Raw genomic sequence first — 57,671 nt, forward strand, 5'->3', positions numbered from 1 at the left:
TTCCAGGGACTCCACAGCCCTGGGCTGCTCCACCCGATCGGGCGAGGCAGGCGCCAGCACAACGGCAACCCGGGCTGTCACCTCACGGATCAGCGAGGTGCGTGCCCACGTCGCGAACGACTTCAGCGGTGCGGTTTCCATCAGAGCGAGATTCGCTTTCCGTCATTCAGCGTCTTCACGAGCGCCGAGCGCAACGCGTCGAGATAGCCCTCGACGTCCTCCTCCGTCTCCAGCACACCGGACACGCCAACGGCGGAGATGGTCTTCACCGACACGGTCTGCTTCGGCGGTGGTGGTGGTGTGCCACCGTCGCCGTCTCCTTCGCCCTGCTGGGATGCGGCCAGCTGGTCGAGCAGGCTCGGGTACACGCCCTCCTCGAAACTCGAGCCGGTCTCACGGATGAGCGCTACCTGGTTCTGGGCACGAACACCGAAGATCGTCTGGTCGACCCGGCGAAGCACACTCTCGCGGGCGTCGGGGGTCGCCTTGGCGTAGAAGGCGCTCTGCTCGATCTCGGCTTTTCGTCCTTCGATGGCCTCGATGACCTCGTTGCGATTGGCTGCGACAACGTGGTCAATCTGAGCGCGCAACTGGTCGGTGGCTTGCTTGAGCTGGGCCATCTTGTTGCCACGGAAGGCGTTCGGATCGTCCAGGGCAGCCCGCACCGTGGTGTCACTGCCTGACGGCAGGTAGCCGAGGTTGCTGCTATGTGTGGCTAGCAGGGCGACGGCGTCGTCGTAGATGGCCTTCTGTCCACCGCTGAGGAAGGCCTGGATCGGGTCGATCGTGGACTCCTTGGCCTCGAGCAGGTCGTCGCCAAGCTTGAAATCGGTCAGGTACCAGTCGTCGGGCTTGCCGACCACCTGGTCGAGCAGGTCGATCGGGGCCGAGAGCTGGACCACGAACGGGAACTTGGAGCCGGTAATCGTGGCGTTGAGCTCGTCGCGCTTGGCCTTCAGCTTGTCCGCTCCGTGCCGGGCCAGCTCCAGCGAGTCCTTGGGCGTGTTGCCCTCATCGAAGAAGTCGGTGCAGAACTTGCGGAAGGCAGCGATCTTGCGCTCGTCGAAGGACTTCTGCGGCGAGACCACGGCGTGGGCATGCTTCACGGTGTTGCGCAGCGCCGGGGCGACCTCCGAGCGCTTCAAGACGTTGCTATCGACGGTGAGCGTGACCTTGGATGTGCCGACTAGGTGGGCGATCAGGACCTCGATCGAGGCCAGATCCCAGCCGTACGGCTTGGCTGTGAAGCTGTCGACGATGGTCTTGACCGTGACCTGCTCGCCGAGCGCCTCCTTGCGCAGGACGAACGAGAGCACCTCCTCCGCCGGAGCGAAAAGTCTGCTGGCCTCGGCGGGGTCGAACAGCCCGCTGTCCGGGTTGGCGGCACCGGCGACCTGCTGCTCGGTGTACGTTCGGCCGTCGAGGAGCTTGAGCTGGGTGTAGGTGCGGCTGATCAGGTCCTGGAAGCCGTCGGTCACCCGAACCAGGGCGTCTTGCGAGCCCGAGGTGATCTCGGCGGCGTTGATGACCAGGGATGACTTGCCCACGGAGGCCTTGACCCGCTGGATGAGGTCTTTCTCGCGGTCGCTGTTCAGCGCGCCCTTGGTCTGCAGGATCTGGCCCTCGGGCGCCGTGATCGAGGTGCCTTGCTTGCGCTTGATGTACTTCTCGGTCTTGATCAGCAACCGCAGGTCCGACAGCACCCGGGCGTCCGGCTCGAGGATGACTCGCAGCTCATCCTTGCCCGCGCTGTGCATGCGGATCTCCTCGGGCGTGTATGGGTACTCCGGGGAGATGAAGTGGACCGCCAGCTCCTTCTGGGGACCGTGGGTCTGGTCGTCGAGCTTGAAGCCGAACGGGAAGTCCTGGCCGTTCTTGGCGTAGCGGATCTTGCTGGTCCTGATCACGTCGCCGGAGAGGATCCTGGACAGTCGGCCGCTGACCTCGGAGGCGTCGATGTCGACGTTCTTGATCTCCTCTTCGATGACCTGCTCTTCGTTGGTCAGGTACTCGTACGTGGTGCCGTTGCGCTGGATGTAGGTCTGAGTCTCTAGGACGGTCAGGGCTTCCTTGACCTGGTCCGACAGCGCCGGCAGGTCGAGGCCGAAGCGGTCGTAGACCAGCACAGTCAGGTTTCGGGGGGTGGCCTGGAAGCTCTCGACGTACTTGACGAGGAACAGCGCCTTGAGCAGCCGGACCGCCAGCGGGTTGTCGAGGTTGCGTTCGGCAACGTCGATCGAGCGCTGGGCGGCGGACTTCAGCGACGCGCGGATGCCGGTGAACATCGCATCGAACGTGGCGAGCTGTCCCACCTGGACGTTGCCGATGTCCTTGGCGACCTGCTGGACGACGCCGAGCATCGATCGCTCACCGACCGAGCTGTTGCGGCCCTCGAAGACGTTGTGGTCTGAGATGCCCTCGATCGCGGCCTGGAACAGCGGGAACTGGTAGGAGACGAACGGGTAGGTCCCGACGAAGTGGGCCTCGTCTGTGTAGTTGCGGTACGACTTGGCCCCGTCGACGAAGTCGAACAGCGTCTTGAAGTTGGCGTGCTGCTCGTCGTAGATGACGCTCAGGGCACCGACTCCGGCGTCGTTCTTCTCCAGCAAGCGCTTGCGGATGACCTCCTCGACGTCAGCGCTGGTCAGCTTGAGGCGGGTCTTGAAGCGGGCCTGGATCTTGGAGAAATCGTTGCCCTGCTGGCGGGTGCGGTCGCCGATGACCTTGTCCATGTCCTCCTGTGAGGTCACGAACACCCACGCCCGGCCACCGCACTTAGTGTTGAGCGACTCGGCGATGGTCTGCAGGTTGAGCATCAGCTTGGTGTCCGAGCCGATGAACTGGCCGACCTCGTCGACGAAGAGGTTGAGGCGGAAACCAGCGTCACCTTGCTGGTCGAGCCAGGCCTTGACCTCGTCGGCGAAGTCCTCGATCGAGACTGCGTACGAGGCGCTGTATTGCTTGATGATGCCGTCCGCACTCCCGCCGTTGACCTCGGCGAAGGCGCGGTCAATGTGTGGGCCCTCCAGCGCGCTCTGCTCGCGTCCCTGAATCCAGGGGATTCCGGCGATGCGCACGAACGCGTCCTTGAAGGCCTCGTACTGGCCGCGACTATCGAGGTCGCGCTCGAACCTGGCGACGTGCCCCTGGTTGCCGTAGTACCCGCGGCTCTCGTCGAATACCTTGACAAACACCTTGAGCAAGGCGTCGGTCTGGTCCTTGCTGATCAGGGTGGCCTTCTGGTCGATGTTGAACAGCAGGCTCTTAGCTGGGATGCGGTCGGCCTTGTCGAGCAGCCCTGGCAGGAACGCGTCGAGGGTCTTGGCGCGGAAGCTGCCCGAGACGTCCGCGCGCGGGTAGTCCTGGCCTTCGACGTCGCCGAGCAGGTGGGCGAGCATCTTGAGCATGTGCGATTTGCCGGAGCCGAAGAATCCGGAGATCCACACGCCGTTGGCGTTGGTGTAGGAGGTGTACTCCTCCAACAGGATCTCCAGGCCCTTGGCGGCCTCGTTGGTCAGGACGTACTCGTCGACCTCGGTGCCCACGTGGGCGGCGTCGTCGGCCTTGATGACGCCCTCGATCGGACGCTGGATGTCCTTGGCGAAGATCTGGTCGAGCTGCATCGGGCTCACGCTTCCTGTTCCAGGATGTTCTTGGCTCGGTAGTACTGGTCGTCCTTGAGTCGGCCGAACAATACGAGCGAGGAGCCCAACGTGTCGGACTGCTCGTAGCGGCCGGGGAAGAACATGAGCATCGGTTTACCGGTGACCACCGACTGCAGGTTGTTCAGCACGTTATGCGAGCGGATGAAGGGAAAGACCTCGCCGATGCCGGTGAGGAAGACGATGTCGAAGCTCTCGCCGGCCAGCCGGTCTCGGATCGCTGGGGCGAGGTGCAGCTGCGGATCGAGCATCCCCTGGAGCATCTCGCGGAAGTCGTCCTTGTCCTGATCCGGCTCGATAGCCAGCACGCGCTCCCACACACCACGGGCTTGGAGCAGCTCGACCGCCAGGTCGTACAGGTTGATCTCGAGAACCGTCACGCCTGCGCCGGCCAACCGGTTCTTGACCCGCTTCTTGGAGGCCGCCACCGCAAGGCCGTCCTCGGGCGGGTAGGGGTAGATGAAGAACGGGACCTCATTGCTCAGGCCCTCCATCTGCAGGAATCGTCGCCCACCGAGCACAGCAAAAAGGTGCTGCTCCTGCTCGGGCAGGGTCATGGGGATCATGTCGCCACCCTTCGGAGTGTCGCCTGGCTGCTGGGGAAGAACCGAACGTCGCTCGGTGTGCTCGCATCGAGCACGTCCAGGACTCGCATAGAAAGCACCGCAGGTGTGATGTGCCCGGCCGCGGAAAGGAGCCCGGCCTCCTGAAGCATTCGGAACACGTTCGACCTCAGCTTGTGCAGGGTGGACTCCTTGAGTTGCGCGAGCTCGTCGTGCCAGAGCGCCTTGGAGCGCACGAAGCTGTCGAAGTCGTCGTGCCCGAGCGTCGGTGCGAGCACCAGGAACCGCTCTCGAAGTACCTCCTCGGCGAACTCGCCGATGAGCGCGTACCGGCGGCAGGCCGCGACCCACATGACGTGAGCGCGCTCGGAAGCCGTGGCGTCGACGACGAGCATGACTTCGTCATCGGTCAGGACGGACAGCCGCTTGACCGTCTCGCGCGCACGTCGCAAGGCGGTAGCCCGGGTCCGGGCCTGGAGCAGGTTGCCGTCAACGGCCTGGTGGCGGACCTGCTCCCAGTCGCGGTACTGGTCGTGCAGGGGTGCGAGCACGGCAGCCTCGCGCGCGAGCAACGCACCGGTGGTGAACGACAGTGCGTAGCGCGAGACCTCACCCACGTCGTTCACCTCCTTCCCTCCCGGTTTCAGGCAAGTCGAGCAACGTATCGTCGAGGACTGACATCAGCGCTCACGCCCCGCGCCCGGCGAGGTCGTGGTGTCATCGACGCTTGGTGACGCCGCGCTCCCGCCGCGAACCCACTCGTCGACCTCGCTCGCCTGGAACTTCCACAGCCGACCGACCTTGTGAGCTGGCATGCCCTTTTCGGCGATCAGCGCGTAGACCGTGTCCTTGGTAACGCCGAGGTGAGCGGCGATGGCATCAGCGGACAGCCACGGGTCAGGCACGATGTGAACGTCCTCCCGGGCGGTGCGTGGAGTCGAGTGGCACGCTGCCCACCGTACCGAGCGAAGCCCCGCTTTACCGGGTCTTGCCCGGTCTCACCGGGTGCAACCGGGGATCCAACCGCCCAAGCGAGGCAAAGCCCTCGTCATCGAGCCCAAACCCAGACGGTGGAGCGCGATGCCTGTGCACGACTGGACGCCCCGCGGTCCTCCCCTGGCGATCGCCGACGGCGACACGCACCGCAACATGAGTCTCGTGGCGTGCGGTCGAGCTAGCGCCAGACGAACGATGAAGTCGCGTCGGTATCTCGCGGGCTCCGCATCGAGTCGCCCCAGCTGCACTGATTCAGTCAACCCGTAGAGGCTGACCCTTCAGGCTCTGACGGGGTTCCGTTGCGGTCATGATCCGCCGTCGCCTTGCGGGGTGCGGCGGCCGAAGAGGGGGACGTGCGGGTGCCACGGTTCCGGCGTCGGGTCGCCGTGGATCGCCGCGCGGACGACCACGTCAGGCGTGAGCCCGTGGCTGTCTTGCAAAGCCATCCGCTGTGCCTCCTCGAACCCGTTGCGCCAGCCCCTCCTGTACTCGAGGCGTGCGGACAGGCGGAGCACAACGAACGCGACGAGACAGAGAACCGGAGTTGCGATGTCGTCGATGTCGGCGTGCTTCGCCAAGAGCAGACCGACCTGGAGAAGGCATACGGCTCCGACGAGGATCGTCCCGCTCCACCAGGCCAGCATCCGCCGCCTCGCCGCCCATGCCGAGGAGAGACGCGGCAGGCCGAAGATCGAGCGGCGCCGGGCGCTGTCCCGTGGACGGGGTTCGCTGGTCATCTAGGCCTCCGTTCCGCAGCAGCCGTCGCAGTCGTGCCGCTCGATTTGCAGGTGGTGGGTTGATGGGTGGGTTCGTTCCAGGTACGCGAGGCTGTCCACGTCGGGGTGGTGCACACCGTGCGCGCAGATCCGCTCGAGTAGCTCCCCGTCGTCGCGCCACGCCAGCGGCGCTGTGCGTAGCGGGTGGTCCAACGGGCGGTGGATCGGGCACGCGCGGTCGCCTGCGCATTGCCCCGGGCCGTGGGTGCGCTGGGTTCCGCTGGAGTCCGGGGTGACGTTCTGCGCCCCTCCCTCGAGTTCGTCGGCGAAGGTGACGGTTCGCCGCAGGTGCCGCCATCCGGTGGTCCGCCACAGCCCGGACATGAACCCGACCTGGTCGATCAGATCGAGAACCTCCGTCTCCGTGCCACCGCACGCGTGCAGGTCGAGCGCGGCGCGGGCGAGCTCGTCGACTGTGGTGTCCAGGGGGTTCACGCCGTGCGTCGCGCACCACACGAGCCAGGTCTCCCCAGCGGCGAGCATCCGGGACTGCAACGGTTCGGGTAGGGCGTTCATGGCAGCACGCGGATGGAAACGGCCGATCCGAACGCCAGACAGGATCGGGCGACCAGTCGGATTGGGCCCGCGTGGGTGCGATGACGCCGGTAGGTGCGGACCGCCTCGGCCACGGCAGGCAGGCGACGCGGCTGTTCCCGAACCGATTCGTCGTCGTCAAGCATGTTGGGCCGGCATCTCATCACCTATGAGCTCGACGGCGACGACGGGGGTGGTGCGCCGCAACGTGAAGGCCGCGTCCTCGCCCAGTGGTTCGAGTACGAGGTACATGTCCAGGCCGACGACGACACCGCCAGCCAGCTCTCCGTTGCTCAGGTGCTGCACCGCGGCGAGCCGGATCGGTGTGCCGTCACGGCGCAGGTCGGCAAGCATGAAGCCTTTGCTGGGGTCGCGGGCGTCGACAGTCACCCGGGTAACGGTGACCGCACGGTCAGGGTCGGACGCGTCAACGAGATGCCGTGAGCCGCTGGCCGTGGTCACCAAAGTCAGACCGGCCCGGAACAAATCAACGATCATCTTCGCCACCCCCACGCGTCGGATCCGGGGTGCTGGGGATCGCGGTTGTGGTCTCCACCCTGAGGTCCTGCAGCGCGCCGGCGTAGACCTCGGGGTCGAAACGCCCGTCCGCGGCGGCCGCCCATTGCGCAGCGTCGAGCCGGGCCAGGAGTTCACGCAGTCGGCTGTACCGGCGCCATGAGACGAGCGCGGCGGCCGGCCGGCCCCGTGCAGCGATGGTCACGTCTTCCCCAGCCACGACGCGCGCGAACACATCGTCGAAGGAGCCCGCGAGCTCGGTCACCGACATCGGCCCCGGTTCAGGCGCCGCGCCCCGCGCGACCTCAGGCGCCGGTTCCGGCGACTCCTGGGGAGGCACCGTGTCGTGGACATCGAGCTCGGATTTGACGGCATCCAGAGCGAACGCCAGACCACGCATAATCACCCGCATGCCGCGCTTCCGGCCCAGGTCGAGGGTGCCAACCAGAAACCGGGCATCGCCATCGAGCACCAGCCGAGCCGACCCAGACGGCTTGACGGACCGCTCCCGGGGCGGGGCATGCAGACCCGCCATGAACAGCCCGGTCAGCGTGTCCGGTTCCAGGACCGCGGGCTCCTCACGGTCGGACTCGAACGTCACCGTCGCGTCGGGTCCGAGCTCGACCCGCGCCTGCACCGTCCCCGCCCCAGAACCGACGGGCGTCGCACCCGCCGACCGGCCTGCGTCGTACGACGGCTGCGGTTCCCCGGGGCTAGGTGATGGCATCGGAGTCCTCCCGGTCACCGCCGGACCGGCAGGTGCGGGTGTCTCAGGTCCAGCAGCGGTCGTCTCGCCGGCACGGTGGCCAGGTTCGTCGGGCATCGTCATGAGCTCGTCGACCATCTCCACATAGCGGTCCGACTCGAACCGCCCCCGCACCCAAGACGTCCAGAACGCCAAGGAAGTCCAGGCGCGTGCCTCTTGCTCGGCGCGGAAGATCTCCCAGGGGACTGCCTCAACCACCGGCTGCCCGTTCCTGAGAAGCACCAGCCGAGTGCCGTGCTCGACCAGGGCGAAGTGCCGGTCGAACTCCGCCTCGAAGTCGGCGATCTCTACGCTCACCTCCGGCGTGCGCAGGTTCCGCAGGTGAGCCAGCGCCGCCCGCCGACGCGCGTCCACGTCCAGGCGGGGAAGACCCGCGCCGTCCGCGTCCGGTTCGTCCTCGTCCGAAGGGAGGGCAGCCACCACGGCTGTGCCGCTCAGGGCGGCGAGTGTCGCGGCGAGGGCGTGCTCGAGCCCGATCCGCACTGCACGCATGCCTGTTTCGACACCGAGATCGAAGTCCCCGACCAGAAACTTCGTCGGGCCATCCACAACCTGCGGTTCAGGCTGCGGCGCGTCCAGGTGTGACCGGGACCCGACGCGCAGCCCGTGGGCGAACAGCGCCTCCATCAGATTCCCGCTCAGACCGATCGGCGCGCACCCTGGCACCAGGATCCGAACGGGGTAAGTGTCCGTTCCCAGAACGACGCGCCGGGGCAACACGACATCACCAGAGATCGGAGGCGTCGCGTTCGCAGCGCCCACCTCGGGGCCGCTCATGTCCAATCCGCCGATCGGGCGCGTGGGCTGTCTTGGCTGCACCTGGATCGCGGTGCCCAGGAGGTCGAGGGTCGCTGCATGGGCGGCAGCGTGACACTCTGGCGAGGCTTCCTGGAAGAGCCTAGGATGGCGCGAGAGCGGGCAAACCTGCAGGTAGCACGCTAGCGTGCTAACAGGCGAGACAACTGATCTCGAATCACGGACAGGCTTGAGGGCGCTGTGCGACCTTGGGAGCGCGCGCCACAGAGGGCCGGCCGTTCAGCACGATGTTGACTTCCAGGGCTCCAAGGCAACGCCCCACACGCCGACGCTCATGCCTCCAGCGCGAGATACCCGAGCTGATCGAGCATTGCTTGGGCTTCGAGCTGGATCGCGCCGATTTCGCGAGACAGGTCCGAGCGAAGGGTGCTCGCGTCGCGCACCGAACGGTTCATCTCGTCGACCGCACGGAGCTCCTCGCCGAAGTCGTCGTCGAGGACACCCCGCACGTGGGCAAGCATGGTCCTCGAGGTGTCATCGCACTGCGCAAGGATGCGGCCGAGCAGGGCGTTCCGTCGGCGCATCTTCTCGTTTGCGACGCGTACCTCTTTACGCTCCTCGCTGACGACCGCATACAGTTCAAGGGCAACGGGCAGGACAAAGCTGCCGTACTTGGCAACCTTCCCGATGTTGTTTGCCCAGCGCACAGCCTGGTACGGCTTGAAGTTGACCTTCAGGTATTTTCCTGCGTCGTAGACAATCTTGTGCCCCGCACTGCCGGCCGATTTCTTGATGCCGTCACCGGCGCCCCATACCTTCTGGAAGTCCTTCAGATGTTGGGCCGCTTTCGGACCCCAAGTCGGGATGCTTTTTTGCGTGCGACCCGGCTGGTGTCCCAGGCCTGGGTCTACCGACGTGTTCTGCTTCTCGATGTCCACTTGGACGTCCAGGGCGAGCAGCTGGCGAGCGTACGGTGACGCCTCGATCTCCCGGACCTCGGAGGTGAAGTCGGCCAGCTGGGAGTCCAGAACAGCGCGCACCCCGTCCACAAACCTCTGCTCCGCGGCGCCCAGTTCGTCGTTCAGAGTCTCGGAGGCGGCTTCGAGCCGATACCAGTCGTGGGTCGCTGACTCCTCGATCAGCTCCACCGTGTCGGCGAGGCGCTCGGCCGACCGGATGCACGCCGTGCGGAACTCCGTCGCCTGCCGTTCGAGGGCTGAGTCCACGAGCCCGCGGCGCGTGGTTAGTGCGTTGCGCTGGCGAGCGAGGACAGTCAGGACCGCTTCCTCATTGGGGTCACCCACGAGCGCGGCGAGCGCCTCGGCCGCGACGAGGGCGACTTGCTGGAACGGCACGCGGTAGCGGGCCAGGTCACCGCGCGCCCGTGCAACCCCGTTGATCGTGTCCCGGACGTCCTCCATCCTCGACGCCGCGATGCGGCGCGCGGCGCCGGCCGGGTCCGCCTTTTGTCGTCCTTCCAGGTAGGTCTTGGCGTCGCACTGGACCCACGGCACGAGGTCGGCGAAGCTGCCGAGAGCGTCACGGATCGCGGCCTCCCGCACTCCTTCGGCCTCCGGGAGACTCCGGCACTTGGTGACGACCACGAGCAGCTGCGGCGCCTTTCGCAGATCCTCCGTGACGTGCCGCAAGTGTTCGACCAAACGGTCGTCGAACAGCTCAGCGGTGACGGTGAACAGCACAAGATCGGCGGAGCGCAGGGCGTCCTCGGCGCGTTCGTCGTGCTCCGGCTGTCCAGCCTGGACGCCTGGGGTGTCGACCAAGTCGACCAATCCGTCCCACTCAAAGACCGTGACGTCCTCCGTCGTGACCCCTGGGCCGGACGGGACCTGGTACGCGCCATCCGTGAGTGCCTCGATCAAGGTCGACTTGCCGCTGCTGTACTGCCCGGTCACGACCATCCGGGGACGTTCGTGTTCGTCGACAGCCAGCTCTCGTCGGAGCCTCGGCGCCTCCTCGGGTAGATGCTCGCCGATCACCTTGACGAGTCGCTCCGAGAGGTCGCGCGCTACGGCTGGGGCGGAGTGGTACAGGAGGTCGTTCATGCGTACATGCTCCTCGGTGCGTTTGGTCGTGCGATCTCCACCGTGGTTGCCAGGTGGTCAGACAGGGTTGCGGACCATGCCTGCAGTACTTGGTCCGGCGCTGGTGCGTTCGTTGTGACGGTGGTGCCGTGGGGACGGCAGTGGGTGGAGACCGGAACCTCTTCGGTCAGACCCAAGACGTAGGACGTCGCGTGGGCTCCCGGAAGGCCGGGCGGTGGTGTGCGACCAAAGGTCAGGAGCTCGGGCGAGGACGGCGGGAACAGCCATGCCTCTGCGAGCGCGTCATCGGCCACCTCAACTGCGATGCAGACCCCGGGGAGGCGGGTCGCCTTGCCGACGGCCGTAGCCAGGCGAGGCCGGCCGTCTGTGCGCAGCAGGCAGCGGACCGTCTCGTGGTCCAGGGTGGCGATTGCGTCGTCGACCACCCGCTGCTGACAAGCCAGAAGGTCGGCCACGGCCAGTGCGGCGGCCTCGGCGTTCGATCCGGCAATGCGGGCAGTTGCAAGTGCTTCCCGAACACCGGCGATGGTCGCCGACACCTCGGCCCGCGCCTGGTCCTCGAGCTGGTCGAGGATCTTGGCGATCTCGGTCCGCAGCAGCTCACGGTTCGCCTCCAGAATCTTCGCCTTGCTCGTGAAGATTGACTGGACTCTCCTGCGCACCGGTGTGACGAGCAGCGAGCCAATGCCCATGACGAGGGCGCCGACGACCGTGCCCGCGGGGCCAGCGAACGAGCCCACCCACGCGCCAAGCGCCATGGCGCCGAGCGTCCCGCCTGCCCCGACGACGGCTCCGGCGGCCTTCCCCTTCCACAGCCCACGGAAGTTACGCACGCCGGTGACCTTCAGGTGCGGGCGGATGGCGGTCGTCCATTCGCGCTCGGCGGCAATCGCTGATGCCTCGATCGCTCGCCACAGGTACTTGAGCCGCGCCTCCAGGGCGTCGTCGAGCTCGGTGACCAGAGCTGCTTGTTCCTTGTCCCATTGCTCGGCGACCTTCGGGCCGAAGTCCGTGATGTCCTGGTGCCATCCCTGCCGCCCGCCGACGAGGCGTGTGACGTCGTCCTCCATCGTCTGCAGGCTGGCGTCGACCTGGCGTGCAGTCCGACGCTCCTGGTCTTCGCGCATCCCGCGCCCGACACTGACGACCTCTCGGGTCCCCTGCTCCACAACACCGAGAGCTTCGCTGAGTGCCTGTGCCGGGGACCGGACCGCGTCGGCCTCGCGAAGTACCCGCCGGGATGCGCGACGGCACTGGTTCTCCTGTTCCAGCACGTTGAGCAGGGCGCCAATGCGGCTCGCTTCCATCAGATCCGCACCTCCGTCGCCGTCCGCGCACACCTGCCGGGCGGCCTCGGCGTGCAGCATCACCTCGGCGACGGGGCGAACGGCGGCAGCGGACAGATGAGAACGGATCACGTCGAAGTAACCCTCGTGCTCGGCGTACACGGAATCCTTGTCGTCAAGGAAGTCCTCGCGGTCCAGATCGTCGAAGAGTGGTGCGCGACAGTTCAGTGCCACAACGATCGGCTTGCCGTGCAGAGCCACCGCACGTAGCGCCTGTGCGGTCTCCTCCTGGAACGAGTCGTTGCTCGCGACCCACAGCACGAGATCGGCGCCGGGAACCTCAGCCATGGCCATGGCGACGTCATCCGCGCCGTCCTTGGCACCGACCCCCGGGGTGTCAACGATCTCAATGCCGTGCATGCCCACCGCGGGGGCGGCGAACACGTCACGCGAGAATCGCTGCCGACCGTCCCCGATCCGCTCCGCAGAGCTGCCTGTGAGCGCCGCAAGCAGGGTGCTCTTGCCGGCCATCGTCCGCCCCATCAACACGATTCTCATCGGCGCACCCGTCCGCGGTGCGTCGGCGACTTCCATCGGCGTCAGGACGTCGAGAAACTGCCTGGTCGTCTCGTCGGCGGAGACGGCGTCGTGCGAAAGGTCGCACGCCGCGGTGAAAGTCGCTCGGCAGGCCGCGACTGCCCGCCGATGGGCGGGCGACGGATCCTCCACGGGTGACTCGGAACCGAAGAACTGGTCCCGAGCCGCTGTGCTCCAGTCGTGTCTGTCCGTGGTTGCCAATCGTCCTCCTTGATCTAGGGGGTATTTCGGCACCAGGACAGCCTCAGACAAGACCTGGCCGCGGGGTGCGGTCCCTCTTGTCGAGACCATCACACGCTTCCCGTGGTTCGTTCACGAATCCCCGCATGGCGGACGCGGTGGATCGACATGGCCGCGAAGTCGACCCTCCGAAGGTCGACGTCCATCCGTCTTCGTCGTGAAGGGTCTCGTCTGGCATCTCGGCCTTCAGCCCGAAACCTCGCATGGCGCGACGAGCAGCTCGGATGTGGCGGATCCGAACGGACGATGCAGGCGCTGGTCGAGCGCGTGGCACGCTAAAGCGCCGGATACCGCACGCGCACGACGATCCGCTCGTCCTCGCGACGTGAGCCGGCGGCCCAGGCGCGAGATGCTTCACTGCGACGCTGACGTGACGCGGCGTGTACCTGGAGGTGCCGTGCAACCAGACTTCCGCGTTGACAATGTCCAGGTCGGCGACCGTGATGTGGCCGACCTCGCCGCTGTGCGCGCCCGAGAACAGCAACGCTGCAGTCCCGCGTGGCGGGTGAACCGACCGCCGGCAGCCCCTGCGTGCAGCCACACCAGATCGGCCTCCGCCTCAGTCAGCGGACTCGGTGCGCGAGCTTCACAATGCGGAAGCTCGACGTCACGGTCGGGTCGTCCCACGTCAACCGCGCCCGCAGCACTGCCCGCCGGATCTGCATCGTCCCGACCGCCGCCTCGGCGATCTCGCCCGAGCGCTGCCTTCATCCACGCGCGGATGAACTGTGCGACAAGTTATGTGGCGACCCCGGGCCTACTCCAGATCCTCCTCGGGGTCAGCCTCCTCGTCCTCAATGATGCGGTCGTCATCGACGTCCACTTCGGGAGTCGCGGGCCGATGCGCCGGCCACCGCGTCAAAGCCCATGCTGCGATGTCGGCGGCTCGACGCTCGATCGCGGCGGGGGTCCATTCGCTGAACTGGACGGCCAGTTCCCGCTCTCGCGCCAAGTTCGACTCGCTGTAGTAGCACCAGGGTTCGGACTGCCCCTCGCGACCTCGCTTTCCGCGGCGCCCGTCCTCGCCATCGAGGTAGTCGCGATTCCCATACCTCGAGTTGTCTCGCGTCAAGACCAGGTTTCCGATGCCGTGTACAAGTTTCGCGTGCTGCTCGCGCGTGAAGCTCTTCCACCAGTCGGAGTCAGCAGCGGGAGTCTGCGGAAGGATGTGTTCCGTCGTCTTGTTGCCCTTCGCGGTGATGTCGCCGAACTGGGGCAGGTCGCTCGCGTCGCGTTGCTTGGAGAGCTCGTACTCATAGAGGAGGAACTTGTGGGCCGTGGAGCGCGGGTACCACTGAACGGTGATCCCGAAGCTCGACCTGGTGTCCTCGTCGGGGGCGAGTTGCCAGAGCCGCTGCTCCAAACCGGCCAGGACCTCGTCGGGCGTGGTTCCTGTGAACAGATCGCGGGCCGCCCAGCGGATCGATGACTCGCCAGCGTTAGATCGCAGACCGCGAATCGCCCACACGCGGGCAGAAAATCTCTCGCAGAAGTTGACGACGCGTAGATACAGCCCGGCGTCCGCACCGTGGGCCAGACGCACCGCAAGCAGGAGGGGGTGGAATGAGGCTACGGAGCCACTTCGCCGGAGCGCCGCCGTGGTCTGTGCAATCTGTGAACCTGCAGAGGGATAGCCCGGATACGTCGCAGATGGATCGTGCACGTCGGCGAGGATCCCAGCGCTCCTGCGCAGCGAGTTGATATACGCGTCGAGGGTCAGATAGAGGCTGTCGTCGTCCGGCGGGCTCGCGACTGGTTCGGTTGCCCCGATCAGGCGACTGCTCCCCGGGACATAGGCCGACCGCGGAAACTTCGCCTTGACGGAGTCCGCGCCATGCCAGTTCCGGGTGTTGGCGTCCTGGGTCACGAGCCAGTGGGCGCGCAACAGCGCATCGTCGCGCAGGCCGACCCGACCGAGATTGCTGAAGATGGTCGACCAAGAGCGGTTGATATTGGTCGCCACGTCGTCCCGCTGGACGTCGTTCAGCTGCCTGGAGAGATACAGAAGGTAGTTCTTGACTCTCTCCAGTTCGGTCAGGGGCTTGCCCCGGCCGTTCACTGTTTCGAATAAGACTCCGACCTCGTCTGACCTTTCGACGCTGTACACCAGGAACCGCAGTTGGTGGCTAGCTCTCGCGCGGAGGGCCAGCAGACGGGTGAGGCCGATCTCGGGAGCGACATCGGCCGTCAGGCGAGTGATCTGTTCGTCGAAGTACTGGCCGGCGGCCAGGAGCCTTCTGGCACCGAGTTGGAGATGAGCGCCTTCCGGGGCGTCGTCGCCGAGGATCGAGTCGGCGAAGAACTCGCGCAAGTCGCCACCGAGTTCCAGGCGTGGTCGTCGTACGCCGTCGACATTGACGTACACCAGGCGGTCGAGATCGTGGGCAGCTTCCTGTGCGTCGGGGTCGTTTTGGTCGCGAAGGACGCGCCGAAGTCGATCCAGCAGGACGACGCAGGTGGTCAGGCGTTGCTGGCCGTCGACGACATCGAACAGCGTGAGTACCTGGCCCGAGCGCGTCGTCTTGGTCGACCCCATGTCCTGGAGCACGAGAGTTCCGGTGTAGTGCGGATGGGATCCCAGCAGATCGATGTCCGCCCACAGGTCGGAAAGCTGCTTCGCTTCCCACGCATAAGGGCGCTGGTAGTCACCGACGTTCAGCAACTTGTCCTGCAGAACCTGCTGAAGCGGGGCTCCAAGATCGGGCATGGCTCTCATCTTGCCCGCGTCGTCCGAAACCAGCGCGATGACTCCCCCCACGGCCGGTCGAGAAGCCCTGGAACGCGCCGGGGGTGACACACCTCATCCCCGGCGGGCTCACGCCGACAGGTACTTGATAGCCGCGCCCGTCCCGATCAATCACGTGGGCACCATCCCAAACCGAGGTGGTTGAGTCCGTGATGGTGGTTGAGATCGCGCTGAAGGCCAACCGCATGATCGGGAGTGCTGTCCCTTCGCGCGCGGGAGCGAAGGACGCCCACTTTCTCGTGGAAGTGGCCCCTGCTGGGTGCCGAAATGTTCCTGCGTGTGGGGACGTAGCGGCGAGCACTGACAGTGGATCTACCAACCCATCGATCCCGTAGATCGTCCAAACCCGGGCGTGACCGGCTGTGTCAGAACCTCACGGCTGAATCGCTCCGCATGGGAGAGGCCTGGCACCTCCGACGTCTGAGGTGGCCGGATTCCGCTGCCTACTGGATCCGTGGCGAGGACCAGTTCGTGCGCCCACCGGGCAAACGCCAGCGCCGCATCTCGCTGCTCGCTCGGCTGCAGCCCGTCTGCCGCATCGCGTAGCTCGGCGACGAACGTCGCGAGCGAGCGGTGGTACTTCCAGAGCTCGTGCTGCGACTGCAGCAGCGATAGCCACCGGTCGTACTCAGAGCGAAGTCGCTGCTGTTCCCGTGCCCGTTCTGCGGCGGCGACAGCCTGAACCTGCCGAGCCAGAGCCGCTTCTTCCGCCGCCACCGCACGCTGCGAAGTCAACGGGATCCGCGCCAAGATGAGGTGCAAGCGATCTTCGATCGGGTACGACCCGTCCTCGATCCGATGGTCGCGACGGCCCGCCACGAACAGATCTATCCGCAGGACGTCGGTCGGTTCGTAGTCGTATCGCGGCGCGTAGGACCAGCCGAGCCGGGCCTTGCGTGCGCTCTCCTCAGCGGTGGGAACGTGCTCCACTTGCCGATGCTTGATGCTGAAGCCGATACCGACGGGCGAGTGTCCGGCATCTAGTTGGAACAGAACTCCCGTGCCGGGCGGCCGCCGCCCGGGATCGGCGCGCGGCCGCATGGAGTCGCCCCCGGCGATCGTGAAACCTCGCTCGTCGGCCTCCCTCAGCAGGGTTTGAGCGATGAGCAGACAACGCTCGTTCTGCTTGTCGGACAATCCCAGCCGACCTGCTGGGTTGCGGACCGCAGCCCGGAGAACCCTGTGGGGATCGTCGAGGCTCGACACGACGGCAACCTCCGGTACGCGCCGCCGCTTCAACGGCTTCGCGTCGCAGGAGACCCTTCGTGACTCCGCCGCCGAGATACCCGCGGATCTCCGCGGGTACGCGCCGTGCAGCAGGAAGTATGAGCCGCGATCGGTAATAGTGGCGGTCCACCGCGGGCTGCGACGCAACGCGATCAATCCGCGGCCCTGCAGTGCCACCGCTGAGGTCTTGTAAGTATCCGACGGCTCCTCGCCAGCGTGTGCGCCGGCGGCGATCCACCTCAGCACTGCGAGCTGGGCTGGGCTGACTAGACGATCTTGCATATGCACCATCCGTTCGACGCGCTGCGTGTTAGTCATCGAGATCAACGTCGCCAAGCACGGCGTCGAGCTAGGGCCCGGTTACTGACTCCCACATGCGCTCCTGCTGGATCGCCGACCCGAAGCGCAGCCGTGCTGCGTCAGCCCCTGAATCCGCCTTCGCAGAACCAAGTCGAATCCGCACACGCCGCGTAGATCGCGGCTTGCCAGGAGTTGGGGTCGTTTGCGGCCCACGACGCGGCCGCCTCCTGGAGGTGCCATTGCACGGCAGCGGCGCCACCGGCCGCCAGGAGCCCGGCAAGCTGGACGCGGATGCCCACGAGGTGTCGGACGGCCTCGAACGAGTACATGGACCGCAAGTCCAAGATCTCGAAGTGTGCTTGCGCTCTGTCGGCGAGTGCGGTCGACCACGTTGGCTGCACGACGAGTTCGAAGTCAGGAACGAAGATGCCGCCAGTGGGCTGAATGACGGCCCTGAGCCATGCACCCGGACCGAGGTCATCGAAGTACATATTGAGGGTTGGCCTGAGGCTCGCGCGCTTTGCCGCGTTGCAGTCCCTGCACGCAGGCAAGAGATTTTCGGGGGTAACCGCGAAGATCGGGTGCTCAGTCTTCGGAAGGTGATGATCGAGCGTCGACGCCTGTTTCGCGTTGCAGAGCGCGCATCTCTCATCCCGATTACCCGTCCGGATCGCCTCGTAGTACCCGCGACCGGCGCCACCCTTGACCAAGCGCTGCTCGTACAGCCACACGAAGTCGTCGACCGTCGCGGCCCCGTATGGCTCGTAGGAAGCCGCAACGATGGCGTGAAGGGAGCCGTGGTCTGCCGCAGTCGTGTAGTCGGCGGCAGCCGTTTCGACCTTCGGCGCGTTGGGGGCTAGCCGAGCTTTGCGGTGTGCATCCCTAACGCCCGCACAGCATGCCTCGAATACCTCCCGTGCCGTACACGACGGCCTACTTGCTAGGAGCACGCTAGCGCCTCGAGAAGTAGACCATCGACTGCAGGAGAGCACGCGCCTCTGCGCCCAACTGCCCGTCCATCACGCCAAGCAAATCGGCGTAAGTTGCCGTCGGATGTTCCATCACCAAGTCGGCCAGTGCTCTATGAAACCCGGCCTCCGTGATTTCGAGGCCGAAAACTTCCTGGGTCAGGGTCCCGACGTTCTCCCCGTACGTTTCCATGGCCGGACGACGCACAGCCAGTTCGCCCGCCGAGCCCATGAGCTTCCACACGCATGAGCGTGGGACCTCCTGCAACACAACGGGCGAATGCGTCGCGACAATCGCTACGCCGTTGCGCTCCTCCAGCAAGTCAGACAAAGCGCTCATGAATGCTGAAAGTAGGGGCGGATGCAAATGGGACTCGGGCTCGTCGATCAAAACAAGACTCGCTTCCTCGACCGTCTCCACCAGTCGGGTCAGCGTGAGCAGCACCAGTTTGTGTCCGGAACTCAGCTCGGCAAACACTTTCCGCGCCTGTTCGCGAAGCGCTTCCCCTGACTTCTCACTCAGCCGCTGAAGAAGCTCAGCAAAGAGTGGATCACTGAGAAGTGGGCTCAGGATGCGAGTCCATCGCTCGATTCTTCCACCCTTCTCCAGTTTTCCGAGGCTGACGGAAAAATCGCGTGCGATCGTTACATGGTCTTTCAGCCCTTGCGGCTTATCGCCGGCCGAGGTGGGAATGTTCTTTAATCCAATGTAGTGGTGCCTCAGGGCGCTCGCCGCGGTCGACTGGCGTCGTCGTTCAAAGGCATCGAAGGCGCTGAACGCTACCGACACGACGTTAGCGAACCGATTGGCAAACTTGTCGTCGTTGGGCTGGGTAAAGCGCACCAGCCCGGCCGACTCTCTCCCCGTCAGTGCGGTTGCGATGTCATTGAGGATGTATGACTTGCCAACGCCATTGCGCCCGATGAGGACATGAATGTTCGTCCGGGGCCTTGAGGCAGGGTCGACCTCGAAGTCCAGTTGGCTGGGGTTCACGACCTGCCCGTAGCGATCACGCTCGGGCGACTCGTACCAAAACGAGTAGGGCGACAGCTTGGCGCCGCCAATAGCCATTCGGTGCAACTGAGTCTGCACCGCCACTTCGGTCACCCACCGGAGGAGCGATACCCGAGTGACGTCCAGTTGCTCGACCCGACGAAAACGCTTTAGGTCAAGCGCAACGTCGTTCAGGCCTCCAAGAATGTCGGCGCGTTCAGCGGAGCCCAATGTGTTCAGGCGCTCGTAATAGTCCTCGTCTTGGCCGAGCGAGAAGTAGACATCGGACAACTCTGAGAACTCCGAAGGCAGGTCCGGCCGGCGACTGTCGAACTGATCGCCGATCTTGACCCCGCCGACCTCTTCTACTCGGCCATCTTTGACCACGAGTAACGTCCAGAGGGTCTTGTACCCATAGTCATCCCACGCGTCGGCCTCTAGATAGACACCGTCAGGCGACTTGGAAGTTGGTCGATCGGACTTGGTGCATGTTTGAAATCGCATGGCCCACCCGAGTCTGCTGCCGTGAGGGTCACGGACTATCGGTTCCTCGCCTGATGCTAGACGGGCTGCCCCCCGAAATCAGGCGGATCCCACTGGCCATCGACGCTCAGATCACCGTGGTGCCGCTTTGCTCGTCCCCGCCGTCGCCGTCACGCCGCACCAAGATGTGGGTGATCGACCCCCACACCCTTTCGGCAGGTCCGACACTGCGGATCGAGCCATCGGGCTGCAGCATGTGATGCGTCGCGCCCGGCAGCGCATCCGGGGCTAGGGGACGAACGGCTCGCGGGTTGTGGTAGACATCCATGCCGTCGACCCAGGTCTCCGTGTACTCGGCATCGACTACTCGCGAGAATGGCAGCGGCTTACCCGCTCCAGGTGTCGGATCAAGCGCCAACCCGCTGACGATCAAGGTGACGTCGTCCGACCCGAATCCGGCGAGCACGCCCATCCGGTTGAACTTGGAGATCGTGGCGCTGGCGTTGAAGATGACAGCGCTGACGTTCTCGGCGTCGGGCATGGAGAAGAAGCCCGACGGGATCGGGGTGCTGCCCTTCATGTGCTCGGTGATCTGCTCCGGCACTGCCACGGTCCTTCCATCCGGGAGGGTCTGTGCGGTGTACGAGTACCCGTACAGATACGTCGGCAATGCCGAGCCGGAGAAGGTCATCGACATAACGTCGTGGAAGTCCTGGATCGCGAAGACTAGTGGGACACCGGTGGCCGGCGGGGACGTCCAGTACCGCATGTTGAGCTTGGCAGTCAGCGGTCCGGAGTACTTCAACGGCAGGTAGTCACGCCGGTAGCTGCTCTCGTCGTAGCCGGGCTGGTGCCGAGGGCTCGCGACGGGCGTGCCGTCCGATCCGACGGTGGGGTTGGCAGTGACTGCCTCGACCGCGTACTTCACGCCCGGACCGGTCACGAGGAAATCCGGAGAAGGGTCAGGCCGATCGACGTTGAAGCCCGCATCCTTGAAGGCCGCGAACAAGTACAGCTCCCACGTGCGCTGGTCGAATCCGGTCGTCTGAAACTGCTCGACGAAGTTTCCGTCGACGTCGTCGTACCAGCGCATCAGCTCGGTGATCATCCGTCGGGCCGCGACAAACCCTTCGCCGTCGGAGAGCCGTTGGAAGCTGGGGTGCAGACGCTTCCGCTTGACGGTTGGTGCGAAAAAATCGACGGCCACGCCCGTCTCGTCGCCTTGCACCCGTATCTGCTCGTAGGCCGCGTCAGCAGACGCGATCTGCGCTCGCAGATCCGCCATGAAGTCGTTGATCTGTGTGTGATAGCCGGTCGCCGCAACCCAGCGATACCGCTCGTTCAGATCGCGCGCCAGGAGCTGTCCGGAGAACTCGCCGTCTGTGTCGCGGATCGCGACGGCGATCACCTTCTCATCCTCGGAAGCGAACCACGCAAGCTCATCGACGAACGACTCGAAGCCGGCCTCCCGGGCGAAGGCGGCGAGAGCGTCGAAGCGCGCCTTCGGGATCTTGCGCATCACCGCACGCGTGTCACGTGCATCAGTGTCAGCCACGCTCACATCATGGCGGCCGCGATGTCCGGGCGCAGTCGCGTCGTCAGGGCGAAGTCAGCACTTGGAAAGCGCCCTTCGTGATGGCACGGACGTAGGTTTCGGCGCCGGCGAGCAGGCGCAGTTGTTCCGTCGTGCAGGCTGCGGCACTAAGGCCAGGCTGGGCGATGACGGTGACAATGCGCGGGTACAGCTGCGGGGCGCGGCCGGCGAGTTGCAGCAGCGTGTCGAGATCGCCAACCTCGAACGCACTGCCGCCGGTTCGGCGGTAGTAGGCGCGGACTCGCCGGTTGAGGTGCGTGAAAAGGGGTAGCAGACTGTTTGAGCGCCACTTGGCACCCCGCATCGCCTGTCCGCACACCTCGTACAGATCTGCCACCCGTCCTCCGGGCCGGTCGCTCGTCGAGAACTTGCAGTGCACGAGAGTCACGACAAGCTCATCACCATCGACCCGAAGTCCCACGAGGTCAGCTGCCTCGCCGGAACGGTCGTCGTCGATCAGGACGTCGAAGTTCTGTTCCGCGCGCAGAACGGCGGCGACGTGTGCCTGGACGGAGTCGGCTCGGCGTTCTGGCCCTTGCGACTCGACCCGAATGTTCACCCCCGACCACGACAACGGCGTGAGGCGCTTCCGGTCGAACGGCTCGAGGTCGGAGCGCGCACGCAACACACGATCGTCACTGGTGATGAGCACGTCGTTGGACAGGAACAGCGTGGGCTTGTGGTTGTTCATCCAGTCAGCCAGCGGCACGACGCCGAACCGCCCGGTGTCGACGTCGATGTCGTCGCCAACGGCCTCATAGCGGAGCCCGTCGGCACTAGCCGTGGCGGTGTAGGCGACCTGCCATGCGGGTGTGACGACGGAGAAGAGGAACGGCCCGGTCTTCCCGTAGTCGTCGATGCGGAAGTCTGCGTCCAGAATCGGGAAGGTCATTTCGCCGTGGTGGAGTCGTGGGCCACCCGTCGCACCGAGGTACAGCTCCCACGGCCACTCCATTGCGAGCAGATGCTCGCCGGGTCGCTCGGTGAGAGCGACGGGGATGATCATGTCGCGGAAGACGAGCTGCAGGTCCACGGTGGAGTCCGTCAGCCGTGCGCCTTGCCGACGGCACCAGTCCCTCCAGGCGATCAGACCGGTGGCGGTGCTCATCGACCAGAACCGTCCGGACATGGCAGCGGCGATCGTGACGCTGTCTCCGCCATCGAACGCCTTCGCCGCGATGTGGGTGTTCGTCTTGTGACCGCTCTGCGCCTCGGTCAGCGCCGTCTCGACGTGGCTGCCGACGTACATCGAGAAGCGCGTGTCCCGGTCGACCGCGTCGAGCAGCCCGACGTTCGTCGGGATGAGCCGGTCGAGGCCACCGAACACGCGGAACGTGTTCGGGCCGGTGAACATCGTCGCGTCACCGCCGAGGACCGCGGTCGCGAGCGGTTCGTAGTCCTTGTGGGTGTCGGAGCCGTGGATGAACAGGAGCCCACAGCGGCGGTCAAGGAATAGGACGATCAAGTCGTAGGACACGTGCTGCAGTGTCGGCAGGTGGCCCCACCTCATGTCCTCGGTGTTCTGCACGACGCACCAGGCGATGTAATCGGCGCGGCTGACCGACACAACCGCGTCCATGATCCGGTCGCCGTAGACGTCGTGCGCCGCCAACGGGTTCCAGTCGGTGGCGTTCGTGCGGAAAGCGATGGCGCTCATCTTCGGCTGAAGGAGGCCGACGGGTACGTCGGGTGGTGCCGTGTCGAACGACGCGTCGAACTCGGAGACCTCTTCAGCGCGTGCGGACTCCCGGTCGGTGATGTCGCTCAGGACAGTGTTCCAATCGGCGTCCTCCCGCAGGAGCTGGCGCATCGGAGACAGCACCATCTGCGGCTCCTGCATGACAAAGACGCTCGCCGTCCCGACCGGCCGTGACGACGTGGTCCGCGCGACGCGACCAACGAGTTGGATCATCGGGCTCAGGGAGCGGCGCGGATCGTGGAAGGCAACGACCTTCAAGGTGGGCAGGTCGAATCCTTCGCCGAGCATGTCGACGCACACGATGATCCTGCTCGTGCCGTCGCGCAGTGCCGCGAGATTCGCCTTCGCGGTCTTCGGAGGCATCTTGTCGACGAGTTTTCGAGGGTTCAGGTCCCCCGCGAGACGGTCGTAGAGCGCAAGGACCTCGTCGGCGCGGCTCTTGTATGCGACGCGGGCGAGCATGACGTGGTCCAAGCCATCCGCCATGTCAGCCCGGAGCCGGGCGACCGCAGCAGTCGCGAGCTCTTCGTCGCTGTCCCCCAGGCCGACGACGGCCGTGAAGTCGATCTTGCTGAAGTAGCCGTCGCTCTGGGCTTCGCGTAGCGGGAACCGGAAGATCGTTCGCCCCGGCAGGGCACGGCCGTCGGCCCGGAACGGTGTCGCGGTGAACAGGAGCACCGGGCGATCGCCGAACGCGCGCACGATCTCTGTCCACGTGTCGGCGGGTGCGTGGTGCGCTTCGTCGACAACGAGGTGCGTGCACATCGCGAGTAACGCAGCACGCACCTCAGGCTCAGATGCGTGCAACGCCTGAGGCGTCGCGACGATGACGTTCGCCCCTTCGACAAGACGTGCCGCCTCGTCGGCGGACGCGACACCGTGACCAAGCCGCACCACACATGGACGAAAGGCAGAGGGGCTGACCACACCTGCGGACTGCAGGATCCCCAGGGACTCAAACTTCTCGGCGACCTGGTCACGCAGCACCGCGGACGGCACGATGACGAGCACCTTAGGTGGGCGTGCCGCCACCATCCACGCAACCATCGTCTCGGTCTTGCCGGTGCCCGTCGGCATCACCACGACCGCAGGACCAGTGACGCCGGACGACTGGTAGCCGATGATCGAGTGCAGCGCGGCCATCTGAGGGCGACGAAGGCCGGCGCCGTGCCCGGGCACTGCGAACGTAATCGCATCGACCCAGGAGCCGAGTACGACGCCCGGCGCGGTTGCCGAACGTGGGCCAGCCCAGGTGATCCTGCCGGTTGATCCAGCCAGCACAGGCAGAACGGCGGTCAGAGCACCGCGCTGCGAACCTGCCGCGCCTCGCGCAAGCGGCCAGGTCCCCCGACTGCTGCGAGCGATCTCGTCGCCTCCGGCTCGTTCAACGCTGATGTCATCGTGCTCGGGGACAAGCAACTGGCGTACTTCGTGCGCACCAACCTGGACCGGTGTTGCCCAGACATTGGGAGTCGAGTACGCCACGACACCTTCTCTGCTCGACGGGCGCAGTGTGCCTGCTGACCTGCGCGGATGTGACGATTCTTCTCGTCTCCAGACCACGAGTCCACGACCTGAGTCGCGCGGCGGCGAGCACATCACGCCACCCGCAGGTCAACCCGCCCCGCCTCGAGCGCCGAGACAACGGGCAACGACGCGCGCGACCTCGTCGCAGCCCGCGCAGGATTCAGGTCTGACTGCGCACCGCGCTCTGCACGTCACGTCACGTCGCACACGGGTCGCCAGCGACCGGACCGTACCCGCAGCCTGCCAGCGCAGCCCTGACGGTCGTCGAGGGTCAATCTGTCTCAACGGGCACGTCCAAGACCCCGTTGTCTCACCCGTCCCACGTTGGAGCCAGCGAAGCCTCACCGTCGCCAACACTCGGACCACCGAGACCGGGAGAGGCGGCAGTCATCCCACCATTCTCAAGAAGCTGCGGCACCACAGGCCTGTGACCTGCGGATTCTCAACTTGGGTGTCGGATTCTCACGTTCGGCAGATGCCGTCACGGGGCCAGCTCACGCGTCCTCGCGGCGGCCGGCCTTCCAGTAGCCCATGAACGCGACGGCCTTGCGGTCGACGCCGCACTCGCGGACCAGGTGACGGCGGAGGGTCTTGATGACGCCGGACTCGCCCGCGAGCCAGGCGTACAGGCCGACGGACGACGACAGGGCGACGCCGGCGTCGTCGACGGGGACCTCCCAGAGCAGGTGGTCCGGGACGTCCTCCAGCTCGGCGTCGGGGGCGGGCGCCTGGCCGGGCAGGAGGCGGGCGCAGGCGGCCTGGACGGCGGGGACCAGGTGCGTTCCGGTCGGGGCACCGTCGCGGCCGAACCAGCGGATCGACATCCCGGCGGGAGCGTCCAGACGGCGCTCGTCCACGGACAGCGGGACCTCCAGCAGCACCTCGCCGCGGGCGTCGGAGGGCAGGCGCTCGAGGATGCCGGTGATCGCGGGGAGCGCTGTCTCGTCGCCGGCCAGGAGCAGGCGGTCCAGGTGGGCGGGCGGGACGAAGTCGACGCCGCCGTGCGGGGCGGGCACCAGGGCGTTCGGGCCGTAGACGACGATCTCGTCGCCGATCGACGCCTGCGAGGCCCATCGGGTCGCAGGGCCGATGTCGCCGTGCAGCACCACGTCCACGTCGAGCTCGCGCAGCCAGGGGCGCACGCCGCGGGCCGTGTAGGTGCGCATCGGGTGGCGACGCTCCTCCGGGAGCGCCCGGTGGGCCTCCCACCAGTCCTCGCGGTCGCCGATCGTCAGGAGCTCGTCGTAGGGGACGCCGGGCAGCGGGAGGAAGAACTTGATCCGCTGGTCCAGGCCGTTGTCGGCGAACAGGTCGAGGTCCGGGCCGGTGAACGTGATGCGGCGCAGGCTCGGGGACAGCTCGGCGACGGCCGAGACCTGGACGACGAACATGCGCCACGGGAGCGTGAGGGCGGGTGCGTCGATCGTCACCAGGTGAGGTTAGCCTGCACTAACCCGAACCGCCTAGGCGAGCGGGATGTGACGGACGCTGCGGAACGTCCGGGCGGACCCGTCGACGGGGTCGGTGAACGCGAGCTCCCCGGCGAGCAGCTGCAGCGGTCGGCTGAAGTCGTCGACGTCGACCTCCAGCACCTCGGGATACAGCGGGTCGTCGACGATCGGGATGCCCAGGCCGAGCATGTGCACGCGCAGCTGGTGGGTGCGGCCCGTGCGGGGCGTCAGGCGGTAGACCCCGAAGCCGTCGACCGTGGACGCCAGCTCGATCCGCGTCTCGGCGTTGACCGGGGCGTCGGGCACCACGACCGCCTGCCACGATCCGCGGTCCTTGCGGATGTGGTTGCGGACGACGACCGGGAACGTCAGGTCGTCGCGCAGCGGCGCCAGCGCCCAGTAGGTCTTGTGCACCGCGCGGTGCTCGAACAGGGTCTGGTACGGCCCACGCCACCGCGCCTCCGTCGCGAGCATCAGCAGGCCGGACGTGACCCGGTCCAGCCGGTGCAGCGGGGACAGCTCGGGCAGGTCCAGCTCGGCGCGCAGCCGGACGACGACGCTCTGCATCACGTGCCGGCCGCGCGGGATCGACGACAGGAAGGCGGGCTTGTCGACGACCACCAGACGCTCGTCGCGGTGCACCACGTGGATCGCGGCCGTGACCTCCGGCTCGTCGCGCAGGTCGCGGTGGAACCACACGAACCGGTGCGGGACGAACGGGTCCTCGGCGTGCACCACGGCGCCGGCCTCGTCGACGAAGCACGCCCGAGCCAGCATGTCGGCGACGTCGACGTGGTCGGGCAGCCGCTCCCGGAGCCAGTCGCCCATCGTGAGCCACCCGCCGGCGGGAGTCCGCAGCCAGGCGGCGCTCAGGCCGTTCCGTGCCGGCAACGGCGATCTGGGGGGCACCCGCCGATGCTACGGGGCTGCAGACCTACGCCGACGGCTCGAACGTGTGCGACCAGAGCGTGGAACCGTCCGCGTTGAAGAACGTGAACCGGGCCTTCGGGGACTCGATCCCCATGCGGACCATCGCCGGGAACGCCTGCGTGTCGCACAGGTCCTGGAGCTGGCTCATCTGCGAGTCGAAGTACGGGGTGGCCTCCGCCGCGGAGAGCTGGTGAGCGAACACGTAGACGTACTCGAGCGTGTCCGGAGGGACCGCGCGGATCTGCACGTCGGAGTACACGCCCGGCGACGCGCGCATCGCGGCTGCGGTGGCCGGCTGGGCCTCCTTCACCGCGGCCTCGAGCGCAGCCGCGGGGTCGTCGCCGCACCCGCAGTCCTCGCCCGCGACGCCTCTCGCCGGACCGGTCACCGCGACCGGCGTCATGTGCGGCATCGGCGGCCCGGCCACCGGGTCGGGTACCGGCGCGCACCCCACCAGACCGACCAGCAGAACCGCCGTCAGCACAGCTTTCCTCGCCCCCATGCCGAAGCATCGGCGCCGCCGCCGCCCGAGTTGAGCGTGCGCGAGTGGGTCTACACCGTCGCTCCGAAGGCGAGGCCCAGCAGGTACGTCGCGGCCGCGGCTCCGAAGCCGATGCCGAGCTGGCGCAGCGCGCGCTTGCCGGGCGACGCACCCGAGAGCACGCCGACCGCGGCACCCGTGCCCAGCAGCGCAAGGCCGACGAGCCCAGCGGCCCAGGCGACCGCGTCCCAGCCGTCGAGCCCGAGCAGGTACGGCAGCACCGGGATCGCCGCGCCGGACGCGAAGAAGCAGAAGCTCGCCAGCGCGGCACCCATCGCCGACCCGACGGACTCGTGGTCGTCGACCACCTCGCCGGGCACCACCAGGGACGGTCGCGACGAGGTGAGCACCTGGACGGCTCGGGCCTCGGCATCCTCGACCGACAGGCCGCGCGCCCGGTAGACCAGCGCGAGCTCGTTGGCGTCGACGTCGAGGAACGGCAGCGCCTCCCCCGCCGCGACCCCGGGCCGGGACGCCTCCAACAGCTCGCGCTGCGAGCGCACCGACACATACTCCCCCGCGCCCATCGACAGCGCGCCGGCGAGCAGCCCCGCGAGCCCCGCGAGCAGGACGGCCTGCTGCGACGCCCCGGACGCGCCGATGCCGAGGATCAGGGCGAGGTTGCTGACCAGGCCGTCGTTCGCGCCGAACACCGCGGCGCGGAACGTGCCGGACATCTTGTTGCGGCCGCGCGTGGCCAGGCCGCGGACGACCTCCTCGTGGATGGCCTCGTCGGCGGCCATCGCCGGGGTCGCGTCGTCGTCGGCGTTGTAGGCCGACCGGGCCTCGGCGCGCTGCGCGAGGGCCAGCACGAACACCGACCCGAACCGGCGCGCCAGGAAGCCGAGCACGCGCGTGCGGACGTCGCCGCGGCGGGGGTGGCCGACCTGGTCGCCGAGCAGGTCGAGCCAGTGCTGCTCGTGGCGACCCTCCGCGTCCGCGAGTGCCAGCAGGATCTCGCGCTCCTCGCCGGTGCGGCGCGAGGCGATGTCGCGGTAGACGGCGGCCTCCGCGCGTTCGTCGGCGAGGTACTGCCGCCAACGGCGGATCTGGCTGCGAGAAGGCTCTGTCACCGGGCAATCCTCGCAGTCCCGATCACCCGGAACGGGCTCGAGAGCCGAGTTCGAGTTGCCGAATCAACAGATGTGAACAACCGTGGTCCGGGTCAACGGGATACCGCGGAGAGGAGACTGCCGATGTACGCCGAGACGGCCGTCGCCCCCGCGTTCTCCGCGATCGCGCCCGCACGGCACTGGGCCCGCGACCGGCTGACCGAGGCCGGCGTCACCGACGGCTCTCTCGACACGGCGATCCTGCTGGTCAGCGAGCTGGTGACCAACGCGGTCGCCCACGCCCGCCCGCCCGTGATCCTGCGCGTGCACGTCGACGAGGAACGCACGCGTGTCGAGGTCACGGACGGCGCCCAGCAGCTGCCGGTCGCCCTCGACCCACCGCCCACCGCGGTCGGCGGCCGCGGTGTGATGTTCGTCGACCGACTCGCCACGCGGTGGGGCACGATCCGCAACGCCGGGTCCAAAGCTGTGTGGTTCGAGCTGCGTCACGACGAATCCGTCACCGGCTGAGTTCGTACTTGTTCGTTTAGCCCTCAGGTCCAGGGCTGGGCGTCCACGTGCACGGTCTCGCCGGTGCGCGCGGCCTCCTCGATGGCCAGGCCGAGCAGGTGGTCGTGACAGCCCTCCGCGAGCGGGTAGGGCGGCTCGGCCTCGCCGCGCAGCCATGCGCCCGTGGCGTCGAGCAGGCCGGCGACCGCGATGTCCTCGTCGGACAGGCGGGCACCGTTGTACACGTTCCGGAAGAGGACCCGGCCGTCCAGGCTCAGGTGCTCGAGGTCGAAGCCGTCGAGGTTCTGCTCGATGCCGGCGACGCGGCGCTCGATGGTCGACGTGAGTACCGTCCGGTCGGCGGCCCAGCGCGTGAACGTCTGGTCGACCAGCTCACCCAGCGTGCCGCGGATCAGCAGCCGGTTGGTGCGCAGCGGGTTGTGCCACTGGTTGTCGGTGAAGTCGTACAGCGCGCTGCGGCCGTCTCCGAAGTCGAGGGTGGCCAGCGTGGTCGCGGCCGGCGTGGGGTCCGTCGCACCGGTCCAGCCGTCGCGGCTCAGCGGGTCGAGCAGGGGCGCGACGAACGACGAGGCCTTCACGGTGACCGGCCCCCGGCCCGTGCCCAGGAACCGCCGGATGAGGGCGACCGCGTGGTAGAGGTGCGTCGACGAGATCTGGACGTTCGTCGTCCGGCCCAGGATCTCGATCGAGGCGAGCCGCGCCGCGTGCACCGGGAGGAACGGGCTGTGCTCGGCCACCTGGACCAGCCCCGTCGAGCCGACGTCGGCCCACAGCTCGTGCAGGCCGTCCGCGTCGGGCGCCGGCGGCGTCTCGGCGAGCACGGGCACACCGAGCGCTACCACCTCGCGGATCACCTCGGGCGTCGCCGGCCAGGGCACCGACACGACGACGAACTCGGGGCGGTCGGGCGAGACGCCCGCACCGGCCACCGCTCCCGTGACCAGCTCCTCGACCGTCCGCACGGTCGGCACACCCCACGCGGCCTCGACCTCGGCGCCTCGTGCGGCGGACCGCGTCACCACGCCGACGCACTCGAACCGCTCGGGCAGGAGCCGGGCCATGCGCACGAAGAACTCGGCCCGCCACCCGCTGCCGACGACCCCGAAGCGGGTGGGTGCTGGCTGGTTCATGGACCGTCCTCGTCGTCGAGCAGCAGAGACGCCGCGAGCCTAACCCTGCGTCTGGACGAACCTCATCTCCCAGTTGAGGAGCCACGTGCCCCCGCCGTCCCAGGAGAACGACTGCTGCCAGCGGGGCGACGGCTCGGTCGTGAACCACTCGAACCGCACGTGCACGTCGGCGTCCCGGATCCGCTGGACCGCGTCGAACACGCCGTGCCCGTCGACGAACCTGCCGACCACGGGCTCGTCGAGCACCCCGGGCACCCGGTCGGAGCTCCACCAGATCCGCCACACGGCCTCGTCGGGCTCGAAGAGGCGCAGCGTGAGGCCCTCGAACGCGCCGAGGGGCGAGTCGGTGACGAACAGCCGGTCGACGTTGCCCCCCACCAGCACCGGCTCGCACGTGCCGCGTCCGTCGAACTCGATCCACTCCGTCCCGTCGGGGTCGGAGACGTCGCGCAGCCGCCGGTTGTGCACGTCCCACTCGCCGTGCAGAAAGTCGAAGTCGGTGATCATGCGGCCGACGCTACGGCCGACCTCCGACAGGGCGGACGACCGCGTACCGCAGCTGCCCCGACCACGGAGCGTCGCGCCCTTCTCAGTCGGCGGTGACCTCGGTGACCCGACCGTCCTCCACGTGCCAGCGGCGCGTGAGGCGGACCGTCTCCAGCATCCGCCTGTCGTGGGTGACCAGCAGGATCGTGCCCTCGAACGAGTCGAGCGCCTGCTCCAGCTGCTCGATCGCGGGCAGGTCCAGGTGGTTCGTCGGCTCGTCCAGGACCAGCAGGTTCACGCCGCGGGCCTGCAGGAGGGCGAGGGCGGCGCGGGTCCGCTCGCCCGGCGACTGCGAGGCCGCAGGGCGGTCCACGTGGTGCGTGCCGAGCCCGAACTTGGCCAGCAGCGTGCGGACGTCGGCGGTGCTCCACGACGGGACCTCGCGCGCGAACGCCGTCACCAGCGACTCCTGCCCCTCGAACGCCGCCCGCGCCTGGTCGATCTCGCCGACGAGGACGCCGGACCCGAGGTCGACGGCACCCTCGTCGGGACGCAGGCGTCCGAGCAGCAGCGCGAGGAGCGTCGACTTCCCCGACCCGTTCGGCCCGGTGACGGCGACGCGGTCCAGCCAGTCGAGCTGCAGCGTCACGGGTCCGAGCGTGAAGTCGCCGCGGGTGACGGTCGCGGCGCGGGCGACGGCGACGACGGAACCCGACCGGCCCGCCGACGCGATCGTCATCTGCAGCTGCCACTCCTTGCGCGGCTCCTCGACGACCTCGAGGCGCGCGATCATCTTGTCGGTCTGGCGCGCCTTGGCGGCCTGCTTCTCCGACGTCTCGCCGCGGAAGTGCTTGACGTGCTTGTCGTTGTCCGTGGCCTTGCGCCGGGCGTTGCGCACGCCCTTCTCCATCCATGCGCGCTGCATCCGCGCCCGCTGGTCGAGCGCGTCCCGCCGGGCCGCGTAGCCCTCGTACGCCTCGCGCGCCTGCCGTCGGGCGATCGAGCGCTCCTCCAGGTAGGAGTCGTAGGACCCCCCGTACATGCTGACCTTCTGCAGGCTGCGGTCGATCTCGACGACGGCTGTGACCGTGCGGCTGAGGAACTCGCGGTCGTGGCTCACGACGACGATCGGTGCGTCCGACCGGTCGACGAACTCCTCGAGCAGGTCCAACCCCTCGGCGTCGAGGTCGTTGGTGGGCTCGTCGAGGAGGTACAGGTCGTACCGGGACAGCAGCAGCGCGGCGAGACCCACCCGGGCCGCCTGGCCGCCCGACAGCGACGCCATCGTCTGGTCGAGGTCGACCGTCAGGCCGAGGTCGTCGGCCACCGTGCCCAGGCGTGCGTCGAGGTCGGCGCCGCCGAGCGCGAGCCAGGCCTCCAGGGCGTCGGAGTAGACGACGTCCGCGCCCTCGACGCCGGCGCCCAGGGCGTCCGCGGCCGCGTCCATCGCCTCGGACGCGGGCCCGACGCCGGTGCGCCGCTCGAGGTGCTCGCGCACCGACTCGCCCGGCAGCCGCTCGATCTCCTGCGCCAGGTAGCCGAGCTGGGCGTGGTGCGGGGACACCGACACGGCGCCCTGGTCGGGGGCGCGGCGGCCGCCGAGGATCTGCAGCAGCGTCGACTTGCCCGCGCCGTTGGGCCCGACGAGCCCGATCACGTCACCGGGTGCGACGACGAGATCGACCCCGTGGAACAGCTCCCGATCCCCGAACCCGGCGCCTACGCCCTTCGCCTGCACCGTCGCACTCATGGGCGCCATCCTCTCCCGAAGGAGGGACGGCGCCCACCGCGTTTTCTCAGACGTTCGCGGGGACCAGCGGGCGCAGCCCGTCGACGAGCGGCGTGGTCGGGCGGCCGATCAGCGCACGCAGGTCGGACGTCGCGTCACCGAGCACGCCGGCGCGGATGTCGGCATCGAGGCTGGTGAGGAACCAGACCGCACCCTCGTCGACCCCCGCGGACGCGAGGATCGCGCGGTGCTCGTCGGTGCTCACGTTCGACACCTCGACCGGGCGGCCGAGCACCTCGGCCGCGGCCGCGGCGAACTCGTCGGCGGTCCAGGCGACATCGCCCGAGAGCTCGTAGACGCGGCCGTCGTGCCCGTCGGTGGTCAGGACGACCGCGGCGGCCGCGGCCAGGTCCGCGCGCGCCGCGGAGGCGACGCGACCGTCGCCCGACGACGTCAGCAGGACACCGGTCGAGGCCAGCTGCGCCAGTGTCGGGGCGTAGTTCTCGTGGTACCAGTTGTTCCGCAGGATGGTCCACGCCAGGCCGGACGCCTGCAGGGCCTCCTCGGTGGCCTTGTGCTCGGGCGAGAGGGTCCACTCCACGTCGGACACCTTGGGCGCGCTGGTGTAGACGACCCGGCGGACCCCGGCCGTGCGGGCGGCCTCGATCGCGTTCGTGTGCTGCGCGACGCGGTTGCCCGGCTCGCTCCCGGAGACCAGGAGCACGGTGTCGGCACCGGCGAACGCGGCGAGCAGCGTCTCGGGGGCGTCGAAGTCGGCGACCGCGTACGGCACCCCGAGGTCGGCGAGCCGCTCGGTACGGCGGCCGGTCGCGACGATGTCGGCGGCGGGGACGCCCGACGCGAGCAGGCCCTCGACGACGAGACGGCCGAACTGACCGGTGGCTCCGGTGATGACGACGGACATGGTGGTTCCTCCAGGGAGAGTGCGATCGCTCGTCACAACCGGGAGCTCGTCCCGTACGTTCCCTGTGGTGGGTACCCACCTTCGAGTAGGGTACGCACGTGACGGTTAGTAGCGAGGTCAGCGTCCTGCAGCGCATTCAGGCCGAGGGTGCGCTCACCATCGCGTGCCCCAGCCGCACGGTGCTGGACCACGTGACCAGCAAGTGGGGCGTCCTGCTGCTGGTCTTCCTGTCCGACAAGAGCATGCGCTGGGGCGAGCTGCGCACGGCCGTCGAGGGCATCAGCGAGAAGATGCTGGCGCAGAACCTGCGCACCCTGGAGGCCGACGGGCTGGTGCACCGCGAGGTCACCGCGAGCGTGCCGCCGCGGGTGGACTACTCGCTCACGCCGCTCGGCCGCGACCTCGTCGACCGGCTCCTCCCGCTGATGGAGTGGATCGTGGACAACGCGGACGACATCGTCGGATCGTGATGTTTCCGCGGTGCTCTGACACCCGGTTCGTGACAGAGCAGACACCGAACGGACTGAACTCGGGCCTCTGACGTGCCGACAGATGAGGTAGACGCCTCACAAGCGGCGTCCCCGAGCCGACGGACGAAGGCACCGTGACGACACCGAGTGACGCGCTGTACGCCGCGCTCTGTGCGCGGGCGCCACAGACCACGAGGGAGCTGACGCGCGGCCTGGCGCGCCTCGGCCAGCGGCTGCTGCTCTCGTCGGACGTCGAACGGCTGCTCGCTGCCGACCCCCGGATCCGCAAGGACGGCAGCCGGCCCGTGCGCTGGCGTGCGCTGCCGATCGGGCAGTCGAAGCCCCTGGCCGGCCCACCCACGCCCAAGAAGTCGCCGCCCGCCGTCCTGCCCCGGCGCACGGAGACGGCGCGCTCGCTGCAGCTCCTCGACGAGGGCACGGTCGTCGCCCGCGTCTCCCCGGTCGCCGCGTTCTGGGGGCAGCCCGTGTCGATCACGGCCGAGGCCGTCACCCCCGAGCCCGTCCTGGCCGCGGAGGTGCCGGCCGTTCGTCGGCCCCCGCTCCCGCCCGGCAGCACGCCGCGGTACGTCGGCCCGCGCCTGCGGCCGTGGCAGGGTGACGCCCTCGACGGGTGGCTCGCGCACAAGCGCCGCGGCATCGTGCAGTCCGTCGCGGCCACCGGGCGCTCCGGCGTCGGCGTGCTGGCGGCCTGGGACGGCGTCACGCGCGGCGAGAAGGTCCTCGTGCTGGTCCGCACCACGGACCTCCAGGAGCAGTGGCTGCACACGCTGGAGCTCCAGCTGCCCGGGCTGTCGCTCGGACGTCGCGGCGACGGCACCCACCACACGTTCGACGACTGCGACGTGCTCGTCTCGCTCGCGTCCGCCGCGGCCGACGACCTCCTGCCCGAGGGCGTGCACGGCCTGCTCATCGCCGACGAGGTCCACCGCTTCGGCTCGAGCGCCCTCGCCCCGACGCTCGCCGACAAGTACCGCGCCCGCCTCGGGCTCTCGGTGTCGCTCGAGGGTGCCGACGAGGACCTGCTGCCCTACTTCGACGCGGTGCTCGACGGCTGCGACCTGCGCCGCGGCCGGGACGACTCCGAGATCGCCCGGTTCCGCGTCGGCCTGGTGCCGGTCGAGCTGCTGCCCGACGAGCGCGACGAGTACCGCGAGCTGAGCCTGCGGATCGAGCAGCTCGCCGCGCGCCTCGTCGCGACGCACGGCTGCCAGCCCGAGACGTTCCTCGACGACATCGCCCGGCTGCAGGCGGGCTGGTCCGAGCGCCCCGACGCGGCGACGGACGCGAGCGCGTACCTGCGTGCCGTGAGCGCGCGCCGGCTGGTGGCCGCAGGGTCCGTCGCGAAGCTCGAGGCCCTCCCCCGGCTCGCGCCGACGCTCGGGCGGCACGCACGCAGCCTGGTCTTCACGCACTCCGCGACCGACGCCGAGCTGGCCGCGACGGTGCTGCAGGACAACGGCGTCGACGCCGAGCGGTTCCCGCACGGACGCCCGCTGGACGCCCGGCTCGCGACGATCCGCGACCTGCGCGTGGGCGAGCTGCGCGCACTGACCGCGCACCGGCCGCTGGCGACGGGCGCCGAGGTGCCGGCGGTCACCACCGTCGTGCTCCTGGCGGGCACGCGCACGGGCCGCCAGCTGGTCGAGCGCGCCGACCCCGCGCTGCACCCCAACCGCTCCGACACCGTCGTCACGCTGCTCGTCGTGTACGCCCGCGACACCGTCGAGGACCCGGGCCAGGGCCACCTGAACGACCTGGTGGACTCGGCGACCGAGGTCCGCACGTTCGGTATCGACACCGCGAGCGCGACGATCGCCGCCTGGTCCGTCGGCCTCTAGCCCGCGCGGTCCGTCGAGACCTCCTGTAGAACCGAGCGCGTGAGGATCCACGACACCGGCGACCTGTGGTGGAAGAACGCCGTCATCTACTGCCTGGACGTCGAGACGTTCATGGACTGGAACGACGACGGCGTCGGCGACCTGCCCGGACTCGCGCAGCGGATCGACCACCTCGCGGACCTCGGTGTGACGTGCCTGTGGCTCATGCCGTTCTACCCGACGCAGGACTACGACGACGGCTACGACATCTCCGACTTCCTCGGCGTCGACCCGCGTCTGGGCGACGTCAGCGACCTCGTCGAGGTGATCCGGACGGCGCGCGACCGCGGCATCCGCGTGATCGCGGACCTCGTCGTGAACCACACCTCGTGGAAGCACCCGTGGTTCCAGGAGGCGCGCAAGAGCACCGACAACCCCTACCGCGACTTCTACGTGTGGCGCTCCGACAAGCCCCCGTCCACCAAGGACAAGGTCGTCTTCCCCGACAAGGAGACGGGCATCTGGACCAAGGACGACGCGACGGGCGAGTGGTACCGGCACACGTTCTACCACCAGCAGCCCGACCTCAACTCGGCGAACCCGCAGGTCAGGGACGCGATCGCCAAGGTGATCGGCTACTGGGCGGAGCTCGGGCTGAGCGGGTTCCGGGTGGACGCGGTGCCGTTCATGCTGGCCGACGCCGCCAACACCCCGGGCGACGACGTGGTGCACAAGCACGACTTCCTCAAGGAGCTGCGCTCGTTCCTCACCCGGCGCGTCGGCGACGCGATCCTCATGGGCGAGGTGAACCTCCCGTACGCGGAGCAGCGCGAGTACTTCGGCGGCGAGACCGCGGACAGCGACGAGCTGACTCTGCAGTTCGACTTCATCGGCATGCAGAACCTCTACCTCGCGCTGGCCCGGCAGGACGCGTCGCCGATCGCCGAGGCCCTCACCCAGCGGCCCGAGATCCCGCACGACGCCCAGTGGGCCACCTTCGTCCGCAACCACGACGAGCTGACGCTGGACAAGCTCTCCGACGACGAGCGTCAGGAGGTGTTCGACGCGTTCGGCCCCGACCCCGGCATGCAGCTCTACGGGCGTGGCCTGCGACGCCGCCTGCCGACGATGCTCGGTGGCGACCCGCGCCGGATCCGGATGGCCTACTCGCTGCTGTTCTCGCTGCCGGGGACGCCTGTCCTGTTCTACGGCGAGGAGATCGGGATGGGCGAGAACCTGGCCGCCGAGGGGCGGATGGCCGTCCGGACGCCCATGCAGTGGACGGCGGGCCGCAACGGCGGCTTCTCGCGCGCCACCCCCGGGAGGCTGCCCGGGCCGGTGACCACCGGCGGGTTCGCGCCCGAGCACGTCAACGTCGCCGACCAGCGTCGGGACCCGGAGTCGCTGCTCAACTTCGTGCAGCTGCTGATCCGGCGCTACCGCGAGAGCCCGGAGCTCGGCTGGGCGTCGTCGCCGGAGATCCTGGAGCAGCCCCACGCGGCGGTCCTGGCGCACCGCAGCACGTGGGGCGACGGGTCGACGATCACGCTGCACAACCTCGGCGACGAGGCCGTCGTGGTGCCGCTGCGCTTCGCGGACTGCGACGACACCGTCCGGCTGGTCGACCTCCTGCAGGACGGCGACTGCACGATCGACGCCCGCGGTCGGACCGAGGTGGAGCTCGGCGCATACGGCTACCGCTGGCTGCGCGTGGTGCGGGTGGACGACCGACGCCTGCTCTGACGCGCGGACACACCGGTATCAAGGGGCAGTCCGCTCAGCGGGCTCCCAGCAACCTCGGCTAGCGTTCCGACGGCCACCGCCGCCTCGGGCGGGCACCGACCCAGACGGAGACACCCGTGCGACGACCGACCATCGCCCGCCGCGGCCTCGCAGCCGCAGCGCTCGCCCTGGCCCTCGGCCTCACCCTGTCCGCCTGCTCCGGCGACTCCACCGACGGCGACAGCCCCACGGCGTCCCCGACCGCGTCGTCCGACCCGGCGGCGGACGCCGACGCCGCCGCGGTCGCGAAGATCACGGTGACCGGAGACCCGGGCGTCGAGCCCGTCGTGACCCTGCCGAGCACGCCGTTCAACGTGACGACGCGCGTGGTCAAGGTGGTCGAGCCCGGCACCGGCGCGACGATCGAGGACGGCCAGCTGCTCACGATCCGGTCCGTCATCATCTCGGGCGCCGACGGCACGGCCACGCAGTCGACCTACACGACCGCCCCGGACGAGCTGATCCTCAACTCCGACCTCGGCGAGCTGCAGGACCTGCTCGTCGGCGAGAAGGTCGGCGTCCGCTTCGTCATCGCCGTCCCGCCGCAGTCGGCCGACGACCCGACGACCCAGGTGACCGCCGCCGAGATCGTGGACGCCAAGACGATCCCGACCCGCGCGTCCGGCACCCCGGTCACGCCGGCCCCCGGCCTGCCGACCGTGACGCTCGACGCCGACGGCAAGCCGACCATCACCCCCGCGACCGGTGCCGCGCCGACCACCCTGGTCGCGCAGCCGCTGATAGCGGGCACGGGCGCACCCGTCACCGCGGACCAGACGCTCATCGTCAACTACTCGCTCGCGCTCTGGGACGGCACCGAGGTCCAGTCCACGTGGGAGGACGGGAAGACCGCCCAGTTCCCGCTGAGCAGCGTCATCCCGGGCTGGCAGGAGGGCCTCGTCGGCCAGCCCGTCGGCAGCCAGGTGCTGCTCGTGGTGCCGCCGGACAAGGGCTACGGCGCCAAGGAGTCGGACACCATCCCGGCCAACTCGACCCTCGTCTACGTGGTCGACATCCTCGCCGCCTACTGACGCACGTCTCCTCCGACGAGCCCGGGGCGCCTCTGGCCGCCCCGGGCTCGTGGCTTTCGTCGACCGTGGCTAGGGTGGCTTCCACAGGCCTGACCGGGAGACGCCGATGGCAACGACGCCGAGGATCCGCACGGTGGCGCTGCTGGGCGCCGCGGGATCAGGGAAGACCACCCTCACCGAGGCCCTCCTGCACCGAGCGGGCGTCCTGACGCGCGTCGGTCGGGTAGAGGACGGCTCGACGGTGACCGACCACGAGCCCGAGGAGATCGCGCGCGGGCAGTCGCTCGCGCTGGGCGTCGCCCCGTTCGAGTGGACCACCGCGCACGGCACGTACGACGTCACTCTCCTGGACGCACCCGGCTCGGCGGACTTCGCCGGCGCCCTCGACGCCGCCGTCTCCGCCGCGGACCTGGCACTGGTCGTGGTCAGCGCGGTCGACGGGGTCCAGGCCGGGACGCACGCCGCCTGGCGGGCGGCGGACGAGGCGGGGCTGCCCCGGATCGTCGTCGTGACCAAGGAGGACAAGGCGCGCGCCGACTTCCGGCACGTGCTGACCGACCTGCGCGCAGCCTTCGGCGACGGGCTCGTCCCGCTGGAGCTCCCGCTCGGCGAGGAGACCGCGTTCACGGGCGTCGCCGACGTGCTCACCGAGGAGGGCCTGGCCTACGACGCCGACGGCCGGCACCACGTCGAGCCGCTCGGGGCCATCGCCGACGAGGAGCACCGCCTGCACGACGAGGTCACCGAGGAGATCGTCACGCACGACGACGAGCAGCTCGAGCGGTACCTGTCGGGCGACGTGCCGTCCGTCGACGAGCAGCTGACGACGCTCGCGCACGAGGTCCTCGCACGGGAGGCGTTCCCGGTGCTCGTCGTCTCGGGCGTCACCGGGGTCGGCGTCGACCGGCTCGCCGACCTGCTGTGCGACCTCGGACCGGATCCCAGCGACCGGTCCGTCGTCATCGGGACGCGCGAGCTGCCGGTCAAGCCCGACCCCACCGGTCCCGCACTCGTGCACTGCTTCCGCACGCTCGCCGACCCGTTCGTCGGCCAGGTGACCCTGTTCCGCGTGCTCAGCGGCACGGTCCGCCCGGGCGACAGGCTGGTCAACACGACCACCCACACCGAGGAGCGCGTGCCGGGGCTGTTCCGGCTGCGCGGCAAGGAGCACCTGCCGCTCGACTCGGTTCCGGCCGGGCGGATCGGTGCGGTGGCCAAGCTCACCGGCACGCCGTCCGGCTCTCTGCTCGCCGACCGCACGGGACCGGGCGCGTCCGCGACGATCCCGCAGCGCCAGCGCGAGCCGGTGTTCGGGTTGTCGCTGGAGCCGGTGAGCCAGTCCGACGACGACCGCCTCTCCGCCGCACTGGGCCGCCTGACCGCCGAGGACCCGACGCTGTCCGTCTCGCGGGAGGGCGACCACACCGTCCTGCGCGGGCTCGGCGACACCCACCTCGCCGTGGCGCTCGAGCGGCTCGCGCGCGTGTTCGGCGTGCACGTCAGCACGTCGCCGGTGCCCGTCGGCTACCGCGAGACCATCCGCAGGCCCGTCGAGGCGGAGGGCAAGGTCAAGAAGCAGTCGGGCGGGCACGGGCAGTACGCGGTGGTGCAGCTGCGGGTCTCGCCGCTGCCGCACGGGTCGGGGTTCGAGTTCGTCGACGCGATCGTCGGCGGAGCGATCCCGCGCACCTACGTCCAGGCCGTGCACAAGGGCGTGGCCGAGGCGATGGCGGCGGGCGGGCCGCACGGCTACCCCGTGGTCGACCTGCGCGTCGAGGTCTACGACGGCAGGTCGCACTCGGTGGACTCCTCCGAGATGGCGTTCCGGACCGCCGCCGGGCTGGGCGTGCGCGAGGCGCTGCAGAGCGCGGGCACGACGGTCCTCGAACCCATCAGCCGGGTCGCCGTCACCGTCCCGACGACGGCCCAGGGCGACGTGATGAGCGACCTGTCCGCGCGCCGCGGTCACATCAGCGCGACGACGTCGCTCGACGACGGCACGGTGCTCATCGAGGCCTCGGTGCCCGAGGCCGAGCTGGCGCGCTACGTCCTCGACCTGCGCTCGCTGACCGGCGGACGCGGCGAGCTGTCGATGGAGCCGGACCGCTTCGAGGTGTGCCCGGACCACCTCGTTCCCGCGTAGATCCCGCGAAGTTCCCGCGTAGATCCGGTCCACCGACCGGTCGGACTCAGCGCGCTCCCAGACAACTCGCGTACCGTTCCTGCGTTCCGCCGTCCCGGGCGTGGACCCGAAACGACGGAGGACTTCCCGTGCGCCGACACCGCACCGCACGTCGCGGCATGGCCGCCGCGGCCCTCGCCCTGACCCTGGGCCTCTCGCTGGCCGCCTGCTCCGGCGACTCGGGCGACGACCCGTCGTCGTCCCCGAGCGCCTCGACGGGTGCCGACGCCGCCGCCGACCAGGCCGCCCTCGCGGACGTCAAGGTCGAGTTCACCGACGCGACGACCAAGCCCACCATCACCCTGCCCGGCACCCCCTTCACGGTGACCACTCCCGTGATCGACGTCCGCGAGCCCGGCACCGGCGAGGAGATCAAGGAGGGCCAGGCCATGGAGATCCAGCTCGTGGCCGTCTCCGGCAAGGACGGCTCGGAGCTGCAGGAGACGTACTCCGCCAAGCCCGAGAACGTCGGGCTCGACGCCGACTTCATCTTCCACGACGACTTCGCCGGCCAGAAGGTGGGCACGCGCTTCGTGTTCGCCGTGCCCGAGCAGTCCGCGGGTGCCGGTTCCGCCGTCATCGCCGGTGAGGTCGTCGGCGTGCACGACGTCCCGACCCGCGCGTCGGGCGAGGCCGTCGCCCCGGTGCCCGGCCTGCCGACCGTCACGCTGGACGACACCGGCAAGCCGTCGCTGACCCCGGCCACCGGGACGCCGCCCACCACGCTCGTCGTGCAGCCCCTGATCAAGGGCACGGGCCCGGCGGTCGTCGCCGGTCAGACGGTGACCGTCAAGTACACCGGCTGGCTCTGGGACGGCACGCAGTTCGACTCCTCGTGGGACCGCGGCGCCACCTTCCCTGTCGAGAACGTCGGCCAGGCCGCCGTCATCGCCGGCTGGAACGAGGGCCTCGTCGGCCAGACCGTCGGCAGCCAGGTCCTCATGGTGATCCCGCCGGACAAGGGCTATGGCGACCAGGCGCAGGGCGAGATCCCCGCCGGCTCGACGCTGGTGTTCGTGGTGGACATCCTCGAAGCCTCCTGATCGGCCGCTGATCGCCGACGAACCCCTCGGGCTCCTGCCCGGGGGGTTCGTCGCGTTCTGAGAGGCTGGGGTCGTGACCGAGGAACGAGAGATCGCCCAGCTGACCCGGCTGGTCCGGGAGTTCAGCACCGAACGCGAATGGCAGCAGTTCCACGACCCGAAGTCGGTGATCCTGGCGCTCGTCGGCGAGGTCGGTGAGCTCGCCGAGCTGTTCCAGTGGGTGCCCGCCGACGAGGCCGTCGCGCGGTTCGCCGCACCGGACCGGCACGCGCGCGCCGCCGAGGAGATGGCCGACATCCTCGTCTACCTCGTCTGCCTGGCGGACGTGCTCGGCGTGGACCTGGGGTCGGCGGCTCGCGCCAAGCTGGCCGACTCCCACCGCCGGTTCGCTGCCGACGAGGTCCGCGGGGTCGCGCCCGACAAAGCTTGACCCCGCTCGCGCTACTACTGTCGATCCCATGGCGCGCTACTTCGACGTCCACCCCGAGAACCCCCAGCCGCGGCTGATCGCGCAGGTGGTAGAGCTGCTGCGCAACGACGCGCTCATCGCCTACCCGACCGACTCCTGCTACGCGCTCGGCTCGCGGATGGACAACCACGACGGGGCCGACCGCATCCGGCAGATCCGGCGTCTCGACGACAAGCACCACTTCACGCTCGTCTGCGCCGACTTCGCGCAGCTGGGTCAGCTGGTGCAGCTGGACAACAGCGCGTTCCGGGCGATCAAGGCCGCCACCCCCGGGCCGTACACCTTCATCCTCCCGGCCACGCCCGAGGTGCCCAAGCGGCTGGCGCACGCGAAGAAGCGGTCGATCGGCGTGCGCATCCCGAACCACCCCGTGGCGATGGCGATCGTGCGCGAGCTCGGCGAGCCGCTGCTGTCCAGCACCCTGCTGATGCCCGGCGCCGAGTGGCCGATGGTCGAGGGCTGGCAGATCAAGGAGGAGCTCGACCTCGTGCTCGACGCGGTGGTCGACGCCGGGGACTGCGGCATGGAGCCGACGACGGTCGTCGACTTCACCGACGGCGCGCCCGAGGTGGTCCGCGTGGGCGCGGGTGATCCGTCGAGGTTCGAGTAGCACGCCGTGGCGTACGTGGGGGTGGTCGGGCCGTCGGACCCGGGTGCCGACGAGCTTCAGGACGCGCTCGTGCTCGGGCGCGGGCTCGCCGAGCGCGGGCACGTTGTGGTCTGCGGCGGGCTGGGCGGTGTCATGGCGGCGGTGTCGCGCGGCGCGTCCGAGGGCGGCGGGGTGGTCGTCGGACTGCTCCCGGGCTCGTCCAGGGGCGACGCGAACCCGCACGTCACGGTCGCGATACCGACCGGGCTGGGCGAGCTGCGCAACGGGTTGCTGGTGCGCTCGTCGGACGTGGTGGTGAGCGTGGGGGGCTCGTGGGGGACGCTCAGCGAGGTCGCGCTCGCCGTGCGGACCGGCGTCCCCGTGATCGCGCTGAACGGGTGGGACCTGCCGCCCGGACCGCGCCCGGTGTCCTCCGTGGCCGAGGTCCTGTCCGCCCTGGACGCGCTGCCGGACGCGCCGCGGCTTCGCGACGAGGGTGCATGGTGAGCAGGGTGACCCTCGACGGTCCGGCGGACGTGGTGCGTGCCGCGGCGGCTGCGGCGGACGTCGCCGCGCTCGACGCCGTCGTTCCGCAGTGCCGGGCGTGCCCGCGGCTGGTCGCGTGGCGCGAGCTCGTCGGCGTCGAGAAGCGGGCCGCGTTCCGCGACGAGACCTACTGGGCGCGCCCGGTGCCGGGCTTCGGCGACGCACGGGCGCGCGTCCTCGTCGTCGGCCTCGCGCCCGCCGCGCACGGCGCCAACCGCACGGGCCGGATGTTCACCGGCGACCGCTCGGGCGACTTCCTGTTCGCGGCGATGCACCGCACGGGGTTCGCGTCGCAGGCCACCTCCACGTCCCGCGACGACGGCCTGACGCTCACCGACGTCCGGGTGACCGCGCCGGTCCGCTGCGCGCCGCCCGCCAACGACCCGACCCCCGAGGAGCGCCGCACATGCGGCCCGTTCCTGGCGCGCGAGCTGGACCTGCTGAGTCCGGCGGTGGTCGTCGTTCTGGGCGCGTTCGGCTGGCAGGCCCTGCTCAGCACGCTCGCCGAGCAGGGCTGGACCGTCCCGACACCCCGACCCCGCTTCGGGCACGGCGCCGAGGTGGTCCTCGGCCATCCCGTGATCGGGTCGCTCACCGTGCTCGGCTGCTTCCACGTGAGCCAGCAGAACACCTTCACCGGACGCCTCACGCCGCAGATGCTCGACGCGGTCCTCCTGCGCGCGCGGGCGCTTGTCGGACCCTCTGGCTAGCGTCGTCGCCCATGGAGATCTCGTTCGTCGCCGGGTTCGGTCCGATCACGCGTGACGCGGGTGCGGCCCGCGCGTTCTGGGAGGACGGGCTGGGCATCCCGCTCGAGGAGCCGGCACCCGGCTACCTGACCAACGACTCCCTCGAGGGCGTCAAGGCGTTCGCGCTGTGGCCGCTGACCCAGGCGGCGCAGTCCACCTTCGGCAGTCCCGACTGGCCGGCCGACCTGCCCGTCCCGCAGGCGTGGCTCGAGCTCGACGTCGCCTCGGCCGACGCGGTGGTGGCGGGGGTCGCGGAGCTCGTCGCGAAGGGCCACCGGCTGCTGCGCGACACCACCGAGGAGCCGTGGGGGCAGACGACGTCGCGGCTGCTGAGCCCGGAGGGCCTGCTGGTCGGTGTGACCTACACGCCGTGGCTGCACGGGAAGCCGGTCACGTCACCGTGAGGACGACGAGCCCGGCCAGGGAGGCGAGAGCGCCCACGACGATGGCGAAGATCGAGCGCCCCGACCCGTGGCCACCGGCGCGCGCCTGACGCAGGCCGAGGATGCCCAGCGCGATCGCGACCGGACCGAGGATCCAGAAGAAGAGGGCCGCCAGGCCGACGTAGCCCGCGACGATCGACTGCCAGGAGCGACCGACCGGGACGATCCAGTGCAGCAGCTCGCCCGGGCCGTCCCCCTCCTCCTGCGACCGCGGGTGCGGCGGGTACCCGTAGCCGTAGGGCATTTGCTGCCCCGGGTGGCCGTAGGGCGTCATCGGCTGTCCCGCGTACGAGGGCGGAGCGCCCACCTGGCCGGGCGGCGCGAAGGACGGTGCGGGTGCCGTGTAGGCGGTCCAGTCCCGACCGTCGAACCACCGCAGCCCGCCGGGGTTGGTGTTGTCGTCGTACCAGCCAGGTGCGGTGTTCATCCGGTCATCCCGTCGTCACGCTGTCGGACGCGAGGCATAGGGCCCGACCGGTCCCGTCGTCGAGCGCGAGGGTCGTCTCGCTTCCGCTGGGGCACATCCCGCCGTCCGAGATCAGCGCGGTCCCGATGTAGGAGTGCGGCAGGTCGCAGGACACCTGCCAGACCGTCCCACCGCCGCCCGCCCAGCAGGAGCCCGCGCCCACCGGCTCGAGACCCGTCGACCCGGTCGCCGTGTACGCGTGCACGATCGCGATGAACGACAGGAGCACGGCCACGCCGGCGCCGACCATGGCCATCGTCATGGCCGACGAGCTCCACGGAGTGCCGCCCAGCTCGACCATCGTCTTTTAGCTCTTGCGCGCCCGGTAGAACGAGGCCAGACCGCCGATCACGCCCGCGGTCGAGACGTAGTGGCGGCCGCCGCCGTACCCGCCCGCCGCGCTGATCGACGCCGCGACCCAGGTGGCGATGATCGCGCCGAGGAGCAGGAGGCCGATGCCGAGCCAGAGGTCGCGGTGGACCCGTCGGCGGGCCGAGGCGATGCCGGCGTGGTCGACCATCGAGCCCGCGTAGGACGGCGCCCCGCCCATGCCGCCCATGCCGGCCGGTCCGAACGCCGGCTGGGGCTGCCCGAACGCCGGCTGCTGGCCGTAGCTGTCGAACCGCGACGGCGGCGCCGCCTGCCCGCCGAACGCGCCCGTGGCTGCCGGTCCCCCGAATGCGCCGGCGGTCGCCTGCCCGCCGAACGCCGGGTGCCCGCTCGTCGCGACCTGCCCGCCGAACGTCGCGACCTGCCCGCCGAACGGCGCGGCCTGCCCGGGGGCGTGCGTGGGCACCGGGCTGTAGGCGGCCGAACCGACGGATGCCATGGTCACCGGGGGCGCCGTCATCGGGGGCGAGACCGCACCACCCCCGGGCACGACGAACGCCGCTGGCTCGGTCGGGCGCGTGTGCTCAGCCGGTCGCGTGTGCTCGGTCCACGCCGTGCCGTCGAACCAGCGCACGACTCCCGCGGTCGCGCGGTCGTCGTACCACCCCGCAGCGACGCCCTGTCCCCCTGTCACGCCTCTGAGTCGGCACGTGACGCGTCATTCTTGAGGCCGAGGAGCGCACACAAGGGACGGCGGCGCGTGTGCACGTGCCGCCGTCCCCAGCTCAGCGTGCGAGCAGCTCGCGGTGGGTCGGGACGTGCGGCTCGTACCGCAGCCGCATGCCCGCCTCCTGCGGGGTCCGATCACGCTTGGAGTGGTTGCACTCGAGGCAGGCCGCGACGGTGTTGAGCCACGAGCTCCCGCCGCCACGGCTGCGGGGCAGGACGTGGTCGACGGTGCTCGCGCCGGCGGTGCCGCAGTACGCGCACAGGTGCCCGTCGCGCTCGAGCATGCCGCTGCGGGACCAGACGGGGATCCCGCGCCGGTTGCGCCAGCGCATCTGCACGTAGCGGACCAGGCGCAGCACGCGCGGCAGCGGGTAGGGCCCGAAGGTGCGCCCGTCGACGGCCTCCTCGACGACGGCGACCTGCCGGTGCAGCATGCGGACGGCGTGCGCGAGGCTCACGCGTTGGAGGGGCTCGTACCCCGCGTTCAGGACCAGGACTCCCGTCATGTCCGTTCCCTTCTGTGTGGTGCCCCGCGCTGGATTTGAACCAGCGGCCTCCGGCTTCGTCAGCCGGTGCTCTGTCCCGTTGAGCTAGCGAGGCGTGCCGTGTGTCGGTCGGGTCGTGGTCGTGAGACGGCAATGGGCCGCCCCCGAATGTCGGAGACGGCCCATGGCTGCGCTGAGCTGGTGCTCAGGCATGCTCGGGTAGCTTCCGAGGTCGAGGTCGCGACATCCGCAGCTCGTGCGTCATGGCGGGTGTCCCCTCTCGTGCTCAGGTCGATGTGGGCCGCGCACTCGTCGCGGTCGTCATCAGGTTGACGGACGTTTGCCCAATTCACCAGCGTTTTCGCGAATGTCGCGGGCGAACAGCGGGCGAATGTCCGCCGACGTCCCCTGTTCAGTCGAGGTCGACGTGCAGCCCGACGCCCGCGGCGGCCGTCGCGATCGTGACGTCGAACAGGCGCGGGAAGTCGCCGGCGACGCGGTGCAGGTGCCCGAACAGCTCGACGGAGATCGCGCCGATGAGCGACGTGAACAGGGTGGCCGAGCGTGCGGCGATGCGCGCGACGTCGTCCGGCACGTCGGCGGGGTCGTCGAAGCCGACGAAGGCGAACACCTCGGGGGTGACGCGCCCGTGCGGGTCGAAGTCGGGCCCGGCGGGCCGCAGAGTGCCCTCCGCCTGTGCGCGCATCAGGAGCCCGACGATCACGCCCCAGATCCGCACCGCCGGCACGACCGTGTCCTCGGGCGCCCGGTAGCCGCGCACGGGCGTCCCGTAGATGAGCTCGAACGAGTGCCGCTGGTCGAGAGCCCAGCCGCGCACGGCCCGGGCCACCTGGAGCCACGCCGCCGCGGGGTCCCGCGCGCTCCGCATCGCCTCCTCGGCCACCTGTCCGACGGCGTCGTACGCCTCGATGATCAGCAGCGTCAGCAGCGCGTCGCGCGACTCCACGTACCGGTACACCGCCGACGAGGCCATGCCCAGGTCGCGCGCCACCGCGCGCAGCGACAGGTCCGCGGCTCCTTCGGTGACGAGTCGGGCGCGGGCCGCAGCGAGCAGCTCCGCCATGACCTCGGCGCGGGCGCGCTCGCGGGCTGTGCCGTGGGATGTGCTCGCTGCCATGTCGCCATCATGCCTGCTTTCCGACGGGAACGAGAGCACTGATCACTTCAAAGAGCACTGCTCTTGTTTTCGTGTCGGTTGCATGCGAGCATTGCTCACATACGAGAGCACTGCTCTCGCAACCAGGACCGAGGAGCGCACCATGTCCCAGCACGTGATCGTCGGAAAGGGAGCCGTCGGCTCCACGCTCGCCCAGGAGCTCGTCGCCCAGGGCCACGACGTGCTCGTCGTCAGCCGGTCGGGCGGCACCGCGACGGCGGGAGTCCGGCACGTCGCGCTCGACGCGACGGACCCCGACGCCCTGACCGCGGCCGTGCAGGGCGCCGACGTGCTCTACAACTGCGCCAACCCGACGTACTGGCGCTGGGTGACCGACTGGCCGCCGCTCGCGTCGTCGCTGCTGGACACGGCCGCCCGCACGGGTGCGGTCCTGGTCACGGCGGGCAACCTCTACGGCTACGGCACCCACGGCACCGTGATGTTCGAGGACACGCCGCTGCGGGCGACCGAGGCCAAGGGTGCGGTCCGCGCGCAGATGTGGCGCGACGCCGCCGCTCGCACCGACCTGCGCACCACCGAGGTCCGTGCGGCCGACTACCTGGGTCCGCTGGCCGACTCACAGGCCCATGCCGGCCCGCGCTTCGTCGGCCCCCTCCTCGCCGGCAAGGTGGTCCGCCCGGTCGTCGCGGTGGACCAGCCCCACAGCTGGACCTACCTGCCCGACTTCGCCCGGGCGCTCGTCGCCGCCGGTGCGACCCCGGGCGCGTGGGGACGCGCGTGGCACGTGCCGACGGCGCAACCGCTCACGTTCCTCGAGCTCGGTGCGCGGCTCGCGTCGGCGGCCGGTGCGCGCGAGCCCCGGATCAGGCCGACGCCCGCCGCGATGGTCCGCGCGCTCGGCCTCGTGTCACCGCTGATGCGCGAGATCGCCGCGGTCGCCGACCACTTCTCCGAGCCGTTCGTCATGGACACCACGGCCTCGGAGCGGATGCTCGGGACCACCGCGACCCCGTGGGACCAGGCGATCGCCGAGACCCTGGCCATCCCTGCTCGCGTCTAGGGGTCGCAGGCCGGACCGTCGACCGCCGAGCGCTGTGCGAGCCGGACGGCACCCTCGACCGCGGGGACCTCGAGCATCCGCACGTCGGCGTCGGGCAGCTCGTCGAGGATCGAGCGACGGATCCCGGCGAACAGGCGCGGCACCTCCGGCGCGACGTCGCCGCCGACGACGGCGTGCAGGACGTCCACCCCGCGCTGGGACAGCTGGACGACGAGGGTCGCGACGGCCTGCGCGTTCGCGGTCACGAGCGCGCTCGCCTCCGTCGATCCCTCGTCGGCGGCCTGGAACACGGCCGGTGCGTGGATGCCCCAGGGCAGCGAGCGCGAGTTCCACCGCAGCACCTGCGCGAGCTCGTCGACGGTGCGCAGCTGCATCGACTCCATGAGCAGGACGCGCAGGGTGTCGGGCTCGTCGCCACGCGCGGCACGGGCGAGCACGGTCAGGGCGGCCTCACGGACCAGGGAGGACGCGCTGCCGACGTCCGAGAACGCCCAGCTCGACGCACCGGTGAGCTGGCCCGGCCCGGTGGCGACCGCGATGGCGGAGCTCCCGACGAGCACCCCGACCCCACGGTCCAGACCGGCCGCCGGGACCAGGAGCTCGGCGTCGTTGACGACGATCGTCGGCACCCGCAGCGCGGCGCAGACGGTGGTGCCGAGGGCGTCGCACAACGCACGGACCTCGCACCCGGTGGCCCCGACGGCGACCGCGGCCAGCTCCACGTCGCCGCAGTCGTCGAGCGCGCCGCGCACCGCATCGACGATCCAGCCCGTCGCATAGCGCAGGGGCGTCGCGGACCAGCTGGCGGAGGCCGAGACGTGGTCGAGGACGATCGCGCCGGACTCCTGCTCGACGACCCGGACCTGCGCGGTCACGGCACCGATGTCCAGGCCGATCACGACGCGACGTCGCTCAGAACCGCGCTGGTGCGGCAGGTGCTCGGTCATGGGCTCGTCCTCGAAGGTGCGGGTCAGGCCCTCGGGTGTGCCCGGGAGCCGGTCGAGGACGGCGCCCGGGATGGTGGGCGCAGTCCGTGATCCGACGCTAGGTGGGGCATTTCGTGCCAACTCCGGACCTAGGTCCCGGATCAGGACCTTCGTCCGTATCGGTTTGGTGACGACGGGCGGAGAATGGGACGACCACCTACCGAGGACCCGGCACGCCGTCGCGCCAGGACGTGCACACTGAGTGCACAGAGGCGAAGGAGCACTCATGCTGGAATGCCCGGTCTGCAAGTCGGACGAGCTCGAGCTCGTCGAGCGACTGCCGGACGATCGCCGAACCATTCGTTGTTCGTCGTGCCACCACACCTGGACGCGCGGCGAGGCCAAGCGCGTGACGGACACCCCCGCGTCCTACTCGGGGCTTCGGGACCGGTTCCCCGACCGGTCCAGCGTCGAGCCCGACCGCATGGCGCGCATCGACGCCCTCAAGGCCGACTTCCTCCTCGACCACCAGACGCCCGACCCCGAGGTGCTGGCCTACTGGGCCAAGTACCAGGAGGTCTTCAGCGCCGACAACATCGTGGACGCCGAGCCCGACGACCTGCGCGAGTTCGCCAACAGCACGGTCGGCGCCGCCCCCGGCAACATGTCGGTGTTCAACCGCGCGTGGAAGACGATGGGCGACTACGAGGCCACGGCGCGCACGCGCAACACCATCCGCTACCTGCTCTACGGGCCCCCGAGCGTGCCGATGGCGGACCGCTTCACGCGGCTCGTGCACGAGCAGGGCGGGCTCGGGATGACCGGGTTCAAGGAGGCGCTGCTGACGCGCGTGCTCTGCGTGGTCGAGCCCGAGCGCTACCTGCCGATCCTCACCTACAGCACCCCGGCCGGCGGCAAGCGCGAGATCGCGCAGCTCGTCTACGGGCTCGAGCTGCCGGAGGCCGCCCGCGTCCAGTGGACCATCGGGCGCCTGATGATGTGGAGCAACGACCTGCTGGTGGACCTGGCCGGTGACGGCTTCTCCACGCTGCAGCAGGTGTCGCAGTTCTTCGGGGAGACCAAGAGCCGCGAGCTGGAGCTGATCTAGCTCCTCAGCCCCACGCGACCGCCTGCCGCAGGCCGAGCAGGTGGCCGTCGGCGACCCTGATCACCCCGAGCCGGGCGCCATTCATGTCGATGATCCCGTTCTCCGGGTTCCCGTTGGTGACCGGTGCGGTGCCGAGCTCAGCCAGCCCGCCGCCCTCGACCTCGGCCATCGGGGTCGCCCCGGCCGCCAGGAAGCCCGCGCGAGCCTCTTCGATGTCCTCGACGTCGAGCATGACGAGCGGGAAGTCCACCCACGGCAGGCGCGTCAGGCCGATCTCGGTGCCGGCGAACCGGAACGCGGCGTAGTCGGGGGTGGCGAACAGCGGCTCGGTGCCGGTGACCGCCGACCAGGCGGTGATGGCCGCGGCGAGGTCGCGAGCGGGGTACACGATCGTGGCGATTCCGTTGATGTCCATGCCTCGATCCTGGATGCCGTTGCGGCAGGCTTGCTTCCGCAACGTCTGAGATCCTGGCTCTCGTGCTCACCACGTCCGCGCGGCTCCTGAGGCTGCTGTCGATCCTGCAGGCACCCGGTCCGCACACGGGGCCGGCGATCGCCGGGCGCCTCGGGATCTCCACGCGCTCGGTGCGCAACGACGTCGCCGCGCTGCGCGAGCTGGGCTACCCGGTCCGTGCCGCGCCGGGGTCGTCGGGCGGCTACACGCTCGGCGCAGGCAGTACCCTGCCTCCCCTGCTTCTCGACGACGACGAGGCGGTCGCCGTCGCCGTGGGCCTCGGGCTCGCGACGACCGGCGCGGTGGAGGGCATCGAGGAGGCCTCCGTCACCGCGCTGGTCAAGCTCGAGCAGGTGCTGCCGTCGCGACTGCGGTACCGGGTCGACGTGCTCGCCTCGTCGACCGCGTTCACGCACCGCTCGTCGGCCCCCGTGGACGGCGCGACCCTGCAGGCGATCGCCGAGGCCTGCCGCTCGTCGGTCCGGCTCCGCTTCGACTACCGCTCGTCGCGGCGCGAGGTCGAGCCCCACCGACTGGTCCACCGCGCCAGCCGCTGGTACCTGGTCGGCTGGGACACGTCCCGTCAGGACTGGCGCACCTTCCGCGTCGACCGTCTGACGCTGCGCGTCCCCAACGGCGCGCGCTTCCGGCCCCGGCCGGCCCCGTCGGACATCGCGGCGTTCGTCGACGCCGCCATCGGTGCCGCGACCTGGGCCTTCCGCGCGCGGGTGCGGCTGCACGCGCCGCTCGCGGACGTCGTCCCTCGCGCCCCCGCGGCGGTGACCGTGACCGCCGAGACGGACCGCACGTGCCTCGTCGACGTCGGGTCCGACGACGCCGCCTCCCTCGCCCGTTACCTCGCGATGTGGGGCGTCGACTTCGACGTGCTGGACTCCCCCGCGCTCGCCGCCGAGGTGCGCGCGCTGGCAGCCCGGTACGGGCGCGCCGCCGGGCCGGCCTGATGCCTCACACGACGAACGCGCGCTCGCCTGTCACCGACCAGACCCGCGCGATCCTCCCGTCGACGAGCCGGCACAGGTCGATCCCGCTGCGCCGGTTCAGGCCGGGCAGGTCCACGGTCCAGGTGAACGCCATGCCGTCGTCCTCGTCGACGACCGGCGTTCCCTGGAGCGCGAACACGAGGTCGCCGCGGCGGGCACGCCACGTGCCGACGAACTCCGCCATGCCGGCGGGTGTCGTGATGAGCGTCGGGTCGGGATCGGCGACGACCGCGCCGAACTCGATCCGGAAGTCGGGGGCGAGGATCTCGTCGACGAGCGCGAGGTCCCCGTTCCACATCGCGGTCCACTTGTTCGCCAGGTCGATGGCGGCTGGTCTCGTCATGCGTCGACGATCCACCCGACCACCGACACCCGCGCTCACTCCGTCGGAGGCGGAGCCCCGTGACCCGAGGCCACCTGCTTCGGCAGGACGAACACGAGCACGAACGCGACGACCGCCAGAGCGGTGCTGACGAACATCGCCGCCGCGGCCGCGTCGGTGAACGCCTGCGGGACGCTGGCCGGGCTGGTGATGTGCAGCTGCCCGAACAGGACGCTGCCGATCACCGCGATGCCGATCGCGCTGCCGACCCGCTGCATCACGCTGATCACGCCGCTCGCCGCGCCCGCCTCGGACCGGTCCACCGTCGCGACGATGAACTGCACGTTCGGTGCGATGAACATGCCGCTGCCGATACCGGCCAGGAGCAGCGGGACGAGCAGGTCCCAGTTGGTGAGGTCCGTCGCCTCGACGTTGCGCAGCACCAGCCACACCCACGCCAGGCCGACCGCGACGAAGAAGGTGCCGATGACCAGCACCGTGCGCCCCAGCCGTTGGGACAGCCGGTTGCTCTGCGACGCCCCGATGATCGACCCGATCGCGAACGGCACCCCGACCACGCCGGACTGCAGCGCGGTGTGCCCGAGCCCGGCCTGCCACAGCAGCGAGATGGTGAAGAAGATGCTGGTGAAGGCCGCGAAGTAGACCATGGCGAGGACCGTCCCACCGGTGAACGCCGGGTGGCTGAACAGGTGCGGCGGGACCATGGGGTTCTCGTCCTGGATCCGCACCTCCCACGCCCCGAACAGCGCGATCAGCACCACTCCGGCGGCCAGCGTGATCCACGTCCAGGCCGGCCAGCCCTTGTCCTGCCCTTCGATCAGCGGCACGAGGATCGCGACCAGACCCGCGGTCAGCAGCGCCAGCCCGACGAAGTCGTAGCCCGGCTTGGAGGTCGTGCCGAGCTTGCCCGCGGGCAGCAGGATCGCCGCCGCGATCAGCGCCGCGACCCCGATCGGCAGGTTGACGAAGAAGACGATCCGCCAGCCGTTCGCCTCACCGAACGCCTCGATGATCAGGCCACCGAGGATCGGACCGAGCGCCGTGCTCACCCCGATCACCGACCCCATGATCGCGAACGCCTTGCCGCGCACCGGCCCCGGGAACAGCAGCTGGATGAACGCCGTGACCCCCGGCACGAACATGCCGCCGGCCAACCCCTGGAGCACCCGCGCGGCGATCAGCTGGAAGCTGGTCTGCGACAGCCCGCACAGCAGGCTCGCGAACGTGAACAGCGCCAACCCGGTGAAGAACACCCACTTGTGCCCGATCCGGTCCCCGACCCGGCCGGCGGGGATCAGCGCGATGCCGAACGCCAGCGCGTACCCCGAGATGATCCAGCTCAGCGTCGCCTCGGACGCGCTCAGGTCCTCCCGGATGGTCGGCAGCGCGACGTTGACGATCGTCGTGTCCAGCAGCGCCATGAACATGCCGGCCATCAGCACGATCAGCGCGTTCCACGCGCTGCGCGGGACCTTCGGCGGAGTCCACGGCTTCGCGGTTGCCTCGGTCATGGGGGTCACGGGTCCTCTCGCCGACGACGAGCGTGGGAGCTCCTCGCCACGATCATGGCGGTCCGCGCGCTCACGCGCCCCCCGGCGTCCCGTCACCTCTCGTCGGGCCCTCCGAGCACCGGCTTGATGTCGAGCACCGGCGTCCCGTCGAGCGCCTCCAGGTCGCTGACCAGCAGCCGCGTCCCGTCCACCTTCCGCACCGTCACGCGATGCAGCCCGATCGGGTTCGGCCGGTCCGGCGACCGCGTGCTGAACACCCCCGTCGCCGGCCTGGAGACGTCCCCGCGCGGATGCACGACGAGCACGTCGCGCGCGGCCCGGTCGAGCCAGGTGAGCAGCAGGACGTCCTCCCCGACGGCGATGTCGGCCAGCGCATCCGCATACTCCGGCGCGACGACGACCCACGCATCCGGCGCCCCCTCGTCCCCCTGCCGAGGCGCCGACGCCCGATCGACGAGCGACGACTCGACCCGGCCCACGGGTAGTGCCTCGAAGCCCATCCGGTCACCCTCCCGCCGCGGGACGCCAGGAACAAGAGCCTCGTCGCTTGACTCAGGTCGTGCGCAGCGCCAGGTAGCGCGTTCGCTCGTCCTTCGGCAGGCGCTCGACCGCCGCGCGGAGCATGACGCGGGGCATCTGGGCCGCGTGCTCGTCGAGGAACGTCGTCAGCCCGTCGCCGCCTGCGGTGCGCAGCGCCCAGGCGACGCCCTTGCGCACGGTGTCCGACTCGTCGTCGACCAGCAGCGCGGCGATCGCGAACGTGTCGGCGGAGTCGTTGCTGCCCGCGCGCAGGTAGTACGTCGTCGAGACGATCGCGGTCCGCCGCTCGTACGGGTCCTCGGACTGCGCCAGCTCGTAGAGCGGCGAGCGGTCGCGGGGCTCCAGGTACCGGCCGACGACGTGCAAGGCGGCGCGGTCGACGAGGTCCCAGGTGTTGATGCGGTCGTGCCGGCGCAGGTACAGCTCGTAGAGGGACCGACGCTCGTCGTCGGTCGTCCGCGCGCGACGCGCCCGCGCGTCGAGGATGCTGACGGCGCACACCCGGGCCTCGTGCAGCTCGGAGTCCAGCAGGAGCTCGACCTCGGACAGGGGCAGCTCCGCCTCCTTGGCAAGCGCGAAGACCGTGCCCATCTTCACGCCGAGGAACACGTCGTCGCCGCGCTCGTCGAGGGGGAAGTACCGCTCGTAGGCGGCGAGCTGTTCGTCGGATCGCAGGGTCGAGAGCCGGTCGAGCACGTCGTGTGCGGTCGTCGGCGCCGTCATCCCCAGACGATATCGACGCGTCCCCAGCCCTGGCCGTGTCGTCGCGAAACCCGCCCGTAACCCACCGGACGTACCGTCCGCAGGACGAGGCACCGACGCATCGGCCGCCGGAAGGCGTCCGCACGAGCGCGAGGAGCGGCTGCGATGTTCGAGCGAGTCGACCCGTTCATCGGGACGGAGGCCACGAGCCTGCCCCAGCAGCACGGCCTCGCGACGACCTGGTGGTGGCCGAAGCCGCAGGTCGGGAACACGCACCCGGGCGCCACCTACCCGCTCGGCATGGTCAGCGCGTGCGCGTACTCGGGCGGCTACCCCACCGGTTACGGGAAGTACGACCTGGGCACCGAGGGCCTGCCGAACGAGATCTACGACCGGCCCGTCGCCAGCGGCTTCACGCACTTCCAGCAGTCCGGCACGGGCGCGATCCGCAAGTACTACAACTACTTCCGCGTCACCCCGATGCTGCAGCCGCTCGACGACCTGGGCCAGCTCTGGGACATCGTCGACGAGGACGCGGAGCCGGGCTACTACTCGGCGACGCTCGAGTCGGGCATCCGCGCGGAGATCACGGTCGGGCCCAAGACCGCGGTCCACCGGTACACGTTCCCGTCGCACCGCGACGCACGTCTGGTCATCGACTTCTCGCTCGGCGGGCTCACCATCCCCCACGGCCGGACGGTGCCGCTGCGCGCGCACCTGCACTCGATCGCGCCCGGGGTCGCGCAGGGCCAGATCATCGTCGAGGGCACGCCGCTCGCCGTGCACGTCGAGTGCGACGACCCGCACTGGCGGCAGATGCTCTGGTACGACCGGCGCCTCATGCCCGGCGGCACGCGTCTCGACTTCGACCACATCCGCCCCACCACCCTGCGCCCGTTCGGGCTCATGTGGGCCGGCCCGTCGGAGCCCGGCCAAGTGGTCGAGCTGCGGTTCGGGTTCTCGCTGCGCGGCGTCGACCAGGCCCGCAAGAACCTCGAGGCGGAGTGCGGCCCGGGTCCGTCCAGCTTCGCGACGAGGCGGGCGCAGACCGCGGACGTCTGGCGCTCGACGCTGGGCAAGATCCGCATCGACACCCCGTCGACGGAGAAGCAGACGGTGTTCTCGACGGCGCTGTACCACTCGCTGATCAAGCCGTGCCTGGCGCCCGCGGAGAGCCCGTTCTGGCCGACCGACGGCCCGTTCGCGTTCGACATCGCGACCATGTGGGACATCTACCGGACGCAGCTGCCGCTGCTGACCACCCTCCTGCCGGACCGTGCCGTCGAGCTCGCTCAGGCCCTGCTGTCGATCGCCGAGGAGGAGGGCAACCTCCCGATCGGGTACCGGATGGCGCGCGGCGCCGACCAGTTCAGCCGGCAGGCCTCCGCGCTCGCGCACACGTTCCTGTCGGACCTGTGCCAGCTCGGCCTGCCCGGGATGGACTGGGACTGGGCGCTCGTGCACATGCACAACGACCTTCGTCGGACCTACGGCGAGGAGTTCCTGCTGCGCGGGGTGGCGCACCCGATCAGCCACACGCTGGACCTGGCGTTCGCGTACTGGTGCACGTCGCAGATCGCGGCGCACGTGGGCGACCCGGACCTCGTCGAGCAGTTCGCGCCGCTCGCCGCGCAGTGGATCAACGCCTACGACGTGAGCACCGGGCTCCTGCAGGACTCCACCTACTACGAGGGCGGCCGCTGGAACTACTCGTTCCGGCTCATGCACGACATGGCCGCGCGCATCAAGCTCTCGGGCGGCGACGACGCGTTCGTCGAGCAGCTCGACCAGTTCTTCGGGTACGGAGCGCCGGCGGTCGTCCAGCCGGGCCTGCGGCCGGGGATCGAGGAGATGGCCGCGGGCTACGCGCTCAACCGGTTCGAGGGCCTCAACAACGAGCCGGACATGGAGGCGCCGTGGGCGTACCAGTACGCCGGCCGGCCCGACCGCACCGCGGAGGTCGTGCAGGCGATCATCCAGAACCAGTTCGCCGTCGGCCGCGGCGGGATGCCCGGCAACGACGACTCCGGCGGGCTGTCGTCCTGGTACGTCTGGGCGTCGCTCGGGCTCTTCCCGGTCGCCGGCCAGAACCTCTACCTCGTCAACGCACCAGCCTGGCGCGAGGCGAGCATCGCGGTCGGTGACCGCAGCCTGAACATCGAGACCCAAGGGTTCATCGAACCGACACCCGATGGTCCGACGCAGTATGTACAGTCCGTGCACCTCGACGGTGAACCGCTCGAGCGCACCTGGATCACGGGTGCCGAGCTCCACCGCGGGGGACGCCTGCTGGTCACGCTCGGCCCGACACCGTCGGACTGGGGCACCGCCGTCCGACCGCCGTCCGTGAGCACGATGCCCTCCCTGACCGTTCCTCCCCCCGCACTGCGTCGCTGAGGAGACCGCCATGACGACACCCCGCCGCCGCCTCGTGATCGTCGTACGTGCCGACCCGGTGATCTGCGGCCACTCGGGTGAGGCGCGCAACCTCGCAGAAGCCGCTCTGGACAGGGGTTTCGACGACGTCCGCATCATCACGTGGACCATCGAGCGGCTCCAGGCCACCGGTCTGCCGCTCAAGCCGCTCGACGGCGTCCTGCCGTACAGCCCCGGGATCACCGTCGAGCGCCCCGAGCCCGTCGGCGACTACAAGGTGCCCGACGGGCGA

At 69.6% G+C, this 57,671-nt stretch carries 52 protein-coding genes and 1 tRNA gene (1 of these 53 running past the window's edge); 17 read left to right on the forward strand and 36 right to left on the reverse strand.

Annotation, left to right across the window (positions count from 1 at the left end; all coding sequences use genetic code 11):
- Positions 1–140: 140 nt before the first annotated feature.
- The 20 genes from brxC to AC1DZC_RS16665 all read right to left on the reverse strand — a co-directional run bounded on the left by brxC (position 141) and on the right by AC1DZC_RS16665 (position 28,288).
- Positions 141–3,623: a BREX system P-loop protein BrxC gene (gene brxC, locus AC1DZC_RS16570; protein ID WP_477044120.1), complete on the reverse strand. Its 3,483-nt coding sequence runs from the start codon at positions 3,621–3,623 to the stop codon at positions 141–143.
- 5 nt (positions 3,624–3,628) lie between these two features.
- Complete coding sequence (locus tag AC1DZC_RS16575) at positions 3,629–4,228, reverse strand: DUF1788 domain-containing protein (protein WP_477044027.1); 600 nt, start codon at positions 4,226–4,228, stop codon at positions 3,629–3,631.
- The gene (locus AC1DZC_RS16580; RefSeq protein ID WP_477044028.1) at positions 4,225–4,851 is read right to left on the reverse strand and encodes a DUF1819 family protein; all 627 of its coding nucleotides are present in this window, start codon (positions 4,849–4,851) and stop codon (positions 4,225–4,227) included. The genes AC1DZC_RS16575 and AC1DZC_RS16580 overlap by 4 nt, the downstream gene beginning before the upstream one ends.
- Positions 4,852–4,905: 54 nt before the next feature.
- Entirely contained in the window at positions 4,906–5,130 is a 225-nt protein-coding gene (locus tag AC1DZC_RS16585; RefSeq protein ID WP_477044029.1) for a helix-turn-helix domain-containing protein, read from the reverse strand.
- A 396-nt stretch (positions 5,131–5,526) separates the two neighbouring features.
- Positions 5,527–5,958, reverse strand: a complete 432-nt coding sequence (locus AC1DZC_RS16590) for a hypothetical protein (protein WP_477044030.1) — start codon at positions 5,956–5,958, stop codon at positions 5,527–5,529.
- Positions 5,959–6,513: a hypothetical protein gene (locus AC1DZC_RS16595; protein WP_477044031.1), complete on the reverse strand. Its 555-nt coding sequence runs from the start codon at positions 6,511–6,513 to the stop codon at positions 5,959–5,961.
- Between the two features lie 156 nt (positions 6,514–6,669).
- Positions 6,670–7,038, reverse strand: coding sequence for a hypothetical protein (locus AC1DZC_RS16600; RefSeq protein WP_477044032.1), 369 nt, complete (start codon positions 7,036–7,038; stop codon positions 6,670–6,672).
- Positions 7,019–8,590 carry a type II toxin-antitoxin system prevent-host-death family antitoxin gene (locus tag AC1DZC_RS16605; protein WP_477044033.1) on the reverse strand — a complete coding sequence of 524 codons (1,572 nt, stop codon included), beginning with the start codon at positions 8,588–8,590 and terminating at the stop codon, positions 7,019–7,021. Before AC1DZC_RS16605 ends, AC1DZC_RS16600 begins: the two co-directional genes overlap by 20 nt.
- Positions 8,591–8,901: 311 nt before the next feature.
- Positions 8,902–10,632, reverse strand: a complete 1,731-nt coding sequence (locus AC1DZC_RS16610; protein WP_477044034.1) for a GTPase domain-containing protein — start codon at positions 10,630–10,632, stop codon at positions 8,902–8,904.
- Positions 10,629–12,647, reverse strand: coding sequence for a GTPase (locus tag AC1DZC_RS16615; RefSeq protein ID WP_477044035.1), 2,019 nt, complete (start codon positions 12,645–12,647; stop codon positions 10,629–10,631). The genes AC1DZC_RS16610 and AC1DZC_RS16615 overlap by 4 nt, the downstream gene beginning before the upstream one ends.
- A gap of 865 nt (positions 12,648–13,512) precedes the next feature.
- The gene (locus AC1DZC_RS16620) at positions 13,513–15,462 is read right to left on the reverse strand and encodes a DUF262 domain-containing protein (protein ID WP_477044036.1); all 1,950 of its coding nucleotides are present in this window, start codon (positions 15,460–15,462) and stop codon (positions 13,513–13,515) included.
- Between the two features lie 351 nt (positions 15,463–15,813).
- Entirely contained in the window at positions 15,814–17,046 is a 1,233-nt protein-coding gene (locus AC1DZC_RS16625; protein ID WP_477044037.1) for a hypothetical protein, read from the reverse strand.
- Positions 17,047–17,147: 101 nt separating this feature from the next.
- On the reverse strand, positions 17,148–17,978 hold the full coding sequence (locus tag AC1DZC_RS16630; RefSeq protein ID WP_477044038.1) for an HNH endonuclease: 831 nt from the start codon (positions 17,976–17,978) through the stop codon (positions 17,148–17,150).
- A 1-nt stretch (position 17,979) separates the two neighbouring features.
- Entirely contained in the window at positions 17,980–19,377 is a 1,398-nt protein-coding gene (locus tag AC1DZC_RS16635) for an AAA family ATPase (RefSeq protein ID WP_477044039.1), read from the reverse strand.
- Between the two features lie 223 nt (positions 19,378–19,600).
- Positions 19,601–21,028, reverse strand: coding sequence for a hypothetical protein (locus AC1DZC_RS16640; RefSeq protein WP_477044040.1), 1,428 nt, complete (start codon positions 21,026–21,028; stop codon positions 19,601–19,603).
- 43 nt (positions 21,029–21,071) lie between these two features.
- Positions 21,072–24,251, reverse strand: a complete 3,180-nt coding sequence (locus AC1DZC_RS16645; RefSeq protein ID WP_477044041.1) for a DEAD/DEAH box helicase — start codon at positions 24,249–24,251, stop codon at positions 21,072–21,074.
- Between the two features lie 536 nt (positions 24,252–24,787).
- The gene (locus AC1DZC_RS16650) at positions 24,788–25,684 is read right to left on the reverse strand and encodes a siderophore-interacting protein (protein ID WP_477044121.1); all 897 of its coding nucleotides are present in this window, start codon (positions 25,682–25,684) and stop codon (positions 24,788–24,790) included.
- Between the two features lie 72 nt (positions 25,685–25,756).
- Positions 25,757–26,653 carry a pseudouridine synthase gene (locus AC1DZC_RS16655; protein WP_477044042.1) on the reverse strand — a complete coding sequence of 299 codons (897 nt, stop codon included), beginning with the start codon at positions 26,651–26,653 and terminating at the stop codon, positions 25,757–25,759.
- Positions 26,654–26,678: 25 nt separating this feature from the next.
- Positions 26,679–27,158: a hypothetical protein gene (locus tag AC1DZC_RS16660; RefSeq protein ID WP_477044043.1), complete on the reverse strand. Its 480-nt coding sequence runs from the start codon at positions 27,156–27,158 to the stop codon at positions 26,679–26,681.
- A gap of 68 nt (positions 27,159–27,226) precedes the next feature.
- Complete coding sequence (locus AC1DZC_RS16665) at positions 27,227–28,288, reverse strand: VIT1/CCC1 transporter family protein (protein WP_477037829.1); 1,062 nt, start codon at positions 28,286–28,288, stop codon at positions 27,227–27,229.
- Between the two features lie 123 nt (positions 28,289–28,411).
- On the opposite strand from AC1DZC_RS16665, the gene AC1DZC_RS16670 reads away from it, so the two are divergent.
- Positions 28,412–28,798 (forward strand): ATP-binding protein, encoded by a 387-nt coding sequence (locus AC1DZC_RS16670; RefSeq protein WP_477037828.1) that lies wholly within the window; start codon positions 28,412–28,414, stop codon positions 28,796–28,798.
- 23 nt (positions 28,799–28,821) lie between these two features.
- Here AC1DZC_RS16670 and AC1DZC_RS16675 read toward each other — a convergent pair whose 3' ends face one another.
- From AC1DZC_RS16675 to AC1DZC_RS16690, 4 genes are all read right to left on the reverse strand, one after another.
- Complete coding sequence (locus tag AC1DZC_RS16675) at positions 28,822–29,928, reverse strand: Gfo/Idh/MocA family protein (RefSeq protein WP_477044044.1); 1,107 nt, start codon at positions 29,926–29,928, stop codon at positions 28,822–28,824.
- Positions 29,929–29,967: 39 nt separating this feature from the next.
- The gene (locus AC1DZC_RS16680; protein WP_477044045.1) at positions 29,968–30,435 is read right to left on the reverse strand and encodes a hypothetical protein; all 468 of its coding nucleotides are present in this window, start codon (positions 30,433–30,435) and stop codon (positions 29,968–29,970) included.
- Positions 30,436–30,517: 82 nt separating this feature from the next.
- The gene (locus AC1DZC_RS16685) at positions 30,518–32,164 is read right to left on the reverse strand and encodes an ABC-F family ATP-binding cassette domain-containing protein (protein ID WP_477044046.1); all 1,647 of its coding nucleotides are present in this window, start codon (positions 32,162–32,164) and stop codon (positions 30,518–30,520) included.
- A 46-nt stretch (positions 32,165–32,210) separates the two neighbouring features.
- Complete coding sequence (locus AC1DZC_RS16690; RefSeq protein WP_477044047.1) at positions 32,211–33,068, reverse strand: SDR family oxidoreductase; 858 nt, start codon at positions 33,066–33,068, stop codon at positions 32,211–32,213.
- Between the two features lie 98 nt (positions 33,069–33,166).
- Between AC1DZC_RS16690 and AC1DZC_RS16695 the strand changes: the two genes are divergently transcribed.
- The 11 genes from AC1DZC_RS16695 to AC1DZC_RS16745 all read left to right on the forward strand — a co-directional run bounded on the left by AC1DZC_RS16695 (position 33,167) and on the right by AC1DZC_RS16745 (position 44,171).
- On the forward strand, positions 33,167–33,538 hold the full coding sequence (locus AC1DZC_RS16695; RefSeq protein ID WP_477037823.1) for a winged helix-turn-helix transcriptional regulator: 372 nt from the start codon (positions 33,167–33,169) through the stop codon (positions 33,536–33,538).
- Between the two features lie 134 nt (positions 33,539–33,672).
- Positions 33,673–35,397 carry a DEAD/DEAH box helicase gene (locus tag AC1DZC_RS16700; protein WP_477044048.1) on the forward strand — a complete coding sequence of 575 codons (1,725 nt, stop codon included), beginning with the start codon at positions 33,673–33,675 and terminating at the stop codon, positions 35,395–35,397.
- A 39-nt stretch (positions 35,398–35,436) separates the two neighbouring features.
- Positions 35,437–37,119, forward strand: a complete 1,683-nt coding sequence (locus AC1DZC_RS16705; RefSeq protein ID WP_477044049.1) for an alpha-amylase family protein — start codon at positions 35,437–35,439, stop codon at positions 37,117–37,119.
- Between the two features lie 116 nt (positions 37,120–37,235).
- Entirely contained in the window at positions 37,236–38,189 is a 954-nt protein-coding gene (locus AC1DZC_RS16710) for an FKBP-type peptidyl-prolyl cis-trans isomerase (RefSeq protein ID WP_477044050.1), read from the forward strand.
- Between the two features lie 106 nt (positions 38,190–38,295).
- Positions 38,296–40,332, forward strand: a complete 2,037-nt coding sequence (locus tag AC1DZC_RS16715) for an elongation factor G (protein WP_477037819.1) — start codon at positions 38,296–38,298, stop codon at positions 40,330–40,332.
- A gap of 128 nt (positions 40,333–40,460) precedes the next feature.
- Positions 40,461–41,414, forward strand: coding sequence for an FKBP-type peptidyl-prolyl cis-trans isomerase (locus AC1DZC_RS16720; protein ID WP_477044051.1), 954 nt, complete (start codon positions 40,461–40,463; stop codon positions 41,412–41,414).
- A 73-nt stretch (positions 41,415–41,487) separates the two neighbouring features.
- Positions 41,488–41,844, forward strand: a complete 357-nt coding sequence (locus AC1DZC_RS16725) for a nucleotide pyrophosphohydrolase (protein WP_477044052.1) — start codon at positions 41,488–41,490, stop codon at positions 41,842–41,844.
- A 28-nt stretch (positions 41,845–41,872) separates the two neighbouring features.
- Positions 41,873–42,493 carry an L-threonylcarbamoyladenylate synthase gene (locus AC1DZC_RS16730; protein WP_477044053.1) on the forward strand — a complete coding sequence of 207 codons (621 nt, stop codon included), beginning with the start codon at positions 41,873–41,875 and terminating at the stop codon, positions 42,491–42,493.
- 6 nt (positions 42,494–42,499) lie between these two features.
- Positions 42,500–42,979, forward strand: coding sequence for a TIGR00725 family protein (locus AC1DZC_RS16735; protein WP_477044054.1), 480 nt, complete (start codon positions 42,500–42,502; stop codon positions 42,977–42,979).
- Positions 42,973–43,728: a uracil-DNA glycosylase gene (locus AC1DZC_RS16740; RefSeq protein WP_477044055.1), complete on the forward strand. Its 756-nt coding sequence runs from the start codon at positions 42,973–42,975 to the stop codon at positions 43,726–43,728. Before AC1DZC_RS16735 ends, AC1DZC_RS16740 begins: the two co-directional genes overlap by 7 nt.
- An 11-nt stretch (positions 43,729–43,739) precedes the next feature.
- Positions 43,740–44,171, forward strand: a complete 432-nt coding sequence (locus tag AC1DZC_RS16745) for a VOC family protein (protein WP_477044056.1) — start codon at positions 43,740–43,742, stop codon at positions 44,169–44,171.
- Here the strand turns inward: AC1DZC_RS16745 and AC1DZC_RS16750 are convergent.
- The 6 genes from AC1DZC_RS16750 to AC1DZC_RS16775 form a co-directional block, all read right to left on the reverse strand.
- Positions 44,158–44,637, reverse strand: coding sequence for a DUF2510 domain-containing protein (locus AC1DZC_RS16750; protein ID WP_477044057.1), 480 nt, complete (start codon positions 44,635–44,637; stop codon positions 44,158–44,160). The two genes, AC1DZC_RS16745 and AC1DZC_RS16750, sit on opposite strands and share 14 nt — an antisense overlap.
- Before the next feature lie 4 nt (positions 44,638–44,641).
- Positions 44,642–44,977 carry a hypothetical protein gene (locus tag AC1DZC_RS16755; RefSeq protein WP_477044058.1) on the reverse strand — a complete coding sequence of 112 codons (336 nt, stop codon included), beginning with the start codon at positions 44,975–44,977 and terminating at the stop codon, positions 44,642–44,644.
- A gap of 6 nt (positions 44,978–44,983) precedes the next feature.
- Positions 44,984–45,700, reverse strand: coding sequence for a DUF2510 domain-containing protein (locus tag AC1DZC_RS16760; RefSeq protein WP_477044059.1), 717 nt, complete (start codon positions 45,698–45,700; stop codon positions 44,984–44,986).
- A gap of 91 nt (positions 45,701–45,791) precedes the next feature.
- Positions 45,792–46,241: an HNH endonuclease gene (locus AC1DZC_RS16765; RefSeq protein ID WP_477037810.1), complete on the reverse strand. Its 450-nt coding sequence runs from the start codon at positions 46,239–46,241 to the stop codon at positions 45,792–45,794.
- A 17-nt stretch (positions 46,242–46,258) separates the two neighbouring features.
- Positions 46,259–46,335, reverse strand: a tRNA-Arg gene (locus AC1DZC_RS16770).
- Positions 46,336–46,632: 297 nt separating this feature from the next.
- The gene (locus AC1DZC_RS16775; protein ID WP_477044060.1) at positions 46,633–47,358 is read right to left on the reverse strand and encodes a TetR/AcrR family transcriptional regulator; all 726 of its coding nucleotides are present in this window, start codon (positions 47,356–47,358) and stop codon (positions 46,633–46,635) included.
- A gap of 142 nt (positions 47,359–47,500) precedes the next feature.
- Between AC1DZC_RS16775 and AC1DZC_RS16780 the strand changes: the two genes are divergently transcribed.
- Entirely contained in the window at positions 47,501–48,418 is a 918-nt protein-coding gene (locus AC1DZC_RS16780) for an NAD-dependent epimerase/dehydratase family protein (protein ID WP_477044061.1), read from the forward strand.
- On the opposite strand, the gene AC1DZC_RS16785 is transcribed toward AC1DZC_RS16780, so the two are convergent.
- Complete coding sequence (locus AC1DZC_RS16785) at positions 48,415–49,365, reverse strand: hypothetical protein (protein ID WP_477037807.1); 951 nt, start codon at positions 49,363–49,365, stop codon at positions 48,415–48,417. The genes AC1DZC_RS16780 and AC1DZC_RS16785 overlap by 4 nt on opposite strands.
- 388 nt (positions 49,366–49,753) lie before the next feature.
- On the opposite strand from AC1DZC_RS16785, the gene AC1DZC_RS16790 reads away from it, so the two are divergent.
- Positions 49,754–50,452, forward strand: a complete 699-nt coding sequence (locus AC1DZC_RS16790) for a hypothetical protein (RefSeq protein ID WP_477044062.1) — start codon at positions 49,754–49,756, stop codon at positions 50,450–50,452.
- A gap of 4 nt (positions 50,453–50,456) precedes the next feature.
- Here AC1DZC_RS16790 and AC1DZC_RS16795 read toward each other — a convergent pair whose 3' ends face one another.
- Positions 50,457–50,867: a VOC family protein gene (locus AC1DZC_RS16795; protein ID WP_477044063.1), complete on the reverse strand. Its 411-nt coding sequence runs from the start codon at positions 50,865–50,867 to the stop codon at positions 50,457–50,459.
- 62 nt (positions 50,868–50,929) lie between these two features.
- Between AC1DZC_RS16795 and AC1DZC_RS16800 the strand changes: the two genes are divergently transcribed.
- Positions 50,930–51,868: a helix-turn-helix transcriptional regulator gene (locus AC1DZC_RS16800; RefSeq protein ID WP_477044064.1), complete on the forward strand. Its 939-nt coding sequence runs from the start codon at positions 50,930–50,932 to the stop codon at positions 51,866–51,868.
- Positions 51,869–51,872: 4 nt separating this feature from the next.
- On the opposite strand, the gene AC1DZC_RS16805 is transcribed toward AC1DZC_RS16800, so the two are convergent.
- The 4 genes from AC1DZC_RS16805 to AC1DZC_RS16820 all read right to left on the reverse strand — a co-directional run bounded on the left by AC1DZC_RS16805 (position 51,873) and on the right by AC1DZC_RS16820 (position 55,024).
- The gene (locus AC1DZC_RS16805; protein ID WP_477044065.1) at positions 51,873–52,250 is read right to left on the reverse strand and encodes a nuclear transport factor 2 family protein; all 378 of its coding nucleotides are present in this window, start codon (positions 52,248–52,250) and stop codon (positions 51,873–51,875) included.
- Between the two features lie 35 nt (positions 52,251–52,285).
- Positions 52,286–53,761, reverse strand: a complete 1,476-nt coding sequence (locus tag AC1DZC_RS16810; RefSeq protein ID WP_477037802.1) for an MFS transporter — start codon at positions 53,759–53,761, stop codon at positions 52,286–52,288.
- Between the two features lie 92 nt (positions 53,762–53,853).
- On the reverse strand, positions 53,854–54,261 hold the full coding sequence (gene tsaA, locus AC1DZC_RS16815; protein WP_477044066.1) for a tRNA (N6-threonylcarbamoyladenosine(37)-N6)-methyltransferase TrmO: 408 nt from the start codon (positions 54,259–54,261) through the stop codon (positions 53,854–53,856).
- A 52-nt stretch (positions 54,262–54,313) separates the two neighbouring features.
- Complete coding sequence (locus AC1DZC_RS16820) at positions 54,314–55,024, reverse strand: DNA alkylation repair protein (RefSeq protein ID WP_477044067.1); 711 nt, start codon at positions 55,022–55,024, stop codon at positions 54,314–54,316.
- A 144-nt stretch (positions 55,025–55,168) separates the two neighbouring features.
- Between AC1DZC_RS16820 and AC1DZC_RS16825 the strand changes: the two genes are divergently transcribed.
- Entirely contained in the window at positions 55,169–57,400 is a 2,232-nt protein-coding gene (locus AC1DZC_RS16825) for a glycoside hydrolase domain-containing protein (RefSeq protein ID WP_477037799.1), read from the forward strand.
- Between the two features lie 10 nt (positions 57,401–57,410).
- A protein-coding gene (locus AC1DZC_RS16830; protein WP_477044068.1) for a glycosyltransferase crosses the window boundary here: on the forward strand, positions 57,411–57,671 show its 5' end (the start). Its footprint extends 1,029 nt past the window's final position; 261 of the gene's 1,290 nt are visible here — the first part of the coding sequence; it begins with the start codon at positions 57,411–57,413; its stop codon lies beyond the right edge, outside the window.

The organism is Cellulomonas sp. P2_B4 (assembly GCF_056404795.1).

Coding starts and splice junctions, on each gene's coding strand:
- tsaA (WP_477044066.1), bottom strand. CDS start 54,261: ATGGGCTTCGAGGCACTACCCGTGGGCCGGGTCGAGTCGTCGCTCGTC.
- AC1DZC_RS16825 (WP_477037799.1), top strand. CDS start 55,169: ATGTTCGAGCGAGTCGACCCGTTCATCGGGACGGAGGCCACGAGCCTG.
- AC1DZC_RS16575 (WP_477044027.1), bottom strand. CDS start 4,228: ATGATCCCCATGACCCTGCCCGAGCAGGAGCAGCACCTTTTTGCTGTG.
- AC1DZC_RS16595 (WP_477044031.1), bottom strand. CDS start 6,513: ATGAACGCCCTACCCGAACCGTTGCAGTCCCGGATGCTCGCCGCTGGG.
- brxC (WP_477044120.1), bottom strand. CDS start 3,623: ATGCAGCTCGACCAGATCTTCGCCAAGGACATCCAGCGTCCGATCGAG.
- AC1DZC_RS16590 (WP_477044030.1), bottom strand. CDS start 5,958: ATGACCAGCGAACCCCGTCCACGGGACAGCGCCCGGCGCCGCTCGATC.
- AC1DZC_RS16805 (WP_477044065.1), bottom strand. CDS start 52,250: ATGACGAGACCAGCCGCCATCGACCTGGCGAACAAGTGGACCGCGATG.
- AC1DZC_RS16610 (WP_477044034.1), bottom strand. CDS start 10,632: ATGAACGACCTCCTGTACCACTCCGCCCCAGCCGTAGCGCGCGACCTC.
- AC1DZC_RS16685 (WP_477044046.1), bottom strand. CDS start 32,164: ATGAGTGCGACGGTGCAGGCGAAGGGCGTAGGCGCCGGGTTCGGGGAT.
- AC1DZC_RS16715 (WP_477037819.1), top strand. CDS start 38,296: ATGGCAACGACGCCGAGGATCCGCACGGTGGCGCTGCTGGGCGCCGCG.
- AC1DZC_RS16755 (WP_477044058.1), bottom strand. CDS start 44,977: ATGGTCGAGCTGGGCGGCACTCCGTGGAGCTCGTCGGCCATGACGATG.
- AC1DZC_RS16625 (WP_477044037.1), bottom strand. CDS start 17,046: ATGACTAACACGCAGCGCGTCGAACGGATGGTGCATATGCAAGATCGT.
- AC1DZC_RS16780 (WP_477044061.1), top strand. CDS start 47,501: ATGTCCCAGCACGTGATCGTCGGAAAGGGAGCCGTCGGCTCCACGCTC.
- AC1DZC_RS16795 (WP_477044063.1), bottom strand. CDS start 50,867: ATGGACATCAACGGAATCGCCACGATCGTGTACCCCGCTCGCGACCTC.
- AC1DZC_RS16620 (WP_477044036.1), bottom strand. CDS start 15,462: ATGCCCGATCTTGGAGCCCCGCTTCAGCAGGTTCTGCAGGACAAGTTG.
- AC1DZC_RS16605 (WP_477044033.1), bottom strand. CDS start 8,590: ATGAGCGGCCCCGAGGTGGGCGCTGCGAACGCGACGCCTCCGATCTCT.
- AC1DZC_RS16670 (WP_477037828.1), top strand. CDS start 28,412: ATGTACGCCGAGACGGCCGTCGCCCCCGCGTTCTCCGCGATCGCGCCC.
- AC1DZC_RS16650 (WP_477044121.1), bottom strand. CDS start 25,684: ATGTTCGTCGTCCAGGTCTCGGCCGTCGCCGAGCTGTCCCCGAGCCTG.
- AC1DZC_RS16740 (WP_477044055.1), top strand. CDS start 42,973: ATGGTGAGCAGGGTGACCCTCGACGGTCCGGCGGACGTGGTGCGTGCC.
- AC1DZC_RS16810 (WP_477037802.1), bottom strand. CDS start 53,761: ATGACCGAGGCAACCGCGAAGCCGTGGACTCCGCCGAAGGTCCCGCGC.
- AC1DZC_RS16730 (WP_477044053.1), top strand. CDS start 41,873: ATGGCGCGCTACTTCGACGTCCACCCCGAGAACCCCCAGCCGCGGCTG.
- AC1DZC_RS16765 (WP_477037810.1), bottom strand. CDS start 46,241: ATGACGGGAGTCCTGGTCCTGAACGCGGGGTACGAGCCCCTCCAACGC.
- AC1DZC_RS16690 (WP_477044047.1), bottom strand. CDS start 33,068: ATGTCCGTCGTCATCACCGGAGCCACCGGTCAGTTCGGCCGTCTCGTC.
- AC1DZC_RS16775 (WP_477044060.1), bottom strand. CDS start 47,358: ATGGCAGCGAGCACATCCCACGGCACAGCCCGCGAGCGCGCCCGCGCC.
- AC1DZC_RS16785 (WP_477037807.1), bottom strand. CDS start 49,365: ATGACCGAGCACCTGCCGCACCAGCGCGGTTCTGAGCGACGTCGCGTC.
- AC1DZC_RS16680 (WP_477044045.1), bottom strand. CDS start 30,435: ATGATCACCGACTTCGACTTTCTGCACGGCGAGTGGGACGTGCACAAC.
- AC1DZC_RS16745 (WP_477044056.1), top strand. CDS start 43,740: ATGGAGATCTCGTTCGTCGCCGGGTTCGGTCCGATCACGCGTGACGCG.
- AC1DZC_RS16820 (WP_477044067.1), bottom strand. CDS start 55,024: ATGACGGCGCCGACGACCGCACACGACGTGCTCGACCGGCTCTCGACC.
- AC1DZC_RS16675 (WP_477044044.1), bottom strand. CDS start 29,928: ATGAACCAGCCAGCACCCACCCGCTTCGGGGTCGTCGGCAGCGGGTGG.
- AC1DZC_RS16750 (WP_477044057.1), bottom strand. CDS start 44,637: ATGAACACCGCACCTGGCTGGTACGACGACAACACCAACCCCGGCGGG.